Below are 47,010 nucleotides of genomic sequence, written 5' to 3' on the forward strand. Positions count from 1 at the left end.
AGGGTTTGATTTTTAATTCATAAATATCGGGGACAACAGCTTGCCTTCTAAGAGGGCAAGCACCAGCCCCCTTACAGGGGGCGAAAGGCAAAGCCACCTTCTAAGAAGGTGGATTCTTTAACTCATCAAGTTAAACAACCACAGCGCTTTGGTGTCGTTGAATTTGACCGTGATGGTAATGTGATTGCTATCGTAGAAAAGCCTGAAAAACCTAAGTCTGATTTTGCTGTTACGGGATTGTACTTTTACGATAATCGGGTCGTCGACTTTGCTAAGCAGTTAACGCCATCTGTCCGTGGAGAACTCGAAATAACGGACATTAACCAAATGTATCTAGAGCAAGACGCTTTAAACGTTGAGTTGCTGGGGCGTGGATTTGCATGGTTAGACACAGGAACGCCTGAAAGTTTGCATGAAGCTTCTTCATTTGTGCAAACAATTGAACATGTGCAAGGGTTAAAGGTGGCTTGCCTAGAAGAAATTGCATGGCGAAATGGTTGGATTAGCGAACAGCATTTATCTCAAATTGCAGACTCAATGCAAACTAATGAATATGGTCAATATTTGAAGCAGTTAGTTACTCATGGTTAAAGCATTTATGAGTCGTTGGATGCGCTTTTCAATTATGATGTACGTGATTTTTATGATGTTGTAAACTGATAACAAGAATAGACATTTTGAGTAAGATTGCTTATATGATTTTAAACCCACGTTATCTTAAATTGTTGGTGCTAAATTGGTCTCAGGTTTGTAGGACTGCTCAGCGTTTGTCTATTTCCCTTTCTCGGTTAGAAGATAGTTTTCCTCTAACATTTGAGAGTCTTTCTAATGCTGACGAAGACTTACTTGAACGGCTCGATGCATTTAGAGTTCGTTATGGTGATTTACAAGATAGTCTTGGAGGAAAGATTTTTCGAAGCATTTTGATGGCCGAGGATGAATCACCTCTTAATATGGCTGACATCTTGAATCGTATGGAAAAGCGAGCAATCTTAGACTCAGCAGACGAATGGAGAAAGTATAGAGATATTCGAAATGCTTTTGCTCATGATTATCCTGATGAAGCGATTCAAAGAGTAAACGCATTAAACCTTGCATTTCAAACATCTAAATCGATCATTGATATTGCAGAGAATGTTTATCATTATATTTCTAGACAAGGCATTGAATTACAGAGGATTGCCCGTGCGGATAAGTGATGAAATGGCAAGAAGTATTGTCGATTTAAGCCGGAAATTTTTTACTTCGGATGCATGTGTTTGGTTATTTGGCTCCCGTGCTGATGATGCTAAGAAAGGTGGTGATATTGATATTATGATTGAAGACAATTCTATTGATAACCCTGTTGAAAAAAAAATAAATTTCAAATTAGCCTTTGAAAATCGATGGGGAGAATTAAAAATTGATATTCTTATTCATGATACAAATTATCAAGATACGGCAATTCACGAAATAGCAAGACAGGGTATTAGGCTCAGTTAGGAACTGTCCCGAAATAACTTCCCGATTTGTTACTGCAAAAAATTGACAATATCAAGGCACGAAGAATGAAGTTTAGTCATTATAAATGAATGATGAGTAACGCAGAGAGTGTCAATTTTTAGCGTAACCCTTTGGGCTGTGTTTATTTTTTTCTTCTACGGCGTTGTCGCAAGCTAATGTAGAAAAGAAGTAACGACAGTTATGTATGTCGATAATGACTACACTGCACTTTCTCCGCCTTGTAGAAGCAAAAAATAAGCGACAGCAAATCAGGGAAGTTATTATGGGACAGTTCCTTAGCGTTGTTATATCACTCGTTACTCATGCTTTTGCAGGAGTAACGAGGTTACAGTCTGAAAACAATCAAGTTGTGATTCAATGCTTTTAAAACTTATAGCCAAATACTAGGCCGTAGCTTGGGCCGTTTACAAACAAGTCACCATTGCTTGTGTCGTAGGCAAGATCACGATAGTACTTAAATTGTAAACCGAGTCGAAATGCTGACATTCTTGGTGCGTAAGACAGTTCAGCACCTGTATAATAACCAATCGCAGCCTTCTTCCAGCTGTATTTTGCAGCACCTAAAAACAGTTCGCTCGACAGATTATTTGTCCACTGATAGCGCCAGTTAACAGGGCGAATGCCAATAGTGGTACCACTACCTGGAAATGCATCATCTCTGTCTAATGGCTTAGCGTATTCAACCACAACGCCCCATGCACTGTCTTCTGTAACCCATCGATAAGCACCAATACCTAGATTGATGGCTTTAAAATCATCATTAACTTTTGCTTCTGGCCCAAGTTTTTCACCCACTTTTAAACTTGATTGAGTTGCAGACAGTGATAACTCAATATCTGTTTTAGCCATCGCAGCGAAGCTGGTACTGACTAACACTAAACTGAGTAAAGTGACGTACTTTTTAAACATAATATTTTCCGATTTTAATTTGATCTAATGTTGTTACTTACTTCCACTTATAGCTAACTCGTGCCTGCCAGAAGCTTTTTCCTAATTGGTCGTTACCGAGATAAGCACCCACAGAAATTGTGTTGGTTCGCCACGGAATAAAATACTCTGCGTCAATTTCCCAGCTCTGTTTATAAGTCTCTTTAGCAGACTCTTTTGGTGTGACTAGCCTTATTTGGGTAATAAGTTTATGCTCGCTGTCAAATCGATATACCCCTTTAATGTAATGCGATTGACCTTCCAATGCAGTGCCGTTTTCCCTTTGTTGTTGCAATGCCCAATTACCGACCACAAAACCGTCATTCACATAACCATTTTTATAGATGTGATGTGAGTACCAACCGTTTTCCCAAAAGCTAAACTCATATGTCATTGACAACTTGTTATTAAACAGTTGAGGAAAGAAAAGGCCCGCAGATAAAGCTGGATTACCAAACTGGTAGTTTTTACTGTTAGAAGTATCTTCACCTGCTAACTCTGAGTAAAATGAAAATGGAATCTTTGTATCAAAATTAAATTTTGATGTGATTGATGCAATTTGGTTGCCGGCTTCTTCATCAGTATCTAACTTATCGCCAAATGCATTATCGGCTCCACCAGGATCAACAAAAGCTTTGGCAATGGTTTTAAAGCTTACTTCACGCTCACCACCGCCAAATTGTACAACACGATTAACGCCTATCATCCAACCGTCTACGGGTTCAAAGCTAAAGTGGAAGCCTGCCAGTAGTGGCTTCTTTCTGGTGCTGTATTCACCATTAAAGCGGACAGGCTGAGTGTCCATTTGTGCCAAGAAAAACTCATAATTAAAGTTAGTATCAAAAAACTCTATTGGTAAGTTGTTACTTAAGCTGACAGACGGCATGGTTTCGGCATTGGTACTGATAACCATACTTTGGCTTTGAAAAGGCGAATACCAATGATCTTTAAATCCAATATCGAGTTGCGCCCAGCTTGTTCCAACAGACAGCATAGAGCCTGCTAGCGATTTTCGTTGTTGGGTGAGTTCGGTACCCACATAAAAGCCTAACCAATCTTGAGCTTGCCATTGAAAGCGGTTACTGAACGAGAAGGTGTTGTCAGTGGTATTGCCTCGCTCGTTGGGAAGGGCGTGCTCTTTTTTTCCACCAACGCTGAGTGTGGTTCGACTGTGAGTTAACGCTGCTTTTTTCTTATATGGCATTAACGATCTTGATAGCCGTGCGTACAAATCGGGTTGAGTGAGCTGAATTTTGTCTAAGGCTTGGAAAACCACGGCCAAGTTATATGGCTTGGTGAGCTGTGGAATATTGGCTAATGTCGCGAGAGATTCAATGTCACTTTCGATTACTGGGTTTGCGCTAATTGGCAAATACGGGCTTACGCCGCCAGCCCAGCAAGTGCTTGTAAATAATAAACTTGCAGATAAAAATAATGCCGTTTTCATATTGTATTGTATTTGATCCTTAATGCGGGGATTATATGGTTTAAATACTTGTAGGCCAAGGTGTTTTCGTTGTTTTTTTATGAGCCTTGTTTGTAATACCAATAACAATAATTGGTATAAATAGATGACGGCTTGAAACGTTATTAATTGCAGACTTAAAGGGAGATTAACCATGCAAATAATCCACCATGGGGCTAAAGATGGTGTTACGGGCTCTTGCCATGAGTTGGTGATTGAACCGGATTACAGCATTCTTATTGATTGCGGATTGTTCCAGGGGGCTGAACAACGAGCGCTCGATATCGATTTTGATTTGTCTAGGGTTAAGGCATTGGTGGTCACTCATTGTCATATTGATCATGTTGGACGCATTCCTTGGTTATTCGCCGCTGGCTTTAGAGGAAAAATCTATTTAACCCAAGCCAGTGCTGCACTGTTACCAATCGTTTTAGAAGATGGCATAAAAGTCCATTTTGGCTCTAACAGACTGTTTGATGCTGTTGAAACATTACTTGATAAACGCATGGTTGCTGCTCCGTATAATCAATGGCTACAACCTTGCGACAATGTTAATTATCGTATTCGTTTTCAGCCTGCTGGGCATATATTAGGAAGTGCGTTTGTTGAAGTTGATATGCCTGATGGTACCAGAGGCGTGTTTAGCGGTGATTTAGGTCCCTGTAATACACCATTATTGCCTGATCCCGTTCCGCCTGAATTTGCCGATTGGTTAGTAATGGAAAGTACTTATGGTCAGAAGGTGCATGATGATATTTCACAACGACGTTTTCGCTTAAAAACCATTATTGAGCGCTCGCTTCGTGATGGCGGCGTTATTTTAGTCCCCGCTTTTAGCATTGGTCGCACTCAAGAATTGTTGTTTGATTTAGAGCAATTGATTCATGAGTTGGCTGACGATCCTATTCATCAAATTCCTATTATTCTGGATTCTCCTATGGCGCAAAAGTTTACGGACAATTACCGTATCTTTAAAAAGTTTTGGGGCCTTGAAGCTAAACAAAAACTGCAAAGCGGTCGGCATCCCCTCAATTTTGAACAACTTGTTTGTATAGATTCACATAGTGATCACCAAGCATTGGTGAACCGATTAACTAATAGCGGTGAGCCTTGCATTGTGATTACTGCTAGCGGCATGGTCAGTGGTGGTCGAATTGTAAACTATATGAAAGCGTTGCTGCCTGATAAAAGAACGGATGTGCTGCTTGTTGGTTACCAAGCTAAAGGCACACCGGGTAGAGCATTGTTTAAAGATGATGCATTTATTAGATTTGATGAAGATACCGTTAAAAATAATGCTCAGATCCACAATTTAGGTGGATATTCTGCTCATGCTGATAAAGATGAATTGATCGGTTTCATTACTAAAGTTAAAGGGTTAACTAAAGTAAGAGTCGTCCATGGTGAACCTAAGTCTCAGCATAAATTTAAAGAAAACCTATTAAACGTTAATGCTAATTTAGTCGTTGAGGCGGCTTGTGATATTTAGACACTGTATAATACGCTAGACATACAGTGCCTAGTTTTGATTTACTGCTTATTGTTCGGTCTGAGCTGTGCCTCTGAGTTCGCCATGGCTAATGCAAATTGTGCATAAGCAGCGACATTTTGAGCCAGTTTTTCAGGTACGATTTTATCAATTGTATCATTGGGCGTGTGGTGATAATCAAAGTAGTCGTAGCCTTCCTGACGAAGTGAGGCTACGGGCACACCTAAAGCTGGAAGCATGGAAACATCAGGGCCTCCGCCTGCTTCGTTATTACCGAGTTCAATATTTCTATTGGTCGTCATTGGCGCTAAATCAGCATGAACCTGTTGCAGCTGATTTGGGTTTACGTTGACATCAATACGGTAAATCCAACCTGCACCAAAATCAGACTCAGCAGCGATATAATGGTTTTGCAGTTCTTTAGCGTGAGCTTTTGCGTAAGCTTTTCCGCCCACTAATCCAATTTCTTCTGCGGCGTAAAGTACGACACGAACCGTGCGGTCTGGACGCTGTGGTAAATCCAAAATGTGCTTACCTGCGGCCATGACGATACCGACGCCTGCGCCGTCATCTAATGCGCCTGTACCTTCATCCCAAGAATCTAAATGTGCACCAATAAGTACAATTTCTTCAGGTTTGGTACGGCCTGTCACTTCACCGATAACGTTGTAAGACGTTGCAAAACCTTTATTTTCAGGGTTCATGTTCAATTTCAACGTTACGTTGGGATTACGTTTCAACATGAAGTTGAGTTGGTTGGCATCAGGTGCTGAAAGGGCGGCAGCCGGAATTTTGTTAACGCCGTCTTTGTAACGCATCATACCTGTATGTGCCATACGGTCATGATCGGTACCGATAGAGCGAACCACAATCGCTATTGCGCCTTTTTCGGCTGCTGCAATTGCACCACGAGAACGTCCACCCACACTTTTACCATAACCAGCGCCATTAATTGCACGTTCTGTTTTATGATCGATAAAAACAATTTTACCTTTCACATCAGCAGGGTTGGTTGCTTTTAATGCCGCTAAGGTATCAAAGCGAACGATCTCAGCTTCTAAGCCATTCACTGGTGTAGCAACACTGCCACCTAATGCGGTGATGACCAGAGGTTGAGGGTAGGGTGCAGTTACTTCAGCACTTGCTGAACCGCGCTCCCAAATTGGTACTTTTACAGGCTCTTTATATATTTTGTCATAGCCAAGTTGTTTGAACTTGTTCATTGCCCAATCAACGGCCATGAGGTCTTTGTCGGTTCCTGCCATACGAGGGCCAACTTCAACGGTGAGTGACTCAACTATGTCGTAACCCAGGTTTGAAGATTTGGCAGCTGCCATTAAAGTATGACTTGCCGAATGCGTTTGGCTTGTGCCCGATGTGCTTTGACAGCCCAATAATGCTGAGCTGATAGCGGCTGCAAGTATTAAAGTAGGTATTTTTTTCATTGGTAATTATTCAATTGTTATTATTTATAGCTTAAAGGAATGATTTTCAGGCATAAAAAAACCGGCCTGAGCCGGTTTTTATTGTATCTTCAACAACAATTAAGCAGCAAGTGCTTTAATTCTTGTGTTAAGACGAGCCTTATGACGGGCAGCCTTATTTTTATGAATCAAACCTTTTGTTGCCATACGGTCAACGATAGGTTGAGCAGCATTGAAAGCTTCAGTTGCTGCTGCGTGATCGCCAGCTTTGATAGCAGCGATAACTCTTTTAAGATAAGTGCGTAGCATAGAGCGACGGCTTGCGTTGTGTTGACGACGCTTTTCAGATTGAACAGCGCGTTTCTTTGCAGACTTGCTATTAGCCAAGGTGCAACTCCTAAAAACTGGATATTAAGATTTTTTAAAGGTCGAGGAATATGCCCGAAAAACACACCAATGTCAATCAAAATGCAGCGCAGATTAATAAATCTGTTAGCATTTGGCTTTCTTCAACCTAACTCGTGTAAAATGTGGCGCAATTTTATCAGCTCTCCTGATGAAATGCACCATCTATCCTAAAAAAAGCGGTTGGTTGAATAAGATAGTTCAAGTATCTTCATTTATTATGTTTATAAAGTTGAGTAAACTTGCTTTTATATAGACGCTTGAAGCCTGCAAACAAGATGATTTGGTGCTTGAGTGCGCCGTTAACTACTCTTTCTAGGTTTATGACTAGAGAAAATTGCTTTTTTTGGAGTTCTTTTGAGCAAGAAATTATTTAGATCAGGCATGATCGTCAGTGCGATGACTTTAGTCTCACGTGTTTTAGGGTTATTGCGTGATGTTGTTATTGCAAACCTGTTGGGTGCAAATGCCAGCGCCGATGTATTCATCTTTGCAAATCGAATTCCAAACTTCTTGCGTCGGCTCTTCGCTGAAGGTGCATTTAATCAAGCGTTTGTGCCTGTATTCACCGAATATGAAGAAACGAAAACTAAACAAGAAACGCAAGAGTTGATCTCAAAGGTAGCCGGAACACTAGGTGGCATAGTTACCGTGGTGACGTTAATCGCTGTTATTGCTTCACCTGTCATTGCGGCTTTGTTTGGTGCAGGTTGGTTTTGGGATTGGGTAAATGATGGTCCTGATGCAAGTAAGTTTGAGCTTGCCTCTCTGATGCTCAAAATCACTTTTCCTTATTTATGGTTCATTACTTTTGTGGCTTTAGCTGGTTCGATTTTGAATACCCGTGGTCGATTTGCGGTATCTGCATTCACGCCTGTATTTTTGAACATCGCCATGATTGCTGCCGCCATTTTGATTTCCCCAAGACTGGACGATCCAGAAATTGGTTTAGCAATAGGTGTGTTTTTAGGTGGTTTAATTCAATTTTTGTTTCAAATTCCATTTTTATACAAAGAAAAAGCCATTATCAAACCTAGTTGGGGTTGGAATCATGAAGGTGTGATTAAAATACGCACCTTAATGTTACCGGCATTGTTTGGGGTCTCTGTTACTCAGTTGAGCCTACTCTTTGATACGTTTATCGCCAGTTTTATGATCACAGGATCAATCAGTTGGTTATATTACTCTGATCGCTTATTGGAGTTTCCTTTAGGTTTGTTCGGAATTGCTATCGCAACGGTTATTTTGCCCACTTTATCTAAAAAACACGTTAACGATGAAGGGCAAGGGTTTAAACAAACGATGGACTTTGGGGTTCGCTTTATTCTTATGTTAGGTGTGCCAGCGATGGTAGGTTTAATATTGCTTGCGAAACCCATGTTGATGGTGTTGTTTATGCGAGGTGAATTTAATTTTACTGATGTGCAACAATCTTCAACGAGCTTAATTGCTTACGGCTGTGGCTTGCTCAACTTTATGATGATTAAAGTGTTAGCGCCAGGCTACTATTCACGCCAAGATACCAAAACACCAGTACGTTATGGCATTATTTCGATTTGTACTAACATGGTCTTCAATATCATTTTTGCTATTCCATTTGGTTTTGTAGGGTTGGCCATCGCAACAACGTTGTCAGCTTTTGTTAATGCCAGCTTATTATATAGAGGCTTGCATATAAGTGGTGTTTATCAGTTTAGTAAGCAAACCCTGATTTACTTTATAAAAGTGATAATTGCAGCGTCATTAATGGGAATGTTAATATTCCATTTTAGCCCCGCAGATCAGGTTTGGCTGGATAAAGGCGAATTGACTCGAGGTGCTGAGCTTGCCAAATTAATTGCACTCGGTGGAATTTCATACTTAGTTGCTTTGTTTTTATTCGGAATTAAGCCATGGAAGCTTAAGTAGCTGTTCAATAAGTTATCTTGCATTTTTTAACGCCCAGCTTCAGCACTCTAAGTCGTTGCAATTTCGGCTACATAGCTATGGCTATGCGCACTACATTGCGCCTTTTATAGCACTAAATCTGAACGTTAAAATTCTGAAAAAACTTATCGCCAGCCACTTATACCTGAACTAGATGACTGATATAATTATGAGACTTATGCGCGTAACAAAAGCACAAGAATGGAATTAATTCGCGGGATTCACAATATTTCACCTAATCATCATGGTTGTGTACTGACTATTGGTAATTTTGATGGCGTTCATCGAGGCCATGCAGAGGTGATCAATCGTTTAGTTGAAAAAGCTAAACAATTTGGTCTGCCAGCAACGCTTATGACTTTTGAGCCTCAGCCTCAAGAGTTATTTAAAGGCGAAGATGCACCTGCGAGACTGAGTTTATTGCGCGATAAAGTGATATTGCTTGACGAACTTGGTATTGATCGAGTGTTATGTGTCAACTTCAATCGTAAGTTTGCCAGTATGCCACCTGAAGATTTTATTGAAGAGTTATTGGTGAAACAACTTGGAGTAAAATATCTGGTTGTTGGCGATGATTTTTGCTTTGGTAAAAAGCGTGCAGGCAATTTTGATATGCTGTGTAAAGCCGGTGCTAAGCATGGGTTTGCAGTTGTCAGTACAAACAGCTTTATTGTTGGTGATACTCGCGTAAGTTCTACTGCTATTCGTGAATCTTTAGCTGATGGAAATTTTGAACAAGCAAGAAGAATGCTTGGTCACCCTTATTTGCTGGGTGGGCGAGTAGCTCACGGTCAGAAGCTTGGACGTACATTAGGCTTTCCGACTGCAAATATTGCGCTTAAGCGAAATGTTGTACCTGTGCGTGGAGTGTTTGCCGTTCGTGCATTTTGGCAAGATAGCGAAATTTATGACGGTGTTGCCAATGTTGGTTTTAGGCCAACGGTTAATGGACAACAATGCCAGTTAGAAGTCCATTTGTTTGATTTTAATGGTGACATTTATGGTCAGTACATTGAAGTTGAGCTGGTGGCAAAGATCAGAGATGAACGACCATTTGAGTCGTTAGAGGCGCTGAAAGCGCAAATTATGAATGATGCAAATGAAGCGAAAGCTTTGTTTAGCAGTGATGCAAGTTAATTACTATTTTGTCATAGCTGCGAAAGCTGATATCCAGTGACTTTTAGCCCTTAAAGCAAAGAATCTGGAATGACTTTAAAAACCACATTATGGTGTATGGGATAAATGAGCGACTATAAATCAACGTTGAATTTGCCGGAAACGAAGTTTCCGATGAGAGGTAATCTGGCGAATCGTGAGCCAGAGATGTTAAAACGCTGGAACGAAGATGAGCTGTATAAAGCGATTCGTGAAAGCCGTGAAGGTGCAAAGCCATTTATTTTGCATGATGGCCCTCCATACGCAAACGGTAATATTCATATTGGTCACTCAGTTAATAAAATCTTAAAAGATATTATTATCAAATCGAAAACCATGTCAGGTTTCGATGCACCTTATATCCCGGGCTGGGATTGTCATGGCCTGCCAATTGAGCTTAAAGTTGAGCAAAAAGTCGGTAAGCCTGGCCATAAAGTTTCTGCCGCTGAATTCCGTGAAGAATGTCGTAAATATGCAGCTAAGCAAGTTGATGGTCAGCGTGATGACTTCATCCGTCTAGGCGTATTCGGTGATTGGCAAAACCCTTATCTGACCATGAATTTTGAAACTGAAGCGAATATCATTCGTTCATTGGCAAAAGTAATTGATAATGGTCACCTTCATAAAGGTGTTAAACCTGTTCATTGGTGTACGGATTGTGGTTCGGCATTAGCGGAAGCAGAAGTTGAATACGAAGATAAAACGTCCCCAGCAATCGATGTAGCGTTTGTTGCCGTTGACTCAAGTGCAGTTGCGGCAAAGTTTGGTATTGCGGATTATGCGAATCAAGTTGCGACAGCAATTTGGACGACAACACCTTGGACACTGCCAGCTAACCGCGCTGTGGCATTAAGTGCTGAGCTTGATTACGCCTTAGTTGAATATACTAAAGACGGTAAAACACAAGCATTAGTGCTTGGCGAAGTGCTTGTTGATGATTGCATGAAGCGTTTTGGCGCTGAAGAATATAAAACACTCGGCACAACAAAAGGTGCTGAGCTTGAATTAGTTCGTTTCCTACATCCATTTTATGATTTCGATGTTCCTGCAATTCTTGGCGATCACGTTACTACTGAAGCTGGTACTGGTGTTGTTCATACTGCACCGGGTCATGGTCAAGATGACTTTGTTGTTGGTCAACAATACGGCCTAGAAGTCGCAAACCCAGTTGGTGATAACGGCGTTTATAAGCCAGATACTGAATTTTTTGCTGGCCAACACGTATTTAAAGCAAATAAGTCAGTGGTTGAGTTACTTGAAGAAAAGCAAGTGCTGCTTAATCACGAAAACTACCGTCACAGCTATCCACATTGCTGGAGACACAAAACACCAATCATTTTCCGTGCAACGCCACAATGGTTCATTTCAATGGACAATAATGGCTTACGTTCAACGTCATTAAATGAAATCGGTCAAACTCAATGGATCCCAGATTGGGGACAAAGCCGTATTGAGAAAATGGTTGAGAATCGCCCTGATTGGTGTATCTCTCGTCAACGTACTTGGGGTGTTCCAATTACGCTTTTTGTTCATAAAGAAACTGATGAATTGCACCCTGACAGTGTGGCATTGATGGAGCGTATTTCTCACCGTATTGAGCAACAAGGCATTCAAGCTTGGTTTGACCTTGAGCCATCCGAGCTATTAGGCGATGAAGGTGAAAAATACCGTAAGATCACTGATACGTTAGACGTATGGTATGACTCTGGTTCTACATTCTCATCGGTTGTTGCGAACCGTGCAGAGTACAAAGGTGCAGACATTGATTTATACCTAGAAGGTAGCGATCAGCATCGTGGTTGGTTTATGTCATCATTGATGATCTCGACAGCGATGAACGGTAAAGCACCGTATAAGCAAGTGCTCACACACGGTTTCACCGTTGATGGTAAAGGCCGTAAGATGTCTAAGTCTATCGGTAACGTGATTTCACCTCAGCATGTGACGGGTAAACTAGGTGCAGATATTCTGCGTTTATGGGTTGCAGCAACGGACTACAGCGGCGAAATGACGGTTTCTGATGAGATCCTAAACCGTAGCGCTGACTCTTATCGTCGTATTCGTAACACGGCTCGCTTCTTATTGGCTAACTTAAGTGGCTTTAACCCTGAAACTGACATGGTTGACGTTGAAGGTATGGTTGCTGTAGATCGCTGGGCCGTTCGTCGTGCACATGCGATTCAAGAAGAAATTCTTGCTGCTTACGATCAATATAACTTCCATTTAGTGACACAGAAGTTGATGCAATTCTGCTCGGTAGAGCTAGGTAGCTTCTACTTAGACATCATTAAAGATCGTCAGTACACCGCAAAAACAGAAGGGCATGCGCGTCGTAGTTGTCAGTCTGCGCTTTATTTGATTGCTGAAGCGTTAGTGCGTTGGATTGCGCCAGTATTGAGCTTCACGGCTGATGAAATCTGGCAATTATTACCAGGCAAACGTGAGCAATATGTCTTCACTGAAACTTGGTTTGAAGGCTTAGAGTCAGTTGTTATTGAAAATGATTTGAGTGACGAATACTGGCAGACATTGCTCTCTGTTCGTACTGAAGTCAACAAAGTACTTGAGCAAGCACGTCGTGATAAAAAGATCGGTGGTTCTCTAGAAGCTGAAGTAACACTTTATGCAGCTGAAGAGTTGACCGCAGAACTTGCTGAAATCGATGATGAACTTCGTTTCGTATTATTAACTTCGAAAGTAAACGTTAAGCCATTGGCTGATGCGCCTGCAGAAGCAACCACAACGGAACTTGCTGCGTTAAAATTAGTCGTAGGTAAATCAGATGCAGAAAAATGTGAACGTTGCTGGCACCATAGCGAGGACATTGGTGAGGTTGAAACTCACCCAACGCTATGTAAGCGCTGTGTGACAAATATTGAGGGTGAAGGCGAAGAACGTAAATTCGCTTAATATTTTCGAGGCCGTATCTGCCTATGCAGAGACGGCACTAGGATTGATTGAATAAAGGAAAAAGCATGCCGTCAGATTGGAAACAAAGTGGGTTGAAATGGTATTGGGTTGTTGTTATAGCCATTGTTGCTGATCAACTTTCTAAGCAGTGGGTTCTAGCGAATTTTGAATTGTATGATTCAATAAATTTATTGCCCGTTCTAAACTTTACTTATGTTCGCAATTATGGCGCAGCTTTCAGCTTTTTAGCTGATGCTGGTGGTTGGCAACGTTGGTTCTTTACTATCATCGCAATTGGTATCAGTGCGTTATTAACGTTTTGGCTTCGCAAACAACATGCGAATGAATGGCGCACAAACCTTGCATTTACGCTCGTTATTGGCGGAGCGATCGGGAATTTAGTTGACCGTCTAATGCATGGATTTGTTGTTGACTTTATCGATGTTTATTGGAAGACCAGCCACTACCCAGCATTTAATATTGCTGATTCTGCTATTTGTATTGGCGCAGGTTTAATTATTCTTGACTCATTTTTTGGTGAGAAGAAAGAAACAACTGAAAACACTAAAGAGGTAAGTTAAGTGTATTCGACTAAATCATTATTGTGTCATATGGAAATTATGCTGGAAGACGGCTCAACAGCTGACAGCACAAAAGCTTCAGGAAAGCCTGCTCGTTTGAATATTGGTGACAATAGTTTGAGCCCTGCCTTTGAAGCTGAACTTGAGGCTCTAAAAGAAGGTGATAAACATAAGTTTACCCTTCAAGCTGTTGATGCGTTTGGGGAATCGAACCCAGACGCCATTCATTATTTAGACAAAACTCGTTTTCCAGCAGATTTGAAGTTGGAAGAAGGCGTTATTGTTAGTTTTGCTGGCCCGGGTGGTAGTGAGATCCCTGGTATCGTTCGTGAAGTTGCCGGTGATTCGGTCACTGTTGATTTAAACCACCCACTCGCAGGGCACAATATCACCTTTGATATTGAAGTGACTCAGGTACTCTAATTTATGAATACTTCTGACAAAATTGCAGTTCAACAACTTGAACCTAATGGTTTAAACATCATGCTTGCCAATCCTCGTGGCTTTTGTGCTGGGGTTGATCGTGCGATTAGCATTGTTGAAAGAGCGCTAGAACTATTTGAACCACCAATTTATGTCCGCCATGAAGTGGTACATAACCGTTATGTGGTACAAAACTTAAAAGACCGTGGTGCGATTTTTGTCGAAGAGTTAGAGCAAGTACCTGATGACTGCATTGTTATTTTCAGTGCTCATGGTGTATCACAAGCTGTTCGTAAAGAAGCGAAAGATCGTGGCTTGAAAGTATTCGACGCAACTTGTCCATTGGTGACTAAAGTTCACTTACAGGTTACTCGAGCGAGTCGAAAGGCTATTGAGTGCATCTTAATTGGACATGCTGGCCACCCTGAAGTTGAGGGGACCATGGGGCAGTACAGTAACCCTGAGGGTGCTGTTTACTTAGTTGAGTCTGTTGAAGACGTAGCGAAACTCACGCCTAAAGATCCGGATAATCTTTGCTTTGTTACTCAAACAACGCTTTCTGTTGATGAAACTATAGATATCATTGAAGCCCTCAAAACTAAGTTTCCATGCATTGAAGGGCCACGTAAGGATGATATTTGTTACGCAACACAAAATCGTCAAGACGCTGTAAAGAGTATGTCTCCGAATGCTGACATGATGGTGGTTGTGGGGTCGAAAAACAGCTCTAACTCAAACCGCTTACGCGAACTTGCTGAAAAGCACGGTATTGAAGCACACCTTGTTGATAATGCAGATGATGTTGCTGCATCATGGTTTGAAGGTAAATCGAAAGTGGCTGTAACAGCTGGTGCTTCAGCACCTGAAGTATTGGTTCAACAGGTTGTTGAAGCAATAACTAAGTTTGCGCCGAGTGTGATTACCGAAGTTGAAGGGCGAGAAGAAGATACTGTTTTTGCAGTTCCTGCAGAGTTACGGTAAGTGTTAATTGCTTATTTCGATTAAAAAAGAGGCAAGGTGCCTCTTTTTTAATACTCCTATTGTAGTAAAAAGTAGAAAGTGAATAAAAAATAGCCTAATATCGATTCTCTATTCAATAGAGTGTTAACAAAAATAGAGAAAAAAGGTATAAAATACCTGTCATAAAAACGGCAATGGACAGAGGATTGACGCCAATGAATGGCAATGAGAAAGGATTATCCCTCATAGAAGTACTCGTCTCACTGGTGATTCTCGTCATCGGTCTTATCGGCGTGTTCAATCTGCATATCATTTCAAAACAAGGTTCATTCGAAGCTTATCAGCAAACTCAAGCTGCTTTTTTGGCGCATGACATCATAAACCGAATGAAAACTAACAGTGGTAACATTATCAGTTACAGTGGAAATTATCCTCAAGATGCTCCCGGTGGGGGAAATACCTGTGAAAGTTTAAATAGTATTTGCTCAGCGCAGGAATCTGTAGAGGCTGATCTATTTTTATGGTCGCAAAAATTAGCCGGAAATGAAGAAGTAGATGGTGAACAATTCATAGGTGGCTTAGATCAAGCTATGGGTTGTATTACTGTTAACGGGAATAGTGTTTCAGTTGCCATTAGCTGGAAAAGTATTAGAGAAAGCCGGACAAGCATTGAAAATGCCGGGCAACATTACAGTGGAGCTTGGTCTTGTTCTAATGAAGGTGTTGATGGAAACCGAAAGCGTTTATATGTTGTTAATACAATTATTAATGGAGTCTGAGGATGATAAGCTCTAACTCTAAAAGCGGATTTTCTCTAGTCGAGCTTATGATAGCGATGGTGATCAGTTTGATTTTAACATTAGGCTTATTCACTATGTTCAGAATGTCTTCAACTAACGTAACCACAACAGCGCATTTTAATGAGTTACAAGAAAATGGACGCATTGCTCTAACATTAATGGAAAGGGACATCAGTCAAGCTGGTTTTATGGGCTATGTTACAACTGGAGATATTAGTTACAGAGTTTTTGGATCGGATGGAGAGCCATTAGCCGCTGACAATAATGTTGAGTCTGACTGCATTGGAGAAGGCTTGAATAATGGTTCTTTGCCTGATGTTGGCCCCTATCGAACGATTTGGGGAACAACGGTTGCTGCTCGAGCTATGATGAATTGTTTTACGGATGGAAACGGTCCAGATTTAAATACTGATGTACTTCAAATAAAAAGAGCTATTGGTCGGCAAGTCAATGGTGTTTTGGATTTTGCTAATCAAAATCGGCACTTTTTTAGCACCAATGGTGCTGAAGCTGTTTTTTATCGTGGTGGTAATGGCAACTTAGGGCGCCCTGCAGATCTCGATAACTCTTATCGAGATTGGGATTTCGCTCATCACGTATATTATATTCGTAGTGATAATGGAGTACCAAGTTTAAGACGAAGAGTGCTTGTAAACAATAATATGGATGCAAGGGGTAGTCAACATCATCTCGTTGAAGGCATTGAAAATATGAGGTTTTTGTATGGTGTTGATACTGCTGGGGGGATTGAACCAGAAGCTTTTGTCCCAGCAACATCGGTTCCTAATGCTGTTTGGGATAATGAGCCTAAACTCGACGTTTCGGATTCACAACAAAAAGTTGTTGCGATTAAAGTTTTCCTGTTAGTAAGAACCGTAGAAGAAGACCCTTCATATAAAAATGATATACGGTATAACTTTGGTGACCTGAAGGGAGATGATAATGCTCTAGGGCCGTTTAATGATGGTTTTCGACGTAAAGTATTATCAACAACCATTGCTCTTGATAACGTTTCTGTAATTGACTAGGGGCTTAAAATGAAAAAACAGAATGGTATAGTGTTATTTTTCGCAATAATTGTTTTGTTATTGTTGACCATTATTGGAGTTTCATTAGCCGTCAATTCATCGATGTCTATTCAGATGTCAGGAGCGGGCTCTGAAAAAATTGAAGCATTGTTAACTGCGCAAGGAAAACTAAAAGACGGTGTTACTGCAATACGAGAAGGTCGTGCTGTTGGGGGCGATGTAAACGTAAGAATAGCACGATTACCTTGTCCTAGACTTGCTTCTGCCAATAGTGATGATCAAGGTGCGGTAGTCAATAATTTTGTTTGTCGCGAAATTGGTGTAACAGAAACTTATGGCAAAAATAATTTAGGACAGCTAACGGTTGTTTTTGGTGTTAAAAACATCATTGATGATGCTCAAGGAAATTAAAGATGAAACTAATTAACGGAATTAAATGTAATCAATCTTGCTATTTACTTGTTTTAGCCATTTGTTTTTTCTTGTCCTTTTATAGTATTGCAGACGATACCGAATTATATGTAACAAGTGGTGGCGCAAAATCAAGCCTTAGACCTCAGATACTCATTATTTTTGATAATTCAGGGTCGATGGAGAATAACTCGCAGTATGAAAAAACATTTTTTAAATCTGAGCAAACTTTAACTCCTGATAGTAAAATTTTCTTTTCTTCGACTTCTGAAGTGCCTGACCCTGCTAGTGAACAGTTTTTTTTACACTCAAAAAATCGTTGCAATACCTCTATTCAATATCTGAATAACTATGGGTTATTTACGGGGTATTTGAGAGATTATAAATTTATTGGACAAACTGGCGCATGGCGTGAAATGTCTGGCAGTAATAGTACAACAATAACAGATGTTGATTGTTTTGAAGATATTTTTGAAAAAGATATAAATAACAATTCAAGCTTTACTGGTTTACCTGTTGATCATCTAGGCTCACCGACTGCCCCAATTCGTTATAGCATAGTAAACCCTGGTGATGATTCTTCTGTATTAAACTCTGCTTATGAAAAAGCATTACTTACAAACTTCGGTGTTGGTAAATCGATAAACTTGTTCACTCAAGAGTATGTTGAGTGGTATCACAGTGAAACGGTTCCTGAAAAATTATACAAAAGAATTGATATCGCAAGAGATGTCATAAAAAAAGTGATTGTTACGACACCCGGTGCAGATATAGGTCTTGCCATTTTTAATGGTGAAGATGAGCAGGGAGGAAGAATAGTTAATGGAATAAAACAAATAACCAATGATACAAGGGACGAATTATTGGCGACAATTCCCACCCTTTCAGTAGAAAGAAGAACCACACCATTATGTGAGACGCTTTATGAGGCTTATTTGTATTTTAGTGGGCGTAATGTCCATTATGGTGATAACTCGGCGTCTGTATTACCCCGAGACACTTCAATAGAGTCTGGTGGTGTTTACGATACTCCACTAAAAGAGTGTCAAAGTAATGTTTATGTCATCATTATTACAGATGGTTATCCATATACTGATGTTGACGCAGATGAGCAAGTCAAACTCTTACCTGGAATTAGTCAAACTCCCTTTGAAATTGTCGAAAAAAATAATCGAAAAACCTTTCTACCTAATTTGGCCGAATGGATGGCGAATAATGACATCAACTCAAGTATTGATGGTAAACAAATTGCTATTACAAGCACAATCGGCTTCAGTAGTGGTGTTGTAGATTCAGAAGATGGAGTATTAAGTGTCACTGCATTGCGTGGTGGTGGGCAATATGCTTCTGCTGATGATACAAAAGAACTTCAATCAGCGATTACAGCGTTAGTGAATGTTGCGTTAGAAAATGGCAGTAGTTTTACCTCTCCTTCAGTTGCTTCAAACAATTTTGATAGGACACGAACATTAAATTCCATATATTACGCAATGTTTTTACCTAATGAAGGGCCAAGGTGGAGTGGTAATTTGAAACGCTTCAAAGTAGAAGCTAACGGTTCAGTTGTTGACCAAAACGGTTTTCCTGCTCTAGATACGAACGGTAGTATTAAATCAACGGCTTGTTCTTTTTGGAGTTCATGCAGTGATGGTGCAGATGGTGGCGATGTGCTTAGAGGGGGAGCTGCAGAGTTCGTAAGAGCAAAAGCCGGCTCTGATGGAGGCAGAACGATATTATCAAATCTAGCTAATGGTTTAGCACCTCTAACTAATAGCAGTGCACAATCTACCGCGGGTAGTGCTGAATCACTTGCAACTCATATGAATGTTGATGAAACAGAAGTAGAAGCGTTATTTGCTTGGATAAAAGGTAAAGATCTTGTTTCCTCGAGCGGGGAAGAACCAGTAGAGGTAGTACGGCAAGATATTATTGGTGATCCACTTCATTCACGTCCTTTAGCGATAAATTACAGTACTTCAAGAGATGAAACGGATGTTCGAATTCTTATGGGTACCAATCATGGTTTCCTGCATATGTTCAAAGACTCTGGTGAACATATAGATGAATCTTGGGCATTTATGCCATTTGAATTACTGTCAAATGTTGCTGAATTAAAAGCGAATGTTGCGACAGGAGTTCATACGGTTTATGGCATTGACAGCTCTCCTATATCTTACATAGAACGAAATGGAGCTTCAATATCTAAGGCTTGGGTCTTTTTTGGTATGAGAAGGGGGGGGGCTTCATACTACGCTCTGGATATAACAAACCCTGATTCACCAAGATTAATGTGGTTGAAAGATTCTTTAAACTGGGGAAGTGAACTCGGCCAGTCTTGGTCTGAGCCTGTCGTAACGAGAATTCCGGGGCATTCAGGGCCTGTTTTAATTATTGGCGCTGGCTATGCCCCACAAACTAAAGATTTAACCAGTGTTGGTCAAAATGATATTCGTGGGCGTGGTGTGTTTATTGTTGATGCTGCAACAGGTGATATTATTCATCACTTCGGAAGGGGAGGTGGCGATAATTTTAGCGTAACAGAAATACCAACACTCGTTGATAGCATTCCTAACGCTGTCGCAAAATTAGACAGTGATGCGGATGGCAAAACAGACAGGCTCTATGCAAGTGATACGGGGGGCAATGTATGGAGAATGGATATGCCTTCAGCAGACAAGTCGACTTGGAGTGCATTTAAGTTTGCTGCTTTAGGTGGATCATTACCCTCAACGGATCGTCGCTTTTTTTCAGAACCAACTGTGGCACAAACTGTGATAATGAACACGGTCAGTGTGACGGATGCAGAGAGTAATACTCAATATTTCACTCAAAACATTCCTTATGATGCTGTCGTAATCGGCAGTGGTTTAAGGCCTAGCCCAAACAATACTCAAAGAACAGATATGTTCTTTACTTTGCAAGATCGCAATATTGAAACTAAAACCTTTAACTCTAGTAATACGCCGAATGCGTTGATAGTTAGCAATTTATATCCAGTTGCTTCTGGCGCACCAGAAACACCGACACAGAGAGTCGAGTTTTCAACAAAATTAGGATGGTATTATCAGTTCGGTAGTGCAGGAGAGAAGAGTTTGTCTGCAGCGACTATTATTGACGGTAGAGTATTTTTCAGTTCTTTTGTACCCAGTGCAGGTGTGGGTACAAATCAATGCACGATAAGTGGTGAAGGTAGAATTTATGCATTGGACTTACATTTTGGCAAGCGAACATTTTATCGTAATAATGCAGAATACAAGGTTGTTGACGGTATTCCAGATACCCCACAAATTGTCATACCTAGTGATATTGTAACTGACGATCAAGGAAATCCAATTATCAGCGATGAACCACTAAATAAATATATTATTGGTGAAACAAAAAGTGTTGGTGAAGTTAAGCAGGTAAAAAGCCACTACTATTATGTTGAGGAAAATAACTAGTGCAACTTTATGTAAAGGGCTTTTCTTTAATTGAATTGATGATTACTGTGGCAATTTTAGGAATTTTATCGTCAATTGCTTATCCATCTTATGTGGATTACGTAACTCGGTCTGCGAGAGCTGATGCACTAGCAGGACTTGTGCACGTGGCTAATCTGCAAGAGCAGTACTATTTAGACCATAGAACGTATACGGATGATGTTTCGAAACTAGGACTTCCCAAAAATAGTAATGATGCTTGGGAGGTTGAAAATAAACTTTATGAGATTTCAGCTGCAACAAGTCAAGAAAGAGGCTTTGTGCTAACTGCAACGGCTATTGGCGCTCAAAACAATAGAGAAAAGGAATGCAAAACAATTACTGTTGATGGAACCAATAAAAAAGGCCCAGAAAATAAGGACTGCTGGCAATGAAAGCGTTAATACTCATTTTTTTTACTACTCTTATATCACTATTTTCTTCTATAACTTTTGCTGAAGAAAGAGTGGCTTATAAATGTTTTTTAGAGACGACTGTGGGTAATAAAGTCATTCATTTTAATTTAAAAAAATCCAAAGTCAGAAAACGTTTAGCAAATTTAGTTGCTTCTGATGTACCTGTTGAAAATAACCAAAGAGCACTGGTTCGACATGTCATTGAATGTGTTAAAGCCAGCAAAAAGTTCTTAAATAAAGAAGCGGCTATTATTGAAGCTCAGTCAGTTGATTAAGTTACACACCCTAAAAACAACAGTAAGTCATTGGCGAGCGAGTTGTTTGATAAAGGTATCATTATTTTAACATCATAATAAAAGGCAGCTATAAAGCTGCCTTTTAATACAATATCAAATCGACAAACTTATTTTGTCTCTGCAACCCAGTTATTAACTTGTTGCTCTAATACGTCTAACGGCAACGGGCCGTTTTTAAGTATTAGCGTGTGGAAGTCTCTGATATCAAACTTATCGCCTAATTGCTTTTGTGCTTTGCTTCTTAGGTCTAGAATTTTTAACATTCCTACTTTGTAAGCCGTAGCTTGTGAAGGCATTACAATATGACGTTCAACCATTTTAACTGCATCAGATACGGCGTTTGGTGTGTTGCTTGTGTAATACTCGATACCTTGTTCACGATTCCATTTCTTTTCATGAATACCAGTATCTACGACAAGGCGACATGCACGCCAGAGCTCCATTGCTAAGCGACCGAAGTCAGAATATGGATCTTGGTATAATCCCATTTCTTTAGGGAAGTATTCTGAATATAACCCCCAACCTTCGATGTATGCAGTATAGCCACCAAACTTACGGAACTTAGGAATACCTTCAAGCTCCTGTGAAATGGCGATTTGCATGTGATGACCAGGGTTACCTTCATGGTAAGCCAGTGCTTCCATTTGGTAGATTGGCATGGCTTTCATGTCATACAAGTTTGCGTAGTATTTACCCGGGCGTGATCCGTCTGGTGCTGGTTGGTTATAGAATGCTTTACCTGCAGACTTCTCTCTAAACGCTTCAACACGTTTTACAACAAGTGGTGCTTTGGGTTTGATCTTAAATACTTCATCTAAGCGGCTGCTCATGTTATCAATCAATGCAGTAGCTTCTGTTAAGTATTTTTGTCGACCCTCTTCAGTGCTAGGGTAGTAGAATTGCTCGTCGTCACGCATAAACTTGAAGAAATCTTGTAGGCTACCTTTAAAGCCAACTTTCTTCATAATCTGACGCATTTCACCGTGGATACGCGCAACCTCACTTAAACCTAGCTCATGGATTTCGTTTGCCGTCATATCTGTGGTTGTAGTACGAGCAAGAGCGTTATTGTAGAAGGTATCACCTTCAGGTAACTTCCATGCACCATCACGAGTATCGGCTTGGCTTTCAAGCTTGTGAGCGTAAGCAACAAACTTGGTGTATGCCGGGCCAACATTGTTTATCAGTGCTTTTTTAGCATCTTTCAAAAGTTGTTGTTCTTCAGCTTTTTCTAGCTTTAATTTAACTACTTTCTTTTTAAAGTCAGCCCATAAAACACTGTCTTTGCCTTTAGTGAAAGGCTGCCCTTTTACGATGTTTTCACTATCAGATATCACGTAGTTGAAAACAAATTTAGGTGCGATGATACCTTTGTCAGCACGTACTTTAAGTGCAGTTTCTAACTGTTCAAAACGTGGTTTGATGCCATTTAAACGGCTGATATAAGCCTGTGCATCTTTAACATCAGTAATTTGATGTTGATTGATTAAAAATGATGGTGTAGTTGAGTGTACGCCATACATTTGGTTGACTGGGTAGCTATGGTAGCGCCATTTAAAGTCAGCAATTTGATTTTCAAGATTTTGCTTTAGTAGCTTATAGCTTAATAGAGTTTGAGCATCTAATTTTGATGGATCAACTTTCGAAAGCTTTTGCAAGTCAACTTTAGTTCGAGCTAAATCTTCTTGGCTCGCTTGCTCACTCATCTCGTCCCACTTACCGTAGTCTTTTTTGATACCAAGGTAAGTCTGTGTCATTGGGCTTGCCATTACATTTTCCATGAACATTTGTTCAAATAATGCATTGGCTTTCTCATTTTCAGATTGCTTAACTTGAGTTTCTGCGGTGGCTTGCGGTGAGTGGGTAGTTGTGCTGTTACAGCCTGCTAACACAGCAGACAAAGATAGCGCTAAAACGCTTATTGTTGTTTTTAGTTTCATTGGCTAGAACCATTGGAAAATATAGTGTGATCCTAATCAAGAAAAATGTGAAATTGTTAATATTAGTGTTAGTAAATGTTTCAGATGTTTAGTTTGAGGTAATTTTGTTTTTATTGCGAACAAGGAGGCTTTACAGGCTGGAATTGTTTACATATTGCCACTGACAACGCATGGGTTAAAACATTAGAGCAATTTTTACAATACACACCAAAGTATAGTTTAGAAATACGCACTCAATGTGAGTTGAAAATGAACCCTATTATGTCAGCCATTACGAAAAAAACTTATAAATTGTTAAGCTACTTGTAGATGTTGGGCCTAAAACTCAAGTGATATAGTTAATTATTTACAGACAGTATAATGGAATGACTTACTATTTTTCACTTCTTATGTTTGCTTAACTCCTAGGGGCTGTTGATCTTTGTTGATATTTTCAGCAATGATTATTTTTTGACGATAGCAAAGCCGAACAAGCGTTATTTAGTTCTTCTAAATGAGCGCAGTGACAATGCAGATAGCGTTAAAAATAACCATTGCCCTACGGGCTGAGTCTAAATCGCCTTACTCTGTGTTAAAAATAGTTTATTTAGATGACTAAATTGCACTATTTCCGCCTCGATTAAGGCGATTTATTGCTCAGCTGAATTATTAAACAAAGATCAACAGCCCCTAATTAAAAACTTACAATTTAAAGGTGTGCACGTTAAACACATTTCGATAAAGAGGTGTTAAATTAAATTATTTTCAATTTATTGATGCATAGATTGAGACTAACAGTATAATCTCTCGTCTTAATAAGCATCTTAAACAATTAGAGAAGTTCATATTGAAGACATTCAGTCAGTTAGTTGCTAGTCTTGCAAACGAACAAGGACGTGAAGCCTTAAAAGGCATGAAACGTGGTATTGAGCGTGAAGCATTAAGAATTGACAGCAATGGCCATCTAGCTAAAGATCCTCACCCTAAAGCATTAGGCTCGGCATTAACACATAGCCGAATTACTACGGATTACAGTGAATCTTTACTTGAATTCATCACTCCTGTTTTTGAGAGCATTCCAGAACTCTTTGACGAGCTAAATAAGACTCATGCTTATACGGTTCAAAATATTAATGGTCAATACCTCTGGCCAGTGAGTATGCCTTGCTTTGTCGATGACATTAATAATATCCCTGTTGCGGATTATGGCACTTCGAATATTGGTAAATTAAAGAAACTGTATCGCACTGGTTTGACTCATCGTTATGGTGCTCAAATGCAGATCATTTCAGGCTTGCATTTTAACTTTTCGGTGAGCGACAAGTTATGGCATCGTCTTTATGAGCAAAGCGACAAAGCGTCTTCACTTAAAGACTTTATTTCAGAGTCTTACTTCGGGTTAATCCGAAACTATCGCCGGGTTATGTGGGTGCTACCTTATTTATTTGGAGCATCACCAGCACTGTGTGGTTCATTTTTATCGGGTAATGAAAATAAATACCCCTTTAAAAAGACAGGTAAAGGAACCCTTTACTTACCTCACGCTACTTCATTGAGAATGAGTGACCTAGGCTATACCAATAAAGAGCAAAGCTCGTTAGGTATTAGTTATAACTCATTGAGCGAATATCTTGAGGGTATGAAAAAAGCGATCAGAATGCCATCAGCTAATTTTGCTGATATTGGTGTTAAGGTTGGCGAAGATTATAGGCAACTTAATGATCGTGTGTTGCAGATTGAAAATGAATTCTACTCTCCGATTCGAGCAAAACGAGTGTCACTGCTTGACGAAAAGCCTTCAGAGGCACTTGCACGTGGCGGAGTAGAGTATATTGAAGTTAGAGCGTTAGATATTAATCCGTTTTCTGCGGTTGGTATCACAGAAGATCAAGTTCGCTTTCTTGATTTGTTTTTGCTTCATTGTCTGCTCAGTCCGTCAGATTCACTTTCAGATGATGGTGATGCCGAACTGGAAGAAAACTTGAATGCCGTGATTATTTCGGGCAGAAAGCCTGGCCTAATTTTAAAGCGAAATGGGCACGAGATTACTCTTGAAGCTTGGTTGTTAGAAATGCTTGAAGAGTTTGAGTCAATCGCTGATATATTAGATGGTTCAGGCTCTAAAGAATATAAAAACTCATTAGATCTTTGGCGTGGAGCGGCAATTCAACCGAGCAAAACTTTATCGGGGCAAATTCTTAACCACTTTGTGGATGAACATGCTGATCAGAGTAAGTGGGCATTCGCATTAGCTAAAGAATACAATGTGTATTTTTCTGGTTATGAATTATCTGATGATGTAAAAGCGGCTTATGAGCTAGAAACAGAATCATCTCTTAAGGCTCAGAGTGAAATTGAGTTTAGAGGCAATCAAGATTTTGATGAGTTTTTAAAGGACTATTTTAGTTATTTAGGATGAAGATAAGACAACTATTTGTTTTACTTACATTGACTATCTTAACAGGCTGTTCAAGTACTCAACTTGAGCAGTCTTGCTCATCTGTGGCCAGTTACCTTATTCCACCTGAGTCTAAAAACTTATACCCAGCCATGATCACTCATATAGATGGTAAGCCGGTTTTAGCTCAAGCCTTTTATAAGCTCTCTGTGGGTCTACATACCATCACCATAGCTGAATTAGTTAGCGCACCATCTTTAATTGTTCCATTAAAGTTTCGAGGAACAAAGACGTTAACAATAAGTATGGATGAAGATAAACGTTATCATTTGGCAGCGTTGTTTAATCCTAAGTTGACCATGCCAGCTAAAAGTTCCGGTTTTTGGAAACCTGATGTGTGGAAGAAAGAGTCATTTACTTGCTTAATAGATCCAGTAAAAAAATAGGATTATTTATGTCAATAAGAGGTTTATTGTGTTTAGTGCTCTGTGCAACCCTTACTGGTTGTGCGACACCCCCGCCTAAAAACCCAGATAATATTTGCTCAATTTTTAAAGAGCATCGCCACTGGTATGAGGCTGCAAAGGATGCAAAAGATAAGTGGGGAGTGCCAATACACGTTCCTATTGCAATGATGTATCAAGAAAGCTCTTTCCGACATGATGCTGCACCACCAATGGACTATTTTTTGGGTTTTATACCAATTGGCCGTAAGAGCTCTGCCTATGGTTATGCCCAAGCAAAGACCATGACATGGGATGATTATGTAAAAGAAACGGGTAACAGTTGGTCTAGTCGCAGTAATTTTGATGACGCAATGGATTTTATGGGATGGTTCATTACCAAAACTCATAAAATTAATGGCGTATCTAAATGGAATGCTCGTTTGCAATACCTTAATTATCATGAAGGGTGGGGCGGTTATCGCCGAGGTAGCTATAAGAAAAAGAAATGGCTCGTGAAAGTGGCTAAGAAAGTTGGCAGTCGTTCTTATCGTTACGCCAAACAGTATAAAACTTGTCAAAAAGAATTAGACCGCTCATGGCTATGGCGTTTATTCTTCGGATAAGTTGATGCATGAAAAGGCTACATGACATAGCCTTTTTTGATTTAACTGTAAAAACCTTGGTCATATATTTCATGTTTCAATGAGTTCTTTTTAGCATGCTTTTGTAGATACATTTCTGAATCAGCGTCTTTAAATGCGCTTTGCCAATCTTGTTTAAATGCTGCGATGCCATAACTAAATTGAACCCCAATGCCTTGAATCAAATCTTTTTGAAGCTGCTCTAACTCGAACTTGATTTTAGCAAGCGGTCCATAGGTAACGACCACAAACTCATCCCCACCAAAGCGCCCAATTAAACTTTCATTGTGCCACTTTTCTTTTAAAGCGTTTGCAAGTGTTAAAATCGCTGTATCACCCGCTTGATGGCCTAAACTGTCATTGATGTTCTTAAGGTTATCCATGTCCATAACAATAATAAATGAAGGCAAATGGGGCTTGAATCGCCAATGTTTGAGAAGCTGATCAAAATGTTGTCGATTACTCAACATGGTTTGTTGGTCAAAGTTGGCTAATTTATAGATCTCTAAGTTCTTCTGAAACAAGCTAATGGCATTGCAAGCCTCTTGGGTCAAAATAGCAACAAGGTTACTGTCATAGTCATTAAAAGCGTTGATTCTACTGCTGTCTAAGTTAAGCATGGCATAGAGCTGACCATCAATATGAATGGGTGTAGAAAGTGTTGAATGAATAGGGGCGGAGGAGGCTGAAAGAAGTGTCTGTTGATCGTCTTTATTTAGCCCACTATTTGCGTTTGTGAGTCCCATGTCGTTAATTACGACCACACGATCACATTTGCCATTTGTGAGTCGAAACTGGAAGCAGTCTTTTAACTCAAAACTGACTTTTTTAAGCAAGTTATTGTTCATTCCCAGCGAAGCTTCATAGCGCATTTTTTGAGTTTCTGGATCATATAAAATGATGCTTCCCATCTCTGCGCCATTGATGCAGGTTACTGCTTTTTTGAGTAAAGCATCTAAAAATGCATGTTGGTTTTTGTATTGATTGGATAAGCTGACCAATTCGTACGTAGTTTCATTAATGTTGATGACATGCTCAAGATGTTGCCATAATCTATTGAGACGTCCTTGATGCAGATAATAAGTTAGGCTGTAACCTATTGTATAGATTAAGCAGGTCAAGCTAATTGCGATGACGTTGTGGTCACCTAAGGGAGCAAGAAAATAAAAGCTGACCGTGATTAATAAAATCGGTAGTAAAAGTAATATTAGATGATACCGAATTTCTAAACGATCAATCCGGTTACTTTTTAGGTTATCTTTTTGTTTCAACTCAAAACATCCATTTAAATTTAATAACTGCTAGCTTTGGACTTCTATATTTAACTAATTAAACGAAGTAAATCATTAAGAAATCAGAGCACAGCGATATTTTACTCTGCTTAACACGAAAGTGCTACAGGGATATTTTGACTTAGGTTATTGAATGGCGAATGAAATAAAAAGCACCCACAAAGTTGCAGGTGCTTTATTGTTTATGTGATCTGAAACTTTACGCTATATCTTTAACTCTTCTTTTAACCAGTTTAATGGTTCTGAGTAGTGTTCAGGTAGCCAGTCTATCAAGTTTTGAATGTTTGCTTTTAACACTTCATGACTTGAGGTTGAAAGATTTAAATGACCTAATTTGCGACCAGGTCGCACATTTTTGTTATACCAATAAAGTTCAGAATTGGGTAACGTTAACCAATTACTATCGTACTCAGTACCGATCAAATTTACCATCGCACTTGGAAATGCACTGTTTAAACTTGGAATAGGTAGATCGTACAAAGTGCGAACGTGTAATTCAAACTGACTAATATGGCATCCTGCTTGAGTCCAGTGGCCGGAGTTATGTACTCTAGGGGCTAACTCATTAACAAGAAGATCGTCACCAACTCTAAAACACTCCATTGCCATAACACCAATGTAGTCTAGGTCATTCATAATGCTCGAAAGCATTTTTTCAGCTTGAGATTGTAAATGAGAGAGGCGATCTAAATTAGCAATAGATACAATCAAAATGCCATTTTGATGAAGGTTCAACGTCAACGGATAGAAGACACATGTGCCATCTTTTTTGCGAGCACCGACTAATGACACTTCTTCGTCGAAGTTGATCCCTTTCTCCGCAATAGCTTCATTTCGCCAATCCGCAGGAATTGTTGTTTTTTCTTGCTGTTTTAACCAATGTTGACCACGACCGTCATAACCACCAGTTCGGCGCTTAAGAAGCACTCGTTTACCCAAAGTACTGTGAAGCTTCGTTTCAGAAAGTTCATCATCGACTAAAAACCAAGGTGAAGTTGGTACAGAGAGCTTGTCGAGTAAACTTTTTTGAGTATATCTATCAGCAAGAATTGAAAAAACATTGCCATTAATAAAGTTCTTATGCTCGCTGAGTTGAAGACTTAACTCTGACTCAGGCCATTGCTCGCGTTCAGCTGTTATGATGTCGTTAGGCTCAATCGGCAAAACTCTGTCATCAGGGTTGACGATATCAACAGTTTCAACTTCGACTGCAAGCGGTTGAGCTGCATGGGACATCATGGCCCCAAGTTGTCCATTCCCTAGAACCCAAAGCTTAGGTTGTTTATAGGTCATTGTTATATCCTTGGGTCTGGATTTTCAAGAATAGACTCTGTTTGCTCTTTACGGAATAACGCAACTCGAGCAGCAAGTTCAGCGTCATTGTTGGCTAACATTTGGCAAGCCAATAGACCTGCATTGAATGCACCAGCAGTACCGATTGCTAAAGTACCTACTGCAACACCTTTAGGCATTTGAACAATAGATAACAAACTATCCATGCCTGAAAGCGCTTTACTCTGAACTGGAACACCTAAAACGGGTAAGCGAGTTTTAGATGCGATCATTCCCGGCAAATGTGCAGCACCACCTGCACCACCAATGATTACTTGAAAACCGTTATCAGCAGCAGTTTCAGAAAAACTCATGAGTTTTTCGGGAGTGCGGTGAGCAGATACGACTTCAACATGGTAAGGAACTTGAAGTTTATCCATGATCTCAGTGGCAGCTTGCATAGTGGGCCAGTCACTTTTTGAACCCATAACGACAGCAACGAGGGCTTGCATTGAGCCTCCTTTAGACTTTATGAAATTGTAAGGTAAAGAGTAATTTTGTGAGATTTATCACGCTATGATACCACGAGACATTAGAGCAAAAAAAATTAAAAATCTTCCTAGTCAATGAAAACTGAGTTTTAATTTCAGCTATCTAAGTTTGTTCTGTGTTTTTTCCAGAGCTTATATTGGGCTTCAACATAGGCAGTGAAAATGATGAGAAGGTATCCAAATAGATAGGCAAGCAGTTCAACAGGTTGGTAATGATTTGTGGTAATTGCCCAAGCTAAAGGGGACTCTTGAATTTCAATGAGGCTCAAATATTGGAAGAACTGGGCTAACTCAATAGAAAGCGATAAGCCAAGCGCAATCAAAGCGAGCACTCTGATTGGCATTCTTAAAAAGATTCTGAGTAAGCAGTAAAGAAGCATTACCAAAATGATGTCCGTCAGCATATCTTGCACAATGCCAAGTGGGAGTGTCACTGTAAAAACATAGTAAGCAATACAACACAGTAAAGTGAGGACGATGTATTTAGTTTTTAGTGTAAAAAAGGACCCCATTTAAATAAAGCTCCTACCCTAAACTTACTTTGTATAATGTTTAAACGATTAATTGAAATATAAATCAGAATTTACTTAAAAGCACACATAAAATATCGTCATATATTTTTAGCAAGAAAGTCAGGTCGATTTTAGAATGTTATTTTGGACCAGAAACGGATTGTTTCTGATCCAAGTAGAGCAAGAATAGGGGCTGTTTATCTTTGGTAATTGTTTTTTCAACGATAGCTGTGAAAAAACGACCAGTTTACGCTGTCTTCGATGCTTTTGAGCATTCACTGTTCTGTGTTGTGACCCGTTTACTTTGATGGCTGAGTTCACTGTCCACGCCTTAAATAGGGTAAACGCTCAAATAGCACAAAATTTAATCCACAAAGATAAGCAGCATCTAGTTTTCTTCAATACCACCTAGCGCTTGTATTGATGAATCTAACAAAGCCGACAATTCACCGCACATCAAAGCAAAGTCAGCATCCATTTTAGCGAGCGGATCTTCATTGCCGACATCGTCATTATTCGCTCTAAACTCTTCAGAGAACTTTAAACGTTTCATGCTCGCATCAGACTGCAAAACGAACGAAATCGAATTCCCGAAATGTAACGCTAATTTATGAACTTGCTTCCCTGTTTCTAAGTGTGCAAGTACTTCTTCTTCAAATAACTCTTGTTGTTTGAAGCGTACTATCCCACCTTCATCAGAGTCGGATTTAAGCTCTGCTTCATCTTGTACTTCAAATGCTGCAGGCACTGAGTTTTCGGTTAACCAGTTTGTCAGAGTATTTTCAATAGGTTGAGTGAAGCTTAGAGGAATTACTGGCAAGCTACCCAACGCTTTTCTGAGTAATGCTAATAACTCTTCAGCTTTAGTTGCACTCGAAGAATCGACCAGAACGAGATTTTGTTGAGACAAAATTAACGCACGAATTTGACTGCGACGAGAAAATGCACGCGGTAATAGCGTCATGATGATCTCATCTTTCATCGAGTCTTTTTCTTTTTTGGTGATTTTACGGTTTTCTTGATCTTCTAGTTGGGCAACTTTATCTTCTAAAGCTTCTTTAATAACCTGTGCAGGCAGAAGCTTTTCTTCCTTTGTGATCGAGATTAAGTGGTTACCGTTCGCAGAATGAACAAGTGTTTGCCCTAATTTTCCGAGTGCATTTGAGAAACCAACCTTACTGATGTCTTGGCTTGAACATGGGCTAAATGTGAAAGCCTCTAAAGAAGACTCAAGTTGCTCTGTATCAACAGAAAAAGGCTTGTTGAAGCGATAAATTGTCAGGTTTTTAAACCACATAGAAATTCAGACTCTAACTTATAAAAAATGAATTCTACCTCAAATAAGCGGCCTTTAGGATAATTTAATTTTGATTTACTCAATACACGATTATTAACAATTAAATGTATCTTCAATGAATGTTTTGTTTCACTAATAAGAATATAATATTTCTACTTTGCAATAAAACTGAAACATAAACATTGCAAAATTGTCGCATCTAAACGATGTAATAAGATGAAATCGTCATCACAAGGAAATAAAAATGAAGGCGCTAAACAAAACTCTTTTGGCTTCAGCAGTAGTATCTCTATTTTCTGCATCAGCGTTTGCTGGTGATGTAGTCAGTGTATACGGTAAATTGAATGTTACCGCTCAAAAGATTGATACCTCTTCAGCAGATGAAACTAAAATTCAAAGTAATGCTTCACGTCTAGGTGTCAAAGGTTTTTATGATTTAGGTAATGACCTTGAAGCTTTCTATACAATTGAATATGAAGTAGATGTCAGTTCTGATGACAAAGATAATTTTGAAGCTCGTAATCAATTTATAGGTTTAAGAGGTGGTTTTGGTACTGTTATGGTTGGTCGTAACGATACGGTAACTAAGAAATCACAAGGTAAAATTGATTTATTTAACGATTTAGATGGCGACATTAAAAAGCTTTTCAAAGGTGATAACCGTTTAGCGCAAACTGTGACTTATTATACGCCTAGCTTCTCTGGCTTTAAATTTGGTGCGACTTATGTAGCCGAAGGTGACAGTAAGCAAAAAGCCACTTATTTAAAAGACGACAAAACGTATATGTATGAAGGTGACGGTTTCGGCGTTACTGCTATGTACGGTGACTCAAAACTTAAGAAGTCTAAAGTATTCGCATCTGTAGCGTATGATTCAGATGTTGCTGGTTATGATATTCTTCGTGCTACTGTTCAAGGTAAAATCGGTGCGTTGAAGCTTGGTGGTATGTTCCAGCAACAAGAGTCTATTAAGATAGGAAGTGAAAGCACGAACGGTTACGTATTAAGTGCTGCATACACCATTGATAAAACAACCTTGAAATTACAACGTCAAGATATGGAAGACAAAGGTGATTCATGGTCTGTTGGCGCAGATTACAAGTTAGCTAAGCCGACGAAAGTGTTTGCGTTTTATACCACTCGCCAATATGAAGGTGAAAGTGTAGATAGCAATTACTATGGTGTTGGTATTGAACATAAGTTTTAAGCGCACATAGAATAGAGGCCGAAAGGCCTCTTTTTGTATCTAGCGATCGTTTTTTACTTTAAATTAATGCTGAAAAAACTGTGTTTCATAAAAATTGAACAAAAATGAAACAAATCAGTAAGCTTTTTAATAATAGTGTCATATTTGTTTCTTTTAATAAGATATAACCAAATCAACTCAATGATAGAGAACGAGAAATGACAGCAAGGATTTTGATCGTCGAAGATGAGCTCGCAATCAGGGAAATGTTAACCTTTGTTCTTGAGCAACACGGCTTCAGCACAATATCAGCTGAAGATTATGATTCAGCCGTATCTGCAATTCAAGAACCCTACCCAGATCTAGTATTGCTAGATTGGATGTTTCCTGGTGGTAGTGGAATTCAATTTGCAAAGCATTTAAAGCAAGATGAATTTACCCGTCAGACTCCAATCATCATGCTAACAGCTCGTGGTGAAGAGGAAGACAAAGTTAAAGGGCTTGAAGTGGGTGCTGATGATTACATCACGAAGCCTTTTTCTCCTAAAGAACTCGTTGCACGTATTAAAGCAGTGTTAAGAAGAACGGCACCTACACGTCTGGAAGAATCGATAGATGTGCAAGGCTTAATGCTAGACCCAATCAGTCACAGAGTAAGTGTTGGTGAACAAGTACTGGATATGGGACCAACAGAGTTTCGTTTATTGCACTTTTTCATGACACACCCTGAGCGTGTTTATAGTCGAGAGCAGCTCCTAGATAACGTTTGGGGCACGAATGTGTATGTGGAAGATAGAACCGTTGATGTACACATTCGACGTTTGAGAAAGGCGGTTGAGCCTTCTGGGCATGATCGCTTAATTCAAACTGTCCGCGGGGCGGGCTATCGTTTTTCGGCACGACTGTAAAAACAAATAAAAAAGTATTTTCATTAAAGATTATTCAATTTAACATGATTAAATAGTCTTTAACTTTTCTTGAAACATTTCGAGAACTTTATATGTACGAATCTTATTCAGGATATCGATTAGTGACCCGTTTAGTGGTGTTCTTTTTGGTCTTCCTGTTGGTCGGCGTCCTGATTGGTCACATCACTTTATCTCTACTTATCGGTAGCCTAATCTTACTCTTTTGGAATTATCGCCAATTATCTCGTTTAAATTATTGGTTATGGCTTGATAGAAGACTTACGCCACCTCAAGGCAGTGGAACGTGGGAAGGTGTGTTCAATGGTATTTATCGCCTTCAAGGGAAAAATCGTAGAAGAGTCGGACAGCTGGCTTCACTCTTAGCACGATTTCGACAAGGTGCTGAAGCATTACCCGATGCCGCAGTAGTACTCGACTCTGAATTAAACATTGTTTGGTGTAATAAGCTTGCACAATTAAGTTTAGGTTTAGTTTGGCCTCAGGATAACGGGCAGCGAATTAACAACCTAATCAGGCATCCGGATTTTGCGTCTTACTTAAGGAAAGCAAAGTTTGATGAGCCACTAGAGTTGCCTTCCCCAGCTTCAGATTCTCATTTACTTGAGATTAGATTGATGGGGTATGGTGATCGGCAACTATTGTTAATAGCCCGTGATATTTCAAGAATCAGACAATTGGAAGGCATGAGAAGAGAGTTTGTTGCGAATGTGTCTCATGAATTAAAAACACCATTGACTGTTTTGCAAGGCTATCTGGAAATGATGCAAGACACCATTCCTGAAGGGGATATGAATCATCATGCCCTAAGTTTGATGCAGCAGCAATCAAAGCGGATGAAGTCTATGGTGGAACAATTGTTAGTTCTCTCTCGTATTGAAGATGCTGTAGATATTGATCTTAAGCATACCATTTCGATGTCTAAGCTTATGAAAACACTTAAAGAGGAAGCAGAAGCACTCGCTCAAGGCAATTATATTTTGAAATTTGATTACGATGACTCGATTGACCCTCATGGCGATGAGCTTCAACTCAGAAGTGCCTGTAGTAACCTTGTATCTAACGCAATACGTTATACGGATGAGGGGGGCACTATAACCGTTTCATGGCGGTTGGTTTCAACCGGGGCTGAATTCAGTGTTCAAGATACTGGATACGGTATTGCTCCTCAACACATCGCTCGTTTGACTGAACGTTTTTACCGGGTAGATGATGCTCGCTCAAGAAAAAGCGGAGGTACGGGGCTCGGTTTATCTATCGTGAAGCATGCATTGAGCCACCATCACAGTGAGCTTTCTGTTGAAAGTGAGCTAGGTAAAGGCAGTACATTCAGCTTTGTAATACCAACCCATTTGATTGAGTAATCTAATCTGAGCGAGGGATAAGCAAACCTCTTCAGCACAACTATTTATGCGTATTTCGTTGTTGTTTCAGCCCAAAGTAGATTAACTATTACGAGCTGAAACACTTATGACTACATAAAATGAGTCGCACTACGGATTAAAATACAGAGGTCAGTTTTACTATCAAAATGTTACTGATTCCAGTATCCCTAGCTTAATATTTATAAGGCTCTGATTTTATTCAGAGCTTTTTCGTTTTTTTAAGGCCCAAAATGCGACACGAACTGACATAAATGTGTAGTAAAAATGTCAAATTGTCATTTAAATGTAACCTAATGGAAATAGAATTGTCATCGTTGCAATTGATACTGATGTTGTTTTGAAAATAACTCTACATAACTTTGGAGCATAAAATGAAACTGACAAGGCTTGTCGGCGCTATGACTTTAACTGCAGCTGGGCTATTCTCTGTAGCTTCTACAGCAGCAATCGACCCTAAATTGCCGACTTACGAGAAGAGCAGTGGTGTTTCTGGTAATCTATCTTCTGTTGGTTCTGATACTTTAGCAAACATGATGACGCTATGGGCTGAAGAGTTTCAACAACTTTATCCAAACGTAAACATTCAGATTCAAGCAGCAGGTTCTTCAACTGCACCTCCAGCATTAACTGAAGGTACGTCTCAATTTGGTCCAATGAGCCGTAAAATGAAGCCTAATGAAGTTGAATCATTTGAAAAGCATTATGGCTATAAGCCAACAGCCGTTCGTGTTGCAATTGATGCTCTGGCTGTTTTTGTACACAAAGATAACCCAGTGAAGGGATTAAGCATTCAACAAATCGATGGCATTTTTTCTTCTACTCACAAGTGTGGTGGTAAAGACGTTAAGCGTTGGGGTGATGTTGGTTTGAAAGGTAACTGGGCTCAAAAAGACATTCAGTTATACGGCCGCAACTCAGTTTCTGGTACTTACGGTTACTTCAAAAAGAAAGCACTTTGTAAAGGTGATTTCAAAGCGAATGTTAACGAGCAACCAGGTTCTGCATCTGTAGTGCAGTCTGCATCTCAATCTTTAAATGCTATTGGCTATTCAGGTATCGGTTATAAAACGGCTGGCGTAAAAGCAGTGGCATTGTCTAAGAAAGGCAAAAAGTATATCAAAGCAACATCTGAAAATGCTGCTAACGGTACTTACCCACTTTCGCGTTACTTATATGTTTATGTAAACAAGCATCCGAACAAGGATTTAGACCCAATGCAGCGTGAGTATTTACGCTATATATTGTCTAAACAAGGTCAAAAAGTTGTTGAGAAAGATGGCTATGTTGCACTTCCAAGTAAAGTAGCAATGAAAGATCTTAAAAAGCTTGGTATTAAATTATAAATAGTGACTTCTCATCATTAGAGATTTCATTTGAAAATGCCAGTCAGTAATCCTGACTGGCATAGGTCTAAGCCTTTTTAAATGAAAGCTGTATTTCACTCCATTCTCGATATGTAATCAAATGTGACCCACTCAGAGTAGTTTAGCCGCTGAAAAACTCCCGAAGGACAAGGCGAAAGATTTTCATATGCTGGAGGACATTAAAGTTTGAAACTTTTTACTTCCGAAGTTCGAAACTCACTTTTGTCGGATAAAAGTTTGCCAGAAATGAGTTAGGTTAAATACTCTAAGTAGGGCTCAGATTACGCTAAGTCTTTCCTAATTTGATAAATAATAGCATCACAATTAACTGGATATAACTTCCTCAAATAACATTTAAATGAAAGATAAACGGTCTCCCAAACTTACAGATCACGGTTATTACATTTGACTCGTAACTCTACCTAGATATTCCTGATGGAATTTTGTTAATCCTACAGAGGTTAAATAAAATTCATTATTTATAACTTATGAGCTGCGTTAATTTACTAGATTGTAGGTGATATCAGCATAGAGCTGCCTGAACCAGACGTCGTATTTAAAACGTTACATTAGGAATGTGGAGTGAAGATTTATGAGTGCAGCTTTTCCTGATACTAGAGTATACCCTTTAAGTTTAGCCTCTTGCCAACAGCCAATTGATTTTTCCAAAATGGCAGATGTAGACATTTTAAAAAATCTGAAGTTCATGGATTATAAAGACCATGAAAGAACAAAAACATCCATTGGCTTGGTGCTAGGCTATCTTAAACTAGCAGGTAAGGAAGAAGCTGAATACACAAAATATCCATGCAGTATCTACCTAGAAGGTTTTATAGAACTTTTAGAACAATTACCAATGGATATACAACGTAATTTCAGCATAACGAGTGAAACACTTAATGAAGGGGGGGAAACCTGTAGAGTTATTCGTTTATTTGTATGTTCGGCGGAAGATGCGTCAATAATTGTTGAATTTAAAATACCTAAAGATAAGAGCAGTGAAACGACTTTATTTGAAGATACAAAGTGTAATGACTTTATTCGAAGTATCTATAGATTAACACAAAGACAACAATGTGGAACTCCAGCACATCAAAAACTCCGAAACGTTACTGTTAGGTTGAAATACCACTCACCGGAAGTTCCATCAACCATTGACAGTCATTCCTCGTCTGCGTCAGCATCTTTGGCGATCACCAAAACATCAGCCTTACAAGATAAATCGGACTATTTCTCTTTTCCTGATACGGTTGCATTTGATAAAAGCCAAACAGAAGGTAGTACAGATATAGGTTTTTACGAAGGTGTTAATAATGTATTAACTCGTCCTGAAAATTACCATGGCAATGCAATAGGGTTAATTAATTCAGTAGTGTATTTACCTGGTGAATATACCTTCCTCTTCATTGTGGAACGTGACCAAGGAGCCAGTTGTTGCATAGGGGTTGTACCCAATGTTGATTTAACACTTTCGGCTTTAGAGTTAATTGATGCAGTAAATAGAGCGGGTAATAATATTTATGCGAGTTCAAAGGTGCATTGCATTCGTTCCTTTCATGGCAGGGTTTATCAAAATGGAAAAGAGGCTAAAGGGATAAAGGTTGATAAATTCTGGGAGCAAGGAACTTCGGTGGAAATGAAAATAACTGTGACAAAAAATAAAGCTGATATATGGTTTACTGTCGACAACAGACCTCAACTTTGCGATAAAGCCCACCCTAATGGGCAGCCTGTATTCTCTAATGTTTCTGTACCTTTGAGACCCTTAGTCGGATTCTATGCAGGAATGGAAAAAAAGATTACTCTCCTTCATGGAGAATTTACTGCCCCACAACTGGAATCTCCCGAGGTGCATCGGCCTCAACATCCTACTATAATGACAGAAATCCAAAGGCTGTCTATGTCTGATTATAGCTGGCCTGAAATAGTGGGGTTTTGCCCGAAGTATATTGTTGGAAATATTACAGTAGCTAAAAATTTAAGTGGCTCTTACGTAGAAAGGGCTTCATCTGAAAACAACGTAGCTTTATGTTGCTTAAATTGTATTTGCAATGCGCCAGGAACTTATGAGTTTAAATTTGATTTCACAGATGAAGGCAACGGAACTTGTGTTGGTTTTTTTGAAAATACAAGAGAACAAATAATAAAAGACCTTGTTAAGCCTGAAGATATTGACTCCATGTTGGGTAACCATAACTTGTGCGTTTTGCGTTTTTCTGACGCAACATGTTTCGATAGAAATATGAAACCAGAACAATTATCTAAAGTTTCACATATCAACCCAGCGACAGCAAAACTAGTATTCGAAGTACAAGTAAAAAGTGATAGGAGTTCAGATATTATATTACACTTGACTAGTAGAACTAACTCTGATGAAAAATTCTTAATTTCAACAGACATGAAAAGACTAACTCCTTTCGTTGCCTACTTTGGTAAAGGGAAGCAAACTTCTAAGTTAAAAGCCGCAAGTTATACCCCACTGAATAACTGAGTGTTCTAACAAAATATCCATCTCAAATGTGCTTGGATTTTACTGAAGTAAAATTAGACTTTCCAAGTAGGATTTATTTAGTCGCAAGCTTACATTTGGGGCAAAACCAAGCCAGTAATTTCAGATAACGTTGAGGGCTGCAACAGTTCCCCATGGCAAAGTTGTAATTCCCAGTTGGTTAAAAATAGCGTATGCGCAGCATGGACGCTGCGCTAGATTCTGGGGTGCATGGTCGTTATAGCACATCCATGTGCTTCACGACATTCAAGCGTCCTGCCTATCAGATGCACCATAGGAAGCGTTAGTTATTTTTTGCCATAAGAGGAATTACGTTTAACTTTGCGGGGCGGCACTGGGGTTTCCAAAGGGGAATTTGCTGAAGAATTCCCCTTTTGGCGGTGTGGTGTGCAGCCCCACGACTTTATAAACTTCATAGAAGTTTTGCTGTTTAAGCATTTAACGCGATGTTTCAAATCAATAAGGTAAGGCGCTGGATTCTCACTATAGATAAGTGGGAATGACGATATTATTTTGAATTTAGCTCATTGAAACCTATAAAGGTTTGGGGCAGAAGCTGGTTAAAATGAAGGTGATTGCCAGCTTAAACAGCCCGAAAAGTTTTAAGCTTTATTGTTTTATTTGAATTTTATTGTCCACCGACACCATAATTTTTTGTTGCACGTTTTTATGTTATCCCGATAGTACTTCAAACTTGCGCCTCACTCTGAAGCCCCTTCGCTCGATGGTAATACGATCATTGACGCATAAAAAATCCGATATCAGAAAATCTGGTATCGGATTTATAAAATTCATCAAGTTTGAGCCGTGCTTATTTGAATAATCTCAAATAAAAGTACTCATCATCAAATGAGTTAAATTACTGAGCTAGCAAACCACGGCTACGAAGCAATGGCTCGATACCAGCTTCTTTACCACGGAACTCTTTATACAGCTTCATAGGATCTTCACTTCCACCTTGTGAAAGAACGGTACCCATAAAAGCTTCCGCTGTAGCTTTATCAAAGATACCGTTTTCTTTAAACGCTTCGAATGCGTCAGCACCTAAGATATCAGACCAAATGTAGCTGTAGTAACCAGCACTGTAACCACCTGCAAAAATGTGCGAGAAGTACGTGCTGCGATAGCGCGGTGCAATCTCACCAATTAAGCCCATTTTTTTAACTGATGCAGTTTCAAATGCAGCAGCATCTTGAGGCTTAGTATCAGTCAGTGTATGCCAATCTAAATCAAGTAGCGTTGCAGCCATGTATTCAACGGTGGCAAAGCCTTGGTTGAATTTGCTTGCAGCTTGAATTTTATTTACAAGCTCTTGTGGAATAACTTCACCTGTTTTGTAGTGCTTAGCAAACTGCGCTAACACTTCAGGCTGAGTCATCCAGTTCTCCATTACTTGAGATGGGAACTCAACATAGTCACGCGGTACAGAAGTACCTGCTTGTGAGCGGTAGTTTACTTTTGAAAGCATACCGTGCAATGCATGACCAAACTCATGGAATAATGTGCTTGCTTCGTCAAACGTTAATAATGCTGGCTCACCTTCAGCTGGGCGAGGGTAGTTCAATACGTTAACGATGATAGGTTTAGAATCAACACCATTCATGTTGTATTGTTGACGGTAAGAATTCATCCACGCACCACCACGCTTGCTATCACGAATGAAGTAGTCACCCATGAATACAGCCATCAGCTCATCGTTTTTGTCGTAAACTTCCCAAGTACGAACTTCTTCGTTGTATTTAGGCAAGTCAGTACGCTCTTTAACTGTTATGCCGTATAGGCGGTTAGCCGTATAGAACACACCCTTAAGCGTATTTTCTAATGAGAAATATGGACGAGTTTGTTGTTCGTTAAAGCTGTATTTAGCAACACGAATTTTGTCAGAGTAATACCACCAATCCCAAGCCGCAACTTTGAACTTGCCACCGTCTGCATCAATCATTTTTTGAATGTCAGCAGCTTCAGCTTTTGCTTGTGCTAAGGCAGCAGGCCAGATACGGTTTAGCAGTTTATAAACATTGTCTGCAGTTTTAGCGGTACGCTCTTCTAATACGAAATCGGCGTGAGTTTTATAACCCATTAATTGAGCACGCTCAGCACGTAATGCTGCGATTTTTGCTAATGTTTCTTTGTTGTCATTCGCATTGTCGTTGTTACCGCGCTCGATATAACCTTTGTAGATTTTTTCACGTAATTCACGGTTGTCTGCATAAGTTAAAAACGGCGTGATAGATGGGCGTGACGTAGTGAATACCCACTTGCCTTCATGTCCACGTTTAGTAGCCATGTTAGCCGCACTTGCGATGACATCGTCAGGTAAACCTGCAAGGTCTTCCTTGTTGTCGATAACCATTTCAAATGCGTTTGTTTCAGCAAGTAGGTTGTCACCAAACTTAAGGTTTAGCTTGCCGATTTGAGCATTTAAGTCACGCAGTTTTTCTTTATCCGCTTCGTTCAGGTTTGCACCGCCACGAGTGAATGATTTATAGCTGTTCTCTAAAAGGCGAGTTTGTGCCGTATTTAGATTGAGTGCATTTCTGCGCTCGTAAACTGATTTAACACGCTGAAACAGCTTATCGTTTAGGTAGATATCATCGTTTAGTGATGAGAGCATTGGAGAAACTTCTTTGCTAAGCTCTTGAAGTTTGTCAGTAGTATCTGCGCCAGTTAAGTTATAAAAAACACTCGCAACTTTAGAGACTAAGTTACCTGAAAACTCCATTGCTTCAATGGTGTTCGCAAATGTAGGCTCGTCAGTGTTATTGGCAATAGCATCAATTTCAGCACGTTGCTGTTTAATGCCTTCTTTGAATGCTGGAAGGTAATGTTCTTCTTTGATTTTTGCAAAATCAGGCATGCCAAAGAAAGTGTCGTATGGCTTGAAGAATGGGTTGTCAGCTTGCTTGGCTGCAACTTGCTCTACAGCTTTAGCAGGTTTGGTTGCACCTTGCGTTGCTTTGTCTTCTGTTTCTTCGCTACCGCAAGCTGTTAAGGCTAACGCTAAAGTAATAGCGCTGACTAAGGGCTTGATTCTCGAACCTTTCATTTGGGTTCTCCCATTCTGTTGTTGTTTTTTGCCATTCATTAAGTATGAATAGCTGATGTAGAAAACCCTCAAGACAGCTACTGGCTTGAGGGTTAAAATAAGTAATCTATTTTTTTACCACGAATCGAGGGGGCAGAGCTAGTCAAATCCACTAAACTTTGTAACAAATATTTCAAAAAGTGAATTTATACCCATGAGACTATTCAGTGATCTATTTAAAAGGGACGTAGCTGTTGTTTAATCTCATCAAGTATTGCTGGATCGTCAATGGTTGATGGAATGACATACTCTTGCCCATCAACAATTTGCCTCAACACTTTGCGTAAAATCTTACCTGAGCGAGTTTTGGGTAGCCTTTCGACAATCAGAGCTGTTTTGAAGCAGGCAATAGCACCAATTTGTTCTCGAACTAAATGTACTAACTCTTTTTGAATGGTTTGATGTTGAAGCTCAATACCATCTTTTAATACGACGAGCCCGAGTGGTAGTTGACCCTTAAGTTCATCTTGTACGCCAATAACTGCACACTCTGCAATAGCATGATGTGAGGCAACAATTTCTTCCATTTCACCAGTTGAAAGTCGGTGGCCGGCGACATTAATCACATCATCGGTTCTGCCCATAATGAATAAGTAGCCATCATCATCGATATAACCACCATCACCAGAAACATAGTAACCAGGGAACTGTTCCAAATAAGAACGACGAAAACGGTCAGAATCGCCCCAAATGGTCGGTAAGCAACCTGGTGGTAACGGCAGTTGAATGGCGACAAAACCTTGTTCGTTCGTCGTAAGTTTTTCACCTGACTCATCCAAAATATCAATATTGAAACCCGGTACAGGCACGGTTGCTGATCCGGGCTTTGTTTCCATCATTTCAAGGCCAACAGGGTTCGCTGCAATAGGCCAACCTGTCTCCGTTTGCCACCAATGATCAACGAGTGGTAAACCTGTCTTTTCTTGTAACCAGTGGTAAGTTGGCGGATCTAAACGTTCTCCGGCGAGGTACAAACGTTCTAACTTACTGAGATCATATTGTTTTAGAAACTCAGCTTCAGGATCATCCTTGCGAACGGCGCGAAAGGCCGTGGGCGCAGTGAACATTGTTTTTACGTTATGCTCAGCACATACTCGCCAAAAGGCTCCTGCGTCTGGCGTTTTGACTGGTTTACCCTCATAGATAATGGTTGTGCAGCCCGTTAAAAGAGGGGCATAAACAATGTATGAATGGCCGACGACCCAACCAACATCTGAGGCTGCCCAATATACATCACCGGGTTCAACGCCATAAACGGTGTCCATTGAGTAGCGTAATGCTACGGCATGGCCACCATTATCACGCATAACACCTTTCGGTTTTCCTGTTGTACCTGAAGTATAAAGAATATAAAGAGGATCAGTACCTTTCAAGGCAACAGGATCGGCAGGTGATGCTTTAGAGGTCAGTTCTGCCCAATCTAAATCACGCCCTTCAATTAATTCAGCATTCACTTGTGGACGTTGAAGAATGACACAATGAGACGGTTTGTGCTCTGATTGCTCGATAGCATCATCCAATAATGGTTTATACGGTAGAACCTTATCTACTTCGATACCACAAGAGGCTGAAACAATCACTTTAGGTGTAGCGTCTTCAATTCTAACGGCTAACTCGTGCGGGGCGAAGCCACCAAAGACCACGGAGTGCACTGCGCCTAGACGGGCACAGGCTAGCATCGCCACTGCTGCTTCTGGCACCATGGGCATATAAATGACAACACGATCGCCTTTTTCGACGCCTAAACTTTGTAATGCGCCAGCAAATTTAGCGACTTGCTCAGTGAGTTCAGAATAGGTAATTTTTTTTATGGTATTGGTTACTGGAGAATCATAGATAATGGCATCTTGATCACCACGACCTTGTGAAACATGGTAGTCGAGTGCTAAATAAGAGGTGTTAAGCTCACCATCAGCGTACCACCGATGAAAACCTTCAGCATCTTGAGATAAAGGTCGCTTAGGTGATTTATACCAGTCAATTAATCCCGCCTTCTGATGCCAAAACGCTTCGGAGTTCTCAATTGATTGAAGGTACTCTTCCTGGTAACTCATATTCACACCCACTTTAACTTTCATCCGTTGTCGGTTCAGTGTAGTGAAACCTTATAGTTTGGAAATTAGACAAAGGTCGAAGTGGGTAGGTGAGCTTTCATTCTCTCTTACAAAAAACAATATTATGGTTCGTGTTACAATCTGCACCCCACAATTTAACAAGGAGATACATGAATATAGTTGTCGTGGTTACAGGAGCAAGTAGAGGGATAGGTGCCGCAACGGCATTATTACTTGCCAAAAAAGGCTATAAAATCTGCATTAATTATAAAAACAATCGTAAGTTGGCTGAAAGCTTAGTTAATATCATTTCTCAACAGGGCGGTTTTGCCAAATCTTTTCAAGCTGATGTTTCAAAAGAAGTCGAAGTTAACAAGCTAATTGATTTCACAAATGCCGAGTTAGGGGCCGTTACTCACTTGGTTAATAATGTCGGTATTTTACAAAAACAATCCCAACTTGTTGAGTTATCAGAAGATCGTATTAATCATATTCTTTCAAATAATGTCACCAGTTACTTTTTATGCAGCAAAGCTGCACTAGCAACAATGAAAAGCGGCAGTGCAATTGTGAATGTGGGTTCTGCAGCTTCGCGCCTAGGGGCTCCCAATGAATATATTGATTACGCTGCGTCTAAAGGTGCGATTGATTCATTAACGAAAGGGTTGTCTTTAGAGGTGGCGCCACAAAATATTCGAGTAAATTGCGTTCGGCCAGGTTTGATTGAAACGGGCATTCATGCCGATGGCGGTGAATCTGATAGAGCCATTCGCACCGGTAAATCATTACCACTAGGTCGAAGCGGAAAACCAGAAGAAGTTGCGCAAGCGATCGCTTGGCTATTGTCTGACGAAGCATCATTCGTAACGGGTTCGTTTATTGATTTAGCAGGAGGAGCATAATGCTCGAAGCATGGATTTCACTGGTTTTAACGTCCTTATTGCTATTAGGTTCTCCAGGTCCTGCACCTTTAGCATTGGCCGCCGTTGGTGCAACTGCAGGCGTAAAGAAAGGTATTCCTTTTTTAATGGGGATATTAAGCGGTTTAGTGGTTGCTATTACGTTTGCAGCTGTTGGTCTAGCAACGTTATTCGACCATTATCCATATGCTAAGTTGGTATGTGAAGTTTTAGGTGCGATATATATCGTGTATGTAGCCTATAAAATTGCATCGGCTCCTGCTTTATCAAACGCAAATGATATCGAAGTACCAGATTTCAAAGATGGCTTTATTCTAAACTTACTGAACCCCAAAGCGTATGCTGCATTTTTAGCGGTTTTTGCTCAATTTCTATTGCCTTATACTACTGAAGTTACAAGCTACATGATGACAGCAGTTGGATGTTTTTTTGTTGCAGTGTTTGTTGATACGCTCTGGTTGATGGCTGGTGGAATATTAAGACCGTTTTTAAGTGATCCTAAAAAGTTGCGAGTCACACGGATAACCTTTGCTGTAATAATGGTCCTGATGGTGATTTACGCTTTATTCTTTTCTTAACGAATAAAACATCAGAGAAAATGTATTATGGAATGGGTCATGGTTTTATTTAGATGTATTTTAATTAATACATTTATCGTTCTAGTGGAGGAGCATAATGCTTGAAGCCTGGGTTTCACTGGTTTTCACAGCACTCATGTTATTGGGTTCTCCTGGCCCCGCATGCTTGGCTCTTGCGGCTGTTGGTGCGACTTCTGGTGTAAAAAAAGGCATTCCTTTCTTATTAGGCATTCTGAGTGGGCTGAGTATAGTCATAACGCTTACTGCCTTTGGCTTAGCTGCATTGTTTGAGCATTATCCATATGCCAAATTGATCTGTGAGAGCATAGGAGCGCTCTATATTCTATATCTGGCCTATAAAATGGCGTCTGCTCCAGCTTTATCTAATGATAATGATATTGACGCCCCTGTTTTCAAAGAAGGCTTTATTCTTAATTTGCTCAACCCTAAAATTTATGCATCATTTCTAGCTGTCTTTGCTCAATTTTTATTCCTTATAAAACCGTAACTATGAGCTATTTAATGACCGCCTTAGGATGCTTGCTCGTTGCCACGACGGCGGGATTGGTGTGGTTAATCGCTGGTGGTGTGTTAAGGCCGTTTTTGAGCGAACCAAAAAAGTTGCGGGTAACTCGGATAGTCTTTGCTGTCACTATGGTTGTCATGGTGGTTTATGCTTTATTTTTTTCTTAATGAATTAAGTGAGGTGAGGAGTGCATCTAATTGAGTTTGACTAATACCAAGCGTACTCAATTGGTTCTTAATGTGCAGTGACCAGTCCTTTTTATATTGATTTTTATTGTTTGAAAGGGCAATGAATATCTGTGTATTGATTGAGTTCAACTCTTGTCTTAATTTGTATAATGACTTAACTGTTTGTGGTTTTTCATTCTTACTCATCTCTTGTTTTTGAATTTGTTTACAGCTCAGTATTAATTGTTGAGTGAAAGCTAACACTGATTCAGAGCTTAAGTGGGAACCCATCAAACATGGGTAACAAATTAAGAAGAAAAATCTGAGGAGAAAAGCTTTATTTTTGAGATAATAAGTCAACCACGACAACTATCAAAATAAAATGGCGATTCTGAACAAAACACC

40 protein-coding genes are annotated in these 47,010 nt (G+C 39.8%); 28 read left to right on the forward strand and 12 right to left on the reverse strand.

The genetic code is table 11. The features are described 5' to 3' along the window. Positions 1 to 108 precede the first annotated feature (108 nt). From JQC92_RS05785 to JQC92_RS05795, 3 genes are all read left to right on the forward strand, one after another. Positions 109 to 591: a sugar nucleotidyltransferase gene (locus tag JQC92_RS05785; RefSeq protein WP_204998759.1), complete on the forward strand. Its 483-nt coding sequence runs from the start codon at positions 109 to 111 to the stop codon at positions 589 to 591. A 104-nt stretch (positions 592 to 695) separates the two neighbouring features. Then, positions 696 to 1,199, forward strand: coding sequence for a hypothetical protein (locus tag JQC92_RS05790; RefSeq protein WP_204998760.1), 504 nt, complete (start codon positions 696 to 698; stop codon positions 1,197 to 1,199). A gap of 4 nt (positions 1,200 to 1,203) precedes the next feature. Next, positions 1,204 to 1,482, forward strand: coding sequence for a nucleotidyltransferase domain-containing protein (locus tag JQC92_RS05795; protein WP_204998761.1), 279 nt, complete (start codon positions 1,204 to 1,206; stop codon positions 1,480 to 1,482). A 384-nt stretch (positions 1,483 to 1,866) separates the two neighbouring features. Here JQC92_RS05795 and JQC92_RS05800 read toward each other — a convergent pair whose 3' ends face one another. Together JQC92_RS05800 and JQC92_RS05805 are read right to left on the reverse strand one after the other, a co-directional pair. Continuing rightward, the gene (locus JQC92_RS05800) at positions 1,867 to 2,412 is read right to left on the reverse strand and encodes a hypothetical protein (RefSeq protein WP_204998762.1); all 546 of its coding nucleotides are present in this window, start codon (positions 2,410 to 2,412) and stop codon (positions 1,867 to 1,869) included. Between the two features lie 37 nt (positions 2,413 to 2,449). Continuing rightward, positions 2,450 to 3,877, reverse strand: a complete 1,428-nt coding sequence (locus JQC92_RS05805; protein ID WP_204998763.1) for a capsule assembly Wzi family protein — start codon at positions 3,875 to 3,877, stop codon at positions 2,450 to 2,452. Positions 3,878 to 4,049: 172 nt separating this feature from the next. Between JQC92_RS05805 and JQC92_RS05810 the strand changes: the two genes are divergently transcribed. Then, positions 4,050 to 5,384, forward strand: coding sequence for an MBL fold metallo-hydrolase (locus JQC92_RS05810; RefSeq protein WP_204998764.1), 1,335 nt, complete (start codon positions 4,050 to 4,052; stop codon positions 5,382 to 5,384). Positions 5,385 to 5,425: 41 nt separating this feature from the next. Here JQC92_RS05810 and JQC92_RS05815 read toward each other — a convergent pair whose 3' ends face one another. Continuing rightward, on the reverse strand, positions 5,426 to 6,829 hold the full coding sequence (locus JQC92_RS05815; protein WP_204998765.1) for a M28 family peptidase: 1,404 nt from the start codon (positions 6,827 to 6,829) through the stop codon (positions 5,426 to 5,428). Between the two features lie 99 nt (positions 6,830 to 6,928). Next, positions 6,929 to 7,195 carry a 30S ribosomal protein S20 gene (gene rpsT, locus JQC92_RS05820; RefSeq protein ID WP_129946567.1) on the reverse strand — a complete coding sequence of 89 codons (267 nt, stop codon included), beginning with the start codon at positions 7,193 to 7,195 and terminating at the stop codon, positions 6,929 to 6,931. A 375-nt stretch (positions 7,196 to 7,570) separates the two neighbouring features. On the opposite strand from rpsT, the gene murJ reads away from it, so the two are divergent. The 12 genes from murJ (at position 7,571) to JQC92_RS05880 (ending at position 21,556) form a co-directional block, all read left to right on the forward strand. Then, entirely contained in the window at positions 7,571 to 9,121 is a 1,551-nt protein-coding gene (gene murJ, locus JQC92_RS05825; protein WP_204998766.1) for a murein biosynthesis integral membrane protein MurJ, read from the forward strand. Between the two features lie 219 nt (positions 9,122 to 9,340). Beyond that, positions 9,341 to 10,276: a bifunctional riboflavin kinase/FAD synthetase gene (gene ribF / locus JQC92_RS05830; RefSeq protein ID WP_204998767.1), complete on the forward strand. Its 936-nt coding sequence runs from the start codon at positions 9,341 to 9,343 to the stop codon at positions 10,274 to 10,276. Between the two features lie 105 nt (positions 10,277 to 10,381). After that, on the forward strand, positions 10,382 to 13,204 hold the full coding sequence (gene ileS, locus JQC92_RS05835; protein WP_204998768.1) for an isoleucine--tRNA ligase: 2,823 nt from the start codon (positions 10,382 to 10,384) through the stop codon (positions 13,202 to 13,204). A gap of 65 nt (positions 13,205 to 13,269) precedes the next feature. After that, positions 13,270 to 13,785 carry a signal peptidase II gene (gene lspA / locus JQC92_RS05840; RefSeq protein WP_204998769.1) on the forward strand — a complete coding sequence of 172 codons (516 nt, stop codon included), beginning with the start codon at positions 13,270 to 13,272 and terminating at the stop codon, positions 13,783 to 13,785. Continuing rightward, positions 13,786 to 14,208, forward strand: a complete 423-nt coding sequence (fkpB, locus tag JQC92_RS05845) for an FKBP-type peptidyl-prolyl cis-trans isomerase (RefSeq protein WP_204998770.1) — start codon at positions 13,786 to 13,788, stop codon at positions 14,206 to 14,208. A 3-nt stretch (positions 14,209 to 14,211) separates the two neighbouring features. After that, positions 14,212 to 15,189, forward strand: a complete 978-nt coding sequence (gene ispH, locus JQC92_RS05850) for a 4-hydroxy-3-methylbut-2-enyl diphosphate reductase (protein ID WP_204998771.1) — start codon at positions 14,212 to 14,214, stop codon at positions 15,187 to 15,189. Positions 15,190 to 15,383: 194 nt separating this feature from the next. Then, on the forward strand, positions 15,384 to 15,947 hold the full coding sequence (gene pilV, locus JQC92_RS05855; RefSeq protein WP_204998772.1) for a type IV pilus modification protein PilV: 564 nt from the start codon (positions 15,384 to 15,386) through the stop codon (positions 15,945 to 15,947). A gap of 2 nt (positions 15,948 to 15,949) precedes the next feature. Then, a complete protein-coding gene (locus JQC92_RS05860) occupies positions 15,950 to 16,996 on the forward strand; it encodes a PilW family protein (RefSeq protein ID WP_204998773.1) in 1,047 nt (348 codons plus the stop codon). A 9-nt stretch (positions 16,997 to 17,005) separates the two neighbouring features. After that, complete coding sequence (locus JQC92_RS05865) at positions 17,006 to 17,407, forward strand: PilX N-terminal domain-containing pilus assembly protein (protein WP_204998774.1); 402 nt, start codon at positions 17,006 to 17,008, stop codon at positions 17,405 to 17,407. Positions 17,408 to 17,409: 2 nt separating this feature from the next. Beyond that, the gene (locus JQC92_RS05870; protein WP_204998775.1) at positions 17,410 to 20,847 is read left to right on the forward strand and encodes a pilus assembly protein; all 3,438 of its coding nucleotides are present in this window, start codon (positions 17,410 to 17,412) and stop codon (positions 20,845 to 20,847) included. After that, positions 20,847 to 21,260: a type IV pilin protein gene (locus tag JQC92_RS05875; RefSeq protein WP_338049494.1), complete on the forward strand. Its 414-nt coding sequence runs from the start codon at positions 20,847 to 20,849 to the stop codon at positions 21,258 to 21,260. The genes JQC92_RS05870 and JQC92_RS05875 overlap by 1 nt, the downstream gene beginning before the upstream one ends. After that, on the forward strand, positions 21,257 to 21,556 hold the full coding sequence (locus tag JQC92_RS05880) for a TapY2 family type IVa secretion system protein (RefSeq protein ID WP_204998776.1): 300 nt from the start codon (positions 21,257 to 21,259) through the stop codon (positions 21,554 to 21,556). Before JQC92_RS05875 ends, JQC92_RS05880 begins: the two co-directional genes overlap by 4 nt. A gap of 128 nt (positions 21,557 to 21,684) precedes the next feature. On the opposite strand, the gene JQC92_RS05885 is transcribed toward JQC92_RS05880, so the two are convergent. Further along, positions 21,685 to 23,517, reverse strand: coding sequence for a DUF885 domain-containing protein (locus tag JQC92_RS05885; RefSeq protein WP_204998777.1), 1,833 nt, complete (start codon positions 23,515 to 23,517; stop codon positions 21,685 to 21,687). A gap of 826 nt (positions 23,518 to 24,343) precedes the next feature. Here JQC92_RS05885 and gshA point away from each other — a divergent pair. The 3 genes from gshA to JQC92_RS05900 are packed head-to-tail and all read left to right on the forward strand — an operon-like array spanning position 24,344 to position 26,963. After that, on the forward strand, positions 24,344 to 25,915 hold the full coding sequence (gene gshA, locus JQC92_RS05890) for a glutamate--cysteine ligase (RefSeq protein ID WP_204998778.1): 1,572 nt from the start codon (positions 24,344 to 24,346) through the stop codon (positions 25,913 to 25,915). After that, positions 25,912 to 26,340 (forward strand): hypothetical protein, encoded by a 429-nt coding sequence (locus JQC92_RS05895; RefSeq protein ID WP_204998779.1) that lies wholly within the window; start codon positions 25,912 to 25,914, stop codon positions 26,338 to 26,340. Before gshA ends, JQC92_RS05895 begins: the two co-directional genes overlap by 4 nt. 8 nt (positions 26,341 to 26,348) lie before the next feature. After that, complete coding sequence (locus JQC92_RS05900; protein ID WP_204998780.1) at positions 26,349 to 26,963, forward strand: transglycosylase SLT domain-containing protein; 615 nt, start codon at positions 26,349 to 26,351, stop codon at positions 26,961 to 26,963. Between the two features lie 41 nt (positions 26,964 to 27,004). On the opposite strand, the gene JQC92_RS05905 is transcribed toward JQC92_RS05900, so the two are convergent. From JQC92_RS05905 to rdgC, 5 genes are all read right to left on the reverse strand, one after another. Beyond that, complete coding sequence (locus tag JQC92_RS05905; protein ID WP_204998781.1) at positions 27,005 to 28,252, reverse strand: sensor domain-containing diguanylate cyclase; 1,248 nt, start codon at positions 28,250 to 28,252, stop codon at positions 27,005 to 27,007. Positions 28,253 to 28,477: 225 nt separating this feature from the next. Then, positions 28,478 to 29,572, reverse strand: a complete 1,095-nt coding sequence (gene purK, locus JQC92_RS05910; RefSeq protein WP_420851298.1) for a 5-(carboxyamino)imidazole ribonucleotide synthase — start codon at positions 29,570 to 29,572, stop codon at positions 28,478 to 28,480. Continuing rightward, positions 29,569 to 30,057 carry a 5-(carboxyamino)imidazole ribonucleotide mutase gene (gene purE / locus JQC92_RS05915; RefSeq protein WP_204998783.1) on the reverse strand — a complete coding sequence of 163 codons (489 nt, stop codon included), beginning with the start codon at positions 30,055 to 30,057 and terminating at the stop codon, positions 29,569 to 29,571. The genes purK and purE overlap by 4 nt, the downstream gene beginning before the upstream one ends. A gap of 134 nt (positions 30,058 to 30,191) precedes the next feature. Further along, complete coding sequence (locus JQC92_RS05920) at positions 30,192 to 30,608, reverse strand: DUF2809 domain-containing protein (RefSeq protein ID WP_204998784.1); 417 nt, start codon at positions 30,606 to 30,608, stop codon at positions 30,192 to 30,194. A gap of 388 nt (positions 30,609 to 30,996) precedes the next feature. Then, positions 30,997 to 31,905, reverse strand: a complete 909-nt coding sequence (gene rdgC, locus JQC92_RS05925; RefSeq protein ID WP_204998785.1) for a recombination-associated protein RdgC — start codon at positions 31,903 to 31,905, stop codon at positions 30,997 to 30,999. 244 nt (positions 31,906 to 32,149) lie between these two features. Here rdgC and JQC92_RS05930 point away from each other — a divergent pair, with 244 nt between their 5' ends. The 5 genes from JQC92_RS05930 to JQC92_RS05950 all read left to right on the forward strand — a co-directional run bounded on the left by JQC92_RS05930 (position 32,150) and on the right by JQC92_RS05950 (position 39,257). Next, the gene (locus JQC92_RS05930) at positions 32,150 to 33,112 is read left to right on the forward strand and encodes a porin (protein ID WP_204998786.1); all 963 of its coding nucleotides are present in this window, start codon (positions 32,150 to 32,152) and stop codon (positions 33,110 to 33,112) included. 197 nt (positions 33,113 to 33,309) lie between these two features. Beyond that, positions 33,310 to 33,999 carry a phosphate regulon transcriptional regulator PhoB gene (phoB, locus tag JQC92_RS05935; RefSeq protein WP_204998787.1) on the forward strand — a complete coding sequence of 230 codons (690 nt, stop codon included), beginning with the start codon at positions 33,310 to 33,312 and terminating at the stop codon, positions 33,997 to 33,999. Between the two features lie 92 nt (positions 34,000 to 34,091). Further along, on the forward strand, positions 34,092 to 35,381 hold the full coding sequence (phoR, locus tag JQC92_RS05940) for a phosphate regulon sensor histidine kinase PhoR (RefSeq protein WP_204998788.1): 1,290 nt from the start codon (positions 34,092 to 34,094) through the stop codon (positions 35,379 to 35,381). Between the two features lie 392 nt (positions 35,382 to 35,773). Further along, positions 35,774 to 36,745, forward strand: a complete 972-nt coding sequence (locus JQC92_RS05945; RefSeq protein ID WP_204998789.1) for a PstS family phosphate ABC transporter substrate-binding protein — start codon at positions 35,774 to 35,776, stop codon at positions 36,743 to 36,745. Positions 36,746 to 37,358: 613 nt separating this feature from the next. Then, a complete protein-coding gene (locus JQC92_RS05950) occupies positions 37,359 to 39,257 on the forward strand; it encodes a hypothetical protein (RefSeq protein WP_204998790.1) in 1,899 nt (632 codons plus the stop codon). A gap of 877 nt (positions 39,258 to 40,134) precedes the next feature. Here JQC92_RS05950 and JQC92_RS05955 read toward each other — a convergent pair. Continuing rightward, on the reverse strand, positions 40,135 to 42,321 hold the full coding sequence (locus JQC92_RS05955) for a M3 family metallopeptidase (protein ID WP_204998791.1): 2,187 nt from the start codon (positions 42,319 to 42,321) through the stop codon (positions 40,135 to 40,137). Positions 42,322 to 42,536: 215 nt separating this feature from the next. Further along, positions 42,537 to 44,414 (reverse strand): propionyl-CoA synthetase, encoded by a 1,878-nt coding sequence (locus tag JQC92_RS05960; RefSeq protein WP_204998792.1) that lies wholly within the window; start codon positions 44,412 to 44,414, stop codon positions 42,537 to 42,539. Between the two features lie 170 nt (positions 44,415 to 44,584). On the opposite strand from JQC92_RS05960, the gene JQC92_RS05965 reads away from it, so the two are divergent. The 4 genes from JQC92_RS05965 (at position 44,585) to JQC92_RS05980 (ending at position 46,605) form a co-directional block, all read left to right on the forward strand. Continuing rightward, positions 44,585 to 45,316 carry an SDR family oxidoreductase gene (locus JQC92_RS05965; protein WP_204998793.1) on the forward strand — a complete coding sequence of 244 codons (732 nt, stop codon included), beginning with the start codon at positions 44,585 to 44,587 and terminating at the stop codon, positions 45,314 to 45,316. Continuing rightward, positions 45,316 to 45,912 carry a LysE family translocator gene (locus JQC92_RS05970; protein ID WP_204998794.1) on the forward strand — a complete coding sequence of 199 codons (597 nt, stop codon included), beginning with the start codon at positions 45,316 to 45,318 and terminating at the stop codon, positions 45,910 to 45,912. Before JQC92_RS05965 ends, JQC92_RS05970 begins: the two co-directional genes overlap by 1 nt. A 97-nt stretch (positions 45,913 to 46,009) precedes the next feature. Further along, positions 46,010 to 46,420, forward strand: coding sequence for a LysE family translocator (locus JQC92_RS05975; protein ID WP_204998795.1), 411 nt, complete (start codon positions 46,010 to 46,012; stop codon positions 46,418 to 46,420). A 14-nt stretch (positions 46,421 to 46,434) separates the two neighbouring features. After that, the gene (locus JQC92_RS05980; RefSeq protein WP_204998796.1) at positions 46,435 to 46,605 is read left to right on the forward strand and encodes a hypothetical protein; all 171 of its coding nucleotides are present in this window, start codon (positions 46,435 to 46,437) and stop codon (positions 46,603 to 46,605) included. Positions 46,606 to 47,010: the final 405 nt, after the last annotated feature.

Origin of the sequence: Parashewanella hymeniacidonis (genome assembly GCF_016900895.1) — a bacterium.
GTDB classification, from domain to species: Bacteria; Pseudomonadota; Gammaproteobacteria; order Enterobacterales; family Shewanellaceae; genus Parashewanella; species Parashewanella hymeniacidonis.

Coding starts and splice junctions, on each gene's coding strand:
- JQC92_RS05800 (WP_204998762.1), bottom strand. CDS start 2,412: ATGTTTAAAAAGTACGTCACTTTACTCAGTTTAGTGTTAGTCAGTACC.
- JQC92_RS05790 (WP_204998760.1), top strand. CDS start 696: ATGATTTTAAACCCACGTTATCTTAAATTGTTGGTGCTAAATTGGTCT.
- JQC92_RS05810 (WP_204998764.1), top strand. CDS start 4,050: ATGCAAATAATCCACCATGGGGCTAAAGATGGTGTTACGGGCTCTTGC.
- JQC92_RS05930 (WP_204998786.1), top strand. CDS start 32,150: ATGAAGGCGCTAAACAAAACTCTTTTGGCTTCAGCAGTAGTATCTCTA.
- lspA (WP_204998769.1), top strand. CDS start 13,270: ATGCCGTCAGATTGGAAACAAAGTGGGTTGAAATGGTATTGGGTTGTT.
- JQC92_RS05815 (WP_204998765.1), bottom strand. CDS start 6,829: ATGAAAAAAATACCTACTTTAATACTTGCAGCCGCTATCAGCTCAGCA.
- JQC92_RS05805 (WP_204998763.1), bottom strand. CDS start 3,877: ATGAAAACGGCATTATTTTTATCTGCAAGTTTATTATTTACAAGCACT.
- JQC92_RS05900 (WP_204998780.1), top strand. CDS start 26,349: ATGTCAATAAGAGGTTTATTGTGTTTAGTGCTCTGTGCAACCCTTACT.
- JQC92_RS05955 (WP_204998791.1), bottom strand. CDS start 42,321: ATGAAAGGTTCGAGAATCAAGCCCTTAGTCAGCGCTATTACTTTAGCG.
- JQC92_RS05870 (WP_204998775.1), top strand. CDS start 17,410: ATGAAACTAATTAACGGAATTAAATGTAATCAATCTTGCTATTTACTT.
- phoB (WP_204998787.1), top strand. CDS start 33,310: ATGACAGCAAGGATTTTGATCGTCGAAGATGAGCTCGCAATCAGGGAA.
- ileS (WP_204998768.1), top strand. CDS start 10,382: ATGAGCGACTATAAATCAACGTTGAATTTGCCGGAAACGAAGTTTCCG.
- ispH (WP_204998771.1), top strand. CDS start 14,212: ATGAATACTTCTGACAAAATTGCAGTTCAACAACTTGAACCTAATGGT.
- JQC92_RS05960 (WP_204998792.1), bottom strand. CDS start 44,414: ATGAGTTACCAGGAAGAGTACCTTCAATCAATTGAGAACTCCGAAGCG.
- JQC92_RS05980 (WP_204998796.1), top strand. CDS start 46,435: ATGACCGCCTTAGGATGCTTGCTCGTTGCCACGACGGCGGGATTGGTG.
- JQC92_RS05920 (WP_204998784.1), bottom strand. CDS start 30,608: ATGGGGTCCTTTTTTACACTAAAAACTAAATACATCGTCCTCACTTTA.
- purE (WP_204998783.1), bottom strand. CDS start 30,057: ATGCAAGCCCTCGTTGCTGTCGTTATGGGTTCAAAAAGTGACTGGCCC.
- JQC92_RS05860 (WP_204998773.1), top strand. CDS start 15,950: ATGATAAGCTCTAACTCTAAAAGCGGATTTTCTCTAGTCGAGCTTATG.
- phoR (WP_204998788.1), top strand. CDS start 34,092: ATGTACGAATCTTATTCAGGATATCGATTAGTGACCCGTTTAGTGGTG.
- JQC92_RS05945 (WP_204998789.1), top strand. CDS start 35,774: ATGAAACTGACAAGGCTTGTCGGCGCTATGACTTTAACTGCAGCTGGG.
- JQC92_RS05795 (WP_204998761.1), top strand. CDS start 1,204: ATGGCAAGAAGTATTGTCGATTTAAGCCGGAAATTTTTTACTTCGGAT.
- JQC92_RS05950 (WP_204998790.1), top strand. CDS start 37,359: ATGAGTGCAGCTTTTCCTGATACTAGAGTATACCCTTTAAGTTTAGCC.
- JQC92_RS05885 (WP_204998777.1), bottom strand. CDS start 23,517: ATGAAACTAAAAACAACAATAAGCGTTTTAGCGCTATCTTTGTCTGCT.
- JQC92_RS05965 (WP_204998793.1), top strand. CDS start 44,585: ATGAATATAGTTGTCGTGGTTACAGGAGCAAGTAGAGGGATAGGTGCC.
- rdgC (WP_204998785.1), bottom strand. CDS start 31,905: ATGTGGTTTAAAAACCTGACAATTTATCGCTTCAACAAGCCTTTTTCT.
- JQC92_RS05970 (WP_204998794.1), top strand. CDS start 45,316: ATGCTCGAAGCATGGATTTCACTGGTTTTAACGTCCTTATTGCTATTA.
- JQC92_RS05975 (WP_204998795.1), top strand. CDS start 46,010: ATGCTTGAAGCCTGGGTTTCACTGGTTTTCACAGCACTCATGTTATTG.
- JQC92_RS05865 (WP_204998774.1), top strand. CDS start 17,006: ATGAAAAAACAGAATGGTATAGTGTTATTTTTCGCAATAATTGTTTTG.
- JQC92_RS05895 (WP_204998779.1), top strand. CDS start 25,912: ATGAAGATAAGACAACTATTTGTTTTACTTACATTGACTATCTTAACA.
- ribF (WP_204998767.1), top strand. CDS start 9,341: ATGGAATTAATTCGCGGGATTCACAATATTTCACCTAATCATCATGGT.
- pilV (WP_204998772.1), top strand. CDS start 15,384: ATGAATGGCAATGAGAAAGGATTATCCCTCATAGAAGTACTCGTCTCA.
- JQC92_RS05880 (WP_204998776.1), top strand. CDS start 21,257: ATGAAAGCGTTAATACTCATTTTTTTTACTACTCTTATATCACTATTT.